This window comes from Ensifer sp. ENS06, from assembly GCF_014852205.1.
Classification (GTDB): Bacteria; Pseudomonadota; Alphaproteobacteria; order Rhizobiales; family Rhizobiaceae; genus Ensifer; species Ensifer adhaerens.
The window spans coordinates 1-55,513 of the sequence record NZ_JACVBC010000024.1 but is presented as its reverse complement, the minus strand read 5'-3'; the positions used below and the strand labels follow the sequence as shown (position 1 = coordinate 55,513).

Below are 55,513 nucleotides of genomic sequence, written 5' to 3'. Positions count from 1 at the left end.
TGCGCGCAAGGATCTCGTCGGCGGTCTTCCTCAGGATCGCGTGGCGCTCGAGAATACCCGAGCGCGACCAGGCCGGAAACGCCGCCTTGGCGGCAGCGATCGCTGCGCGCGCATCCTCGGCTGACGCGCGGGCGTATTCGCCGACCACGTCGTTGGTATCGGACGGGTTGATGTTGCGGAACGCTTCGCTACCGGCGATCCATTCCCCATCGATCAGGTTTTTCTGCACCATATCTATCCTCCGCGGCGCTCACACTTTGATCATGTCTCTGCTTATCGGATGCGATGGATCCGGCAGAAAGAACAATCTTTCGACCCCGCCATTGCCAAAACGGCAAACCTAAATTCCGACCCGAGCGTTGCCGTATCGGCAATACCAACCGCTAAAAATTGTGCTTTATGAGATGCCAAATTCCATCATCATCGCTCCCATAACAAGCAAGGGGAACGATATGTCTCGTTTTATGATGAACCGCCGAGGTTTCCTTTCGAATGCGGCCGCAATGGGCGCGATTGCCGCAACCCATAGCCTCATCAATGTTTCACCAGGCCTTGCGGCCGATTCCGCGACGATACGCATGCAGCTCGGTTGGCTGCCATCGAACGGGCTTCTCGGAGAGCTCGTGGCCCGCAAGAAGGGTTACTACGCCGAGAAGAGCATAGAGCTCGAAATCGTGCCCGGCGGACCGAATGTCGATGGTGTTGCGGGTGTTGCCGTTGGCCAGTCGACCATCGGTCAGATTTCCTCCAGCCCGTCAGTCATGCTGGCTCGTTCGGCCGGCGCACCGATCAAGGCATTTGCCGCCGGCTACCAAAAGCATCCCTTCGCCTATTTCTCTCGCAAGGCAAATCCGATCGCCAAGCCTCAGGACATGATTGGCAAGACGATCGCCGCGATCCCGACCTCGGTCATTCTTCTGCGCGCGCTTCTCGCCAAGAACGGCATATCGGAAGACCAGGTCAAGATCGTCAACATGGGCTCGGACATGAACCAGCTCGTGACCGGCCAGGCCGATGCGGTCTGTGGCTGGCTGACGAACGTCAACGCCCTGAAAGTGCTTGGGGATGACCGGGTCGATCTGACGCTCTGGGATGGCGGTATCCGGCTTTATGCCAACGTCTACTATACCACCGACGACCAGTTGCAAAATCACGCGGACCAGCTCGCAGCCTTCGTATCCAGTTCGGCGCGCGGGTGGGGTTATGCCCGCGACCATCAGGAAGAGGCCGTCGACATCCTGCTTGAATCCTACCCCAACCTCGACAAGGCGAGCGAGCTGGAGGCCATCGGACCGCTGATGAAGTTCGTGTTCAACGAAACCACCGCGAGCGAGGGTTGGGGAGGCATGGACCAGGCAAACTGGGCGGAGCAAATCAAGACCTATGCGGACCTCGGCCAGTTCACAGGTCCGGTTCCCAACGTCGACGACGTCTACACAATGGCAATCCTGGATGCGACAGCCGATGTCCGCAAGAGCGTAGGATAAGGCGATGTTGGAAACGCTTATCAGACCCGGCCAGGCTTCGCTCGGCAACGCCGCGGTGTCGGTGAAAAACCTTCACATTCGCTTTGGCGCGGATGATTCAGGCTTCACCGCACTCTCCGATGTCTCGGTCGAGATACCGGCCGGCTCGCTCGTGACAATGCTCGGCCCATCCGGCTGCGGCAAGTCGACTTTGCTGCGTACGGTCGCGGATCTCGTGCACATCACCGACGGTTCGGTGTCCGTCCATGGCCAGACACCGCGCAAGGCGCGCGAGGGACGCGATTTCGCCTTCGTCTTCCAGGAAGCGACGCTGCTGCCGTGGCGCAATGTGATCGACAATGTGCGTCTCCCGCTGCTGGTGGGGAAACGCGAACCGGGCGCGACCTATGCCGATCCGGAAGAGCTTCTCGCCCTCGTGGGCTTGAAGGGGCGCGAGAAGGCGATGCCGCACGAATTGTCGGGCGGCCAGCGCCAGCGCGTGGCGATCGCCCGGGCACTGGTGACCCGCCCGCGTATTCTCTTGATGGACGAGCCTTTCGGCGCGCTCGACGAGATCACGCGCGACAAGCTGAACGAAGAACTGCTGCGCCTCTGGCAGGAAACCGGCACGACGATCCTCTTCGTCACCCATTCGATCCCCGAGGCCGTCTTCCTCGGTCAACATGTGCTGATGCTCGCCGCCCATCCCGGCCGCGTCAAAGAGTTCATGAAAGTCGACTTGCCCTACCCGCGAACTCTCGCGATGCGCGACACGGTCGAGTTCATCCAGGTGACCGCCCACCTGCGCAAACTTTTGGGAGAATGCTGATGGCGAATGCCCTTCCTTCACAGGCGGAAGGCCGCGCTTTGACCGACGGCAACCGGTTCCGGATACTCGATGGTCTTGCCGCTGCGATCCTGCGACATCTTCCGGCGACACTCGCGATCCTTGGCTGCATCCTTTTGTGGCAACTCGTCGTCTGGGGTTTTTCGGTGCCGACCTTCATGGCGCCCGGACCGGTCGACGTCATCAAGGCCTTCGGCGAAAACGCCGGCGTGCTCTGGACGAACTTCTGGCCGACGCTCATGGAGGCCGTTCTCGGTTTTATCTTCGGCAATGTCATCGCCGTCCTTCTGGCGGTCTGGTTCGTCTATAGCCCGCTCGCGGAACGCGCCTTCTATCCGATCGCCGTCATCATCAAGTCGATCCCGATCATCGCGCTTGCCCCGATCCTGGTGCTGCTTGTCGGCAACGGCATCGCGCCGAAGATCATCATCGCCGGCCTGATCTGCTTCTTCCCGACGCTGGTCAACATGGTGCAGGGACTGAAGTCGGCGAGCCCCGCAATGCTCGACCTGATGCGCATCCTGTCTGCCAGCAATTCCGAAATCTTCTGGAAGGTTCGCCTGCCGGGCTCGCTGCCCTTTCTGTTCGCCGCGCTGAAGATTGCGGCAACCAGCAGCGTGATGGGCGCGATCGTCGCCGAATGGATCGGCTCCAGCTACGGTCTCGGTGCGCTGATCATCGAGGCGACCTACAATTTCCGCTCGCCGCTGCTTTACGCGACGGTGGTGATTGCGGCCTCGCTTGCCGTGGTTCTCTTCTTTGCCGTCTCCTACGCGGAATCGAAGATCGTCCGCTGGAAACCGACGACAGACCACTGACCCCCAAACCCTTTGCTGCCGGACCTGGATAACCGGGTCCGGTCAACCGACGAAGTCACTGGCTGTGAGCTCCTCACATTTCGCCGGACACGTCCCCTATGGAGGAACGACCATGGAAACAATCAGAGAACCCCTGCGCAATGCCCGGGTCGTCGACCGCTCGGACGTCGTCGTCGTCGGCGGTGGACCGGCTGGGATCTCCGCCGCGGTTTCGGCGGCACGCACCGGAGCCAGCGTCACGCTTATCGAACGCTATCCCTATGTCGGTGGCCTTGCCGCAGGCGGTATGGTTCTGGTGCTCGACGACATGGTCAACGGCGTCGAAATCACCGTGCGTGGCATCTGCATGGAAATGATCGAACGGATGAAGACGCTCGGCCTTTGCGTCACGCCGACGGATGGCGACCGCCAGCTCGATATTCGCGATACGCCGGAAGCCTGGCAAAGATGGGCGCGCTGGGGCCTGTTCGACTTCCACACGCCGTCTGCGCCGCACCCGATCTGCTATGCGGCCGCCTTCGATCCGGACGCCTTCAAGCGCGTCTCCTATGACATCCTGCGCGAATCCGGCGTGAAGCTGAGGACCCATAGCTGGTTCTCCTCGGCGATCGTCGAGAACGGCACGATCAAGGGTGTGGTTTGCCAGACGAAATCCGGCCGCGAGGCCATCATGGGCGACGTCGTCATCGACGCCTCGGGCGACCTCGACGTCGCGGCCGATGCCGGCGCCCAGCATACGGACGGCAATTTCATCCTGACGACGGTTTCCCGCTGGGGGGGCATCGACACTGAAGCCGCCGAGCGCTTCGAATTTGAGGAACCCGAAAAGTTCAAGGCAATCGACCACGAGGCCAAGCGTCTGATTGGCGGTTGCTGGTCGTTCTGGTGGCTGAAGACCCCGCTGCCGGGCGTCATCTGGCTCAACTGCCCGCACATCCCGAAGCTCTCTGGCCTCCGTGTCGAAGACTTAACCTATGCGGAACTCGAGGGCCGTGGCCGCATTGCCCGCCTGCTCGACTTCGCCCGCGCCAACCTGCCGGGCTTCGAAAATGCCCATGTGATCGACTTTGCGCCGCAGACGGGCGTGCGCCAGTCGCGACTGCTCCAGGGCGAATATGTCGTCACCAAGGACGACGTGATGAACCGCCAGCACTTCACCGACACAGTGTGCCGTGGCCGCGACTACTACACGCCCTATAGGGCCATGCTGCCCAAGGAGGTCGATCAGTTGATCGTCGCAGGCCGGCATTATTCCGCGACCATTCAGGCGCAAAAATCGAGCCGCGAGATCCCGCCCTGCATGGCGATGGGCGAGGCGGCCGGTGTTGCCGCCACCGTCGCGCTCAATGCCGGCGTCAAGGTGCGAGACGCCGACGTCAAGGCGATCCAGAAGCAGCTGCGGGCGCAGGGCGCCGATCCCGGCGACGTACCATCCGAAAATGCAACCTATCTGGAGGCCGCAGAATGACGTCTCTTCCCCTCGACGGTATCCGCGTCGTCGACTTTACCCAGGTCATGCTTGGCCCGTGCTGCACGCAGATGCTGGCCGATTACGGCGCCGAGGTCATCAAGGTCGAAAAGGCCAAGATCGGCGACCTCTCGCGCTGGTCGCTGGGCTCCGACCCGGATGGCCTCAACAATCCGGTTTTCTCCTCGCTCAACCGCAACAAGAAGAGCCTTGCACTCGACCTCAAGCAGGACGAGGCGCGGGCAGCCGTCCGCGCGCTGATCGACACTGCCGACGTGGTCGTCAACAATTTCCGTCCTGACGTCATGGAGCGCATGGGTTTCGGCTATGAAGAGCTGAAGCGGACAAACCCACGGCTGATCTACGCCGTCGGCACGGGCTTCGGCCTTGAAGGCCCCTACCGGCACAAGGGCGGGCAGGACATCTTGGCGCAGGCGCTTTCGGGCGTCATGCGGCGCAAGTCCGACGCGAGCCATCCGCTGTCGATCTACGCGACGCCGCTTGCCGACTACTCGGCCGGCATGCACCTGGTGCAGGGCATTCTGCTTGCCTTGCTGCATCGCGAAAAGACCGGGCACGGCCAGCAAGTGGCGGTCAGCCTCTACAGTTCGATGCTCGCCATGCAGATGCAGGAAGGCACCACGCACATGATGCGGGAAAAGGACCTGAACTGGGGCGCCTTCCCGCTGACGGGCGTGTTCGAGACGACCGACGGCGCCATCGTCATGGTCGGTGCCTTCAAGCAGAATCCGCTGCGCGACATCTGCAATGCCCTTGAGATCGAGGACCTGTCCCTCCAGCCGCAATTTGTCGATTTCGACGCGCAGATGCAGCGCCGTCCGGATTTGCAGCAAATCTTCCGCGAGGCGTTCGCAAAAAACAGCAGCGCCCATTGGCTCGGCCGCTTGGAACAGGTGGACATTCTCTGCGCACCGGTACGCTCGCTTCCCGAAGCCCTTAACGACGAACAGACGACGATCAACGGCATGATCCTGGACGCGGGAGAGACGAAGGCCGGTCCGATCCGGCTGGTTGGTTCGCCGATCGACATGTCGGCGGCGACCGTGACGGTTCGCATCGCGCCGCCGACGCTCGGCGAGCACAATGACGAGATCCTTTCGGGGCTTTCGGTTCGTCAGGGAGATGCGGCATGAGCGTCACTTTCGTGGTAGAGGATCGCGTCGCAAGCGTCACTCTCAACCGTCCCGAGCGGATGAACGCGGTGGATGCCGCAACCGAGCGCGAACTGGATGCGATCTGGGAGGAGATCGAAGCACGCGACGATATCAGCTGCGTCGTCTTGACGGGCGCCGGCGAACGGGCGTTCTGCGCCGGGGCGGATCTGAAGGGGGCTGAAAAGACCGGCCTTGATTACTGGACCGAAAGCCGGCCGAACGGCTTTGGAGGACTGGCCTTTCGCCGCTCTCTGGATGTTCCTGTCATCGCGAGGGTCAATGGCTATGCGCTCGGTGGTGGATTCGAGATGGTTCTCGGCTGCGATATCGTCATAGCTTCGACGGAGGCGGCCTTCGGCCTGCCCGAGGCTCGCGTCGGGCGCCTGCCGCTCGATGGCGGCATGGTGCTTCTTCAGCGCAGGGTCCCGCACAACCTTGCCATGGGTGTGCTGTTGACCGGTCGGCGGTTCTCGGCCGCCGAGATGCACGCCTTTGGTATCGTCAACGAACTTGCCGAACCGGGCGAGCTCGACGCGGCCGTCTCCCGCTGGGTGAAGGAAATCGTCGCCTGTGCGCCGCTCTCGCTGCGCGCCATCAAGCAGACGGTCAATCGCACCGGACACCTGTCTCCGGCGGAAGCCCAGGGATTACGCACGCCCGCGCTTGTGAAGGCGCTGAACAGCGAGGATGCGCTGGAAGGTGTGCGCGCTTTTCGGGAGAAGCGCGCGCCCGTTTGGAGGGGACGGTGAGCGTGTTATAGGTCGGGGCCTAGGGGAGGAGGGGTCCAATCGAATGCACGCCAGCATCCTGAAATACTTCGTCTCGGTCGCTCGGTCCGGGTCCATTCGCAAGGCCTCCGAGGAGCTTCATGTCGCATCCTCGGCGGTCAGCCGGCAGATCAAGAAACTGGAGGACGAGCTTGGGATCGCGCTCTTCGAGCGGCTCTCGAATGGTCTGAGGCTGACTGTTGCCGGGGAAAACGTGCTGCGCCACGCCCGGGTGACGCTGGAAAATTTCGAACTGCTGCGCAGCGACCTCGGCGCCCTGCAGGGGAAAAAGACCGGTCGCGTGCAGATGTCCTGCCTCGATAGCCTGGCGATCCAATTCCTGCCGGACATGGTCAACGCGTTCCACAGTATCCATCCCGGCGTGAGCTTTCACATCCACACCGCCGGCCACGGCAATATCAGCAGCCTGGTCGCCGAGGGCGATGTCGATATGGGCCTGACCTTCGATCTGGCCCGGCCTGACGATACCGAGATGCTCTTTCGCGTGCCGATGCCGCTGATGGCCTTCGTCGGACGGGAACATCCGCTGGCCAAACAGCGGCAGGTTTCGCTTGCCGAATGCGCCCAGTACGACCTTCTCCTGCAGCTCGACACGCAACCGATCCGCTCTCTCATCGAAATCGAACTCTCGGTCTTCGAGCGGACCGGGCGGCCTTTTGTTCTCTCGAACAGCCAGATGATGCTCAAACCTTTCATCCTGTCCGGTCAGGGCGTGGCTTTCTTCACGCCGATCGGTTTCCTCGCCGAGATCAGATCGGGCGATCTCGTCGCCATACCGCTTTCCGGCTCGCGCCTTCAGAACCTGCATGTCGGGATTCTGGTGCAGCGACGCCGGCAGCGCACGCATGCGGCGGAAGCCGTCATCGAATTTGTCGGCACGGAACTGCAGAGGTTCAGCGACCAGATCATGGAGGCGATCCATCCATGAATACAGCATCCGTTCCCGGGCGACTTCTCTTGCGACCGGGCCACGAGGCCGCAGGGCGCACGCAAAATCTGTTGGATCATTTGCCTGAGAACGCCTCATGGACGACGATCCCGGCTGGTGCTCTGCTTATGCCGCCGCCCGTCAACGCCCATGACCATGGTTATGGCATCCGCACGCTCGATTTTGGCAACGCGGACGATGCCCTGGAAGTGTGGATCCCGGGACTTCGGCTTCGGCCGCGAACCGAGCCCTATCTGGAGGCGCTGGTGGCCTTCTCAAGGTTGGCCCAAACGGGCGTCGGCGCGACCATGCATTGCCATAATTCTTTGAACATCGACCGTCTCGTCGACGAGGCAGGCGCGGTCATGCGCGCGGCGTGCGACGCAGGCATAAGGCTTGCGCTTTCCTGCCCGCTTCTCGACTACGATCCGTGGGCCTATGACGGCGGGCCTCAGCGATTGCGGCCATATCTTGATCCGGCAGACTGGGACGATCTCAGCGGCTCGATCCCGAGCTATGCGTCGCCATCGGTGCAGATCTCGGCAGCCGACGCGGTCGCTGCGGCCAACACAAGTCCGTTGCTCGATGTGCAGTATGGTCCGATCGGGCCGCAATGGTGTTCCAACGCACTGCTCGAAGCGATCGCCGAGGCCTCTCACGCAACCGGCCGACGCATTCACATGCATCTCCTTGAAAGCCCGAGGCAGAGGCAATGGCTGGATCGGCGCTTTCCGCAAGGGGTTGTCCGATACCTCGACGAGATCGGCTTCCTGTCGCCCCGCCTCGCCGTCGCCCACGGCGTCCAGCTGCGACCGGACGAGTTGGAGCTGCTGGCTGCGCGCGGCGTGCAGCTCGTTTCGAACCCGTCGGCGAATTTGCGCCTGCGTTCAGGCGTGGCGCCGGTCGCCACCATTCCGCCAAGCGGCCCCGCTTTCGCGTTCGGCCTCGACGGAACGGGCTTTGACGATGACCAGGATCTCTGGCGCGAATTGCGCCTTGCCCATCTGCTGCATGGCGGCCGCGACCTGACGCGAACCTTTACGGCGGGACGTGTCTTCGATGCCGCGATCCATGTCGGCGCCAAGGTGGTGAACGCCCCGGCGAACGAAGACCTGGTGCTCGTGGACTATGCTGCGCTGATTGCCGACAGCCTGATGGACGACCTGGATGAAGCGGAGGTGCTGCTTACCCGGATGACCGCCGCGGATGCAAAGGCGCTCTATGTCGGCGGACAGGAGATCCTGTGCGATGGACGGTTGACCCGGGTCGATTTCGAGGCTGCCCGGGCCGAACTCCTGCAGCAGGCGCGCGCTGACCTTCCGCGGCTGACCGCCGAGCGCGGACGCGTGACCAAACTGGCCGCGGCAACAAGGGCCTATTACGCCAGCTGGTGAGCGCGGCGACAAGGCGGTAGGCGTCACCCTCTGGTCTCCTATAGGGGGCGGACTTGCTAAGCGATCGCGGCTGCCTTCTCGAAGGCGGCAACGAAAGGATGGTCCTGCGTCGTGGAGCACTCCTTGCTCCAGCCGCCGGGCGACCCCATCCCCGTGACATCGGACCCGAAGAACTCCTTGTTCACAGCGATGAAGTGGCGCTGGTTGTTTGGTATCTCCTGATCCCAGGCAATGGCATCGACGGGACAGATCGAAAGACAGAGCCCGCAATTTATGCATTCGTCGGGGTGGATGTAGAAGGTGCGGCCACCCTCGTAAATGCAGTCCACAGGGCAGGCGGCGGTGCAGTCGCCATCCTTCACGTCGATGCAGGGTTCGGTAATGACATAGGCCATCTTGCGGATCTCTGAAGAGTTGCTTGCACGGCCAATTATCCAGAGTTTCCCTTGCCGAAGAAGCACAGATATTCGCAAGGTCGATTGCCAAAAAGGCAACGTCCGGGGCCCGTTCTCTCGTGGTTGGGCCTGTCGCCATGGAGAAGTGCTGCACAAGCGCGAGCCGTGGAGCGCGCGTGATCGCCCGGCCGCGGAGTGTCGGCAGGTCACGCCGGCGGAGGATCGTGGCAGGGGGCTTGTTCGCCTGTCGGCTAGGGCTGCCGGAGAATGCCTCTCAGGATCGTCTCGGTGATCGTGGTGGCTGCCTTTTCATAGTCATCGGCTTTCAATCGGGGCTTTCTGAGCGCATCGACGGCAACCGGTTCGAAGTCCGAGTAAAACTGCGTCGACGCCCAGAGCATGATGAAAAGGTGGCGCGGATCGACCGGCAGCATCTTACCGGCGGCGATCCAGCCCTCGACGACGGCCACATGGGTATCCGTGACCTGGCGGATGTGCTCGCGATCCTTCCTGGACAGGAAGCGCGCGCCCTGAATGATCTCGCTGGCAAAGAGTCGGGATTCGGCCATGTTCTTGCGCGTGTATTCCAGCTTCGCCTTGATGTAGAGCTTGAAAGCTTCCGCCGGCTCACGTTCGGGCGAGATGTATTTCAGCGCATCATCCCAGCTGGCGAGCAGATGGGCGATGATGGCGGTATAGATCTCCTCCTTGGACGAGAAGTAGTAGTAGACATTTGCCTTGGGCAGCCCCGAAGCCTCGGCAATCTCGGCGATGCGCGTGCCGTCGAAGCCCTTGCGGGCGAAGATTTCGATCCCGGCCTTGATGATGAGCCGCATGTTGCGTTCGCGGATGCGCTCGTCGGGATCTCGTACTGCCCTTGCCATATGGTTTCGCCTCCATCTCGCTTCGCACCAGGCAATCGTGCGTGGTGGCGGGACTGCTTTCGCAATTGCCGCGTTTTCCAGCGAAAAGCAAGCGTATCGACCTTCGCCAGAAAGTTGACGATATGGTCAGAAAAACTTGACCGAGTCGTCATTTTTTATCTTTTTGAAAGTTGACACTTTGGTCAGCTTTTGTCTAGTCTCACCTTCAACGAACGGAACAGGAGCCGTGATGCCGATGCGCTTGAGGGAGGCAATGGCGGAAACGTTTGCAGGCTGGGAGAACGACCTTCCGCCTGTGTGGCGCGATGCGCTCGGCGCCGTCGGCGACGATTTCTCCCGTATCGATGCGGACCTTGAGCTTGAGCCATGGGAGCCGATCTTCCCGGTGCGACGCGGCAGGGTTTTTCCTGGCCAGCCACGGGGCGCGCATGCGCTGGCGGCGTTCGACGGCATTGCACCCGATGGCGTGCGCTGCCTCGTGCTTGGGCAAGATCCTTATCCAGAGCCGGGTTTTGCGACGGGGCGCGCGTTCGAGGCGGGCAATCTGGCCGTGTGGGGCGAGCTGGACAAGATGTTCTCAAAGAGCATCCGCGCCTATATGCAGCTGATCGCGGCTGCACGCCTCGGTGACGAGGATCTCGCGCGCGATTTCAGCCGGTGGCCGGATGTGCGGCATCTGCTTTGCGATCCCGCAGGGTCGTTCGAGGCGCCGAGCCTGATTGCAGATCGTTGGGTCAAGGAGGGAGTCCTCCTGCTCAATGCGTCGCTGACGCTTTCTCGCTTTCGCGTCGATATCGATCCGCACCAGTCGCGCGGTCACCTTGCCTTCTGGCGGCCGTTGATGCTGCGCGTGGTCGAAACGCTTTTGGCTCGCGGTAAGCCGGTCGTCTTCCTCGGGTTCGGTGCCGCGGCGTCTGACATCTTTGCAGAAGCGGGCGTTGCCGAGGGACGCATGGGCCATGTCGCCTATATCCAGCGCGAACATCCCGCCTTTGCCGACAAGGTGCTCGGCCGGGAAAATCCTTTCCTTCTTAGCAATTCTCATCTGGAGGCGATGGGTGACCGACCCATCGCATGGTGACCCATGGCGCGTAACCCGGAATATGATTTCATCATCGTTGGTGCGGGCTCGGCCGGTTGTGTTCTCGCCAACCGCCTGTCGACGGATCCGGCAAACCGCGTGCTTTTGGTCGAGGCTGGCGGCAAGGATCGCAACCCGCTGTTCCGGTTACCGATGCTGATGGGCAAGCTGTTCCATTCGGGCATCTACAACTGGCATTATCACACAGAGCCGGAGCCCCATCTCAATGGCCGCTCGCTCTATTGGCCGCGCGGCAAGGTGCTGGGCGGGACCTCTACCATCAACGGCATGATCTACGTGCGCGGCAATCGCCATGACTACGATCGCTGGTCGCAGCTCGGGCTGCCTGGCTGGTCCTATGACGAGGTGCTTCCGGCGTTCCGACGTTCCGAGACCCATGTCGAGCGCAAGGACGCTTTCCACAGCGGCGACGGAGAACTCACCGTCTGCCGGGCCCGCGGCAACAATCCGCTGATGGACGTGTTCTGCGAGGCGGGCATCCAGGCGGGTTACCCGGCCAATGATGACTTCAACGGAGAGACGCAAGAAGGCTTTGGCCGCTACGACTTCACCATCCGCAAAGGAAAGCGCTGGTCCACGTCTTGGGCGTTCCTGCGTCCGGCCCTCGGCCGTAAGAACCTTACTGTGCTGACGGGGGCGGAACTCACGCGTCTGATCATCGAAGGCGACCGGGCGCGCGGCGTCGAATATCTGAAGGATGGCGTCCTGGGACGCGCCCGGGCGGCGCGGGAGGTGATCCTCTCTTCAGGCGTGGTCAATTCGCCCAAGGCGTTGCTTCTGTCCGGCATCGGGCCGGCCGACGAGCTTCGGGCGCTTGGCATCGCGCCGGTGCTGGACCTGCCGGGCGTCGGCAAGAACCTCCAGGACCATGTCGACTGCGTCATGAGCTGGGAATGCCGCGAGCCGATCACGCTGTTCAGCGACCTGCGGGCGGACAAGCTCATCCCCGCGGTCGCCCAGGGCATGTTGTTCGGCGAGGGCGTCACCACGACGTTCCCTTATGAGGCCGGTGCCTTCATCCGTTCGAACGATGGCCTGATTGCCCCCGACATTCAGCTGCATTTCATGCCGGCGCTGGAAAAGACGGCCAATCTGCACTTCCCCAACCCGTTCCGAAAGAAGCAGGCGGTGGAAGCCAACCACGGGTTCACGATCCGCGTCGGCCCCGTCAATCCGGTGAGCCGCGGCGAGATCACGCTGCGCTCGGCGAACGCGACGGACAAGCCGAAGATCCAGGCCAACTACCTGCGCGACGATTTCGACGTCCGCACAATGATCGATGCCATCCGGCTGACCCGCGATATCGTCGGCCAGAGGGCTTTCGACCGCTATCGCGGCAAGGAGCTGGCCCCGGGACCGGAAGCGCTCGACGATGCCACTTTGACACGCTGGCTGCGGGCGACCGCGATGACGACGTTTCATCCGGTCGGAACCGCCAAGATGGGCAACGACCGCATGGCTGTGGTGGACGCACGGCTCAAGGTGCGCGGCATCGAGGGGCTGCGGGTCGCGGACGCCTCGATCATGCCTGTTATCTCAAGCGGCAACACCAACGCGCCAGCCATCATGATCGGCGAAAAATGCGCCGAATTCATCCTGAACGCATAGGGAGCAATCTGATGATCCTGGAACACCGCACCTACACCTTCAAGCCCGGCACGGTCGACAAGTGGATGAAGAAGTACGAGGCGGACGGCTTGCCTGTGCAGAAGCGCCATCTGAACAAGTTCGTTGGTCTCTATGTGTCGGAACTGGGCACGCTCCACACCACCGTTTTGATGTGGGCCTACGACAGTCTCGCGGACCGAGAAGCGCGCCGGACGGCCATGTATGCCGACCCGGACTGGCAAAAGTTCATCTCCGAAGTCTGGGCGCTGGACGCGATCCAAAAGCAGGAGGTGATGATCATGAACCCCGCCTCCTATTCGCCGCCCCTTTGAGACGGGAAGCGGTGTGCAGTATCGCCTGCGCACCGGCATGCGCATGAGAAACCACAAGACAAAAAGAGGGAACAATCATGACAGACAAGACCGGAAATAGCGCACAGCACATGATGCATCGCCGGACATTTCTCCAGGCGAGCGCGGGTGCCGCGGCGCTGGCCTTTGCGGCGACCATCGTCCCTGAATTCGCCCGCGCGTCCGGAGGGCTGGTCGCCCTGGTGCACACGCAGGCCGCAGGCGACAATGGTCCGGTGGATCAGATGATCGCCAAGCTCAAGCAGCTTTCGGAAGAAAAGGGTTTTGAGTACCGCGCCATCTACGCGCAGGACCCTGCAACCTACGAGACGGTCTACCGCACGCTCGGCGACGCCGGCGCGGCGATCATCGTCTCGACCTTCAACGAAGTGGCCGAGCCCTTCAAGGCGCTCGCGCCTTCCTACCCGAATACCAAATGGATCCAGCTGTTCGCCGATCCCTTTGAGCCGGCAATCCCGAATGTGGTGACCGTCTCCTACGACTATTATCTTGGCTGCTATCTCTCGGGTGTCTTTGCGGCCAAGATGACGTCGACCGGCAAGACCGGCTTCATCGGTGGGGTTTCCATCCCTCCGCTCAACGCAGACTTCAATGCGTTCAAGGCCGGCGTGCATTCCGTTCGACCGGATGCCACGGTTATCGCCGCCTTCGCAGGCTCGTTCCAGGACCCGGCAAAGGGCCAGGAAATCGCGACCCAGATGTACAATGACGGCATCGACTACATTCAGACCGACGCGGCGGCCACTGACGGCGGCATCATCGCTGCGGCGAACGAAAAGGAAGGCCGCATGGTGAGCTGCCTTGCGCCGGGACAGTATGAGCTGGGCCCGAAATCGCTGATCTCGATCGTCAGCCTCGACTTCGGCGTTTCGCTCTACAACGAAACCGGCAAGGCGGTCGGGCCCGAATGGAAGGGTGGTGCACACGAGCATACGGGTCTTGGCACAGGCGTCATCGACTTCATTCTCTCGCCTGTCTTTGCCGAACAGGGGCCGGCGGACCTGAACGCCAGGGCGAAGGAAGCGCTGGTCGAGGTCGACAAGGTTCGTGCCGGCATCCTCGATGGATCCATCAAGGTACCTTTCAACACGACACTCTGAGCCTCCGACGCTGGCCTGCGCCAGATCGGGGTTCTGGAATGATGTCGACACAGGCCTTCCCTTTCAGGGGAGGTCCATCGGGGTCTCGCGGATCGTTTCCAGCCCTGTTGACGGCCGCGACCTCCCGCTCTTGATGGGAACCACAGCATGTCCACTTCTGCGCAATCGGCCCTGGAGTGCCGCAACGTCACCGTCAAGTTCGGAGACGTGACGGCGTTGTCGGAGGTTTCAGCTTCGTTCGCGCTGGGCCAGATCCACGCGGTCGTCGGTCAGAACGGTGCCGGCAAGACAACCTTTGCCCGTGTTGCGGCCGGCCTGGTGCAGCCGACTTCCGGCGCCGTCAACGTGATGGGACAAGATATCCGGACGGGGCAGGTCAGCGAAAGCCGAGCTGCCGGCGTGGAACTCGTCCACCAGAGCTTTGCGTTGCCGCCGTCCTTCACTGTTGCCGAAGCCATGGAGTTTGGCGCAACGGGCAAGGGCGGCGTCTTCAGCCGCAGGGGTCTCTTAGAAAAATGGCAGGCGCATCTTGCGGGTCTTGACGTCCAGGTCGATTTGAACCGGCGGATCCGGGACCTCCCGATCGAGACACAGCAGGGCATAGAGATTGCCCGCGCGCTGGTCACGGATGCACGCGTCCTCATTCTCGACGAGCCGACCGCGGTCCTGTCGCCTGCGGGCATTGAGATGCTGTTCGCGCGCGTTCGCCGTCTTAAGGAACGTGGGGTCACAGTCATCCTCATCCTGCACAAGATCCGCGAGGTGCTGGGCATCGCGGATACAGTCACGGTGTTGCGGGGCGGCCGCAAGGTCGAAGGGCCGCTGCCGGTGGCGGAAGTTTCAAGTGAGCGTCTGGCCAACCTCATCGTCGGCGAAGCCGTAGCAAAGACGCTCGATCGGCAAGACCGCGATGCATTGGTCGGAACGAAGGCGCCAACCCATGAGGACGCCGATCAGCAGGTGCATGCGACCGGTCCCGCCATCCTTTCGATGAAGGCTGTCTCCACCAGGCCGGATAGCGGGGGTATCGCTCTCGATGGCGTCGACCTCGAGATCCGCCCGGGCGAGATCGTCGGTATCGCCGGGGTGGAAGGTAATGGGCAGAAAACCCTGGTACGGGCGATCTCCGCGCTCGCAGATCTCGAAGGCGGGACGATCAATCTCACCGGGCACGACGTGACCCGGCAGCCTCTGGCCGCGCGCCGCAAGATCGGCCTTCGGATCATTCCCTTCGAACGCAATGTGGAGGGCCTCAGCCTCACGAGCTCGCTCTGGCAAAACTGGAGCGCGCGGGAACTGTTGCAGGGGAGCTTGCTCAAGGGCATTCGGCCCGTTGCGATCCGCCAAGCTTGCGACCGGTCGCTAAAGGCGTGGAGCGTCCACTATAACAATTCCGGGCAGAGGGCCGGTTCGCTTTCGGGCGGCAACGCGCAGAAGGTGATCCTTGCCCGGGAAATCGATCCTGATGCGAAGCTGATCATCGCGGCCCAGCCGACCCGCGGCCTCGACATCGGGGCGACCGCCTTCGTCTGGCAGGCCTTGCGGCAAGCGCGCGACCGTGGCGCGGCCATCCTCTTGATCTCGTCGGATCTCGACGAGCTCTTCGACATATCGGATCGCGTCGTGGTGATGTTGTCGGGACGCCTGAATGGCGAGTTCCACGCGCCGTTCGACATAAGCCTGGTGGGGGCGGCCATGACCGGTGCCGCGGCGGGAGCAAGCGCATGAAAGACAGTCTCATCACCGTCATTCGCAGCCTGATCTTTGTGACCTTCGCGCTCATCCTCTGCGCGCTCGTGTTCCAGCTTGCCGGCTACAACGCGCCGGTGACACTTTGGGCGGTGCTCGACGGGGCATTCCTCAGAACAGGGGCGATCGAGCAAAGTCTCCGATGGGCACTGCCGCTGTTCATAACGGCCGTCGGTGTGGGCATATCCTTCCGCGCGGGCTTCTTCAACATCGGTGCCCAGGGGCAGTTCTATGTCGGCGCGATCTCAGCCGCCTTCGCAGCCGAAGCGGTGAGAGGCGGCCCCGCCTTCCTCGTGATCCCGACCCTGCTTTTAGCCGGCATGATCGGCGGTGCACTCTGGGCGCTCTGGCCGGGATTGCTGCGGCTTCGCTCCGGCACCGACGAGGTCATCACCACGCTCATGGGGAACTTCATGGCCGGCCTGCTGCTCGTCTATGTCACCTCGGGGCCGCTCAAGGATCCCTCAGGCTCCGGACAGCAGGCATCGAGCCGTCCGCTCGATCCGGCCTACCGCATCTCGGATTCTCTCGGTCTCTCGCCAACGATCATTGCGATTGCGGTCGCTGTCGGCATCCTCATGTGGCTGCTGGTCAACCGGACCGCCTTCGGGGTTCTGGCAAGCCTTGCCGGCCGCAACGGCACGATGGTGGAGTGGCAGGGCGCGCGCCTCTGGAAGCTCGGCCTCTCGAGTTTCCTGATATCGGGGGCGCTTGCGGGCCTGGCCGGTACCATCGAGTTCATGGGGCCGAACGGCCGCGTCGCCTCGGGCTTCCTGCCGGCGCATGGGTTCACCGCAATCCTGATCGCGCTCGTCGCAAACCTCTCCGTTCTCGGGACGGCGATGGCCGCTGTCTTCTTCGGCGGTCTCGCCTCGGCGGCCCTTTATCTGCCGATCATGGCCGGGTTGCCGTCGGCGGCGATCGATATCATCAATGCGGCGATCGCACTGTTCATAACCGCGAAGTCGACGTTCATCGACAGGGTGCTGCGTCTTGGAGGGCGCAAGACATGAACGAGATCATCATCTCCATTCTGCGTTCCGGGACACCGCTGATCTATGTCACGCTCGCAGGGGTCATTGCCCAGCGGGCAGGGGTCTGGAACCTCGGCCTCGAGGGACTGATGATTATTGGCGCCTGCGCCACAATTCTCGGCATCATGCTCACCAAGTCCGTGGGCGCGGCCATCCTGATCGCCATTCTCGCCTGCGTACTGGCCTCGGTGCTTCTCTGGTTCGTCATCGACAGGCTGAAGGCCAATCCGATTATCGCCGGCCTTGGGCTGACGGGCCTTGGCATCGGCGGTACGGCGCTGGCCGTCCAGTCGATCTTCGGCACCCAGGCAACCGTGACGGCTCCCTTCGGCATCCCAAAATTGGGCCCGGTCTTTGGTTCCTATGGCGTGCTTTCGGTCGCGGTCGCGGCCATGCCCTTCGTCGTCTTTTCCATGTGGGTGCTGTTGCGGCGTACGCGTTTTGGCCTGCGGCTCGCCGCCTGCGGGGAGCATCCGTTTGCCGCCCGTGGCGTCGGCGCCAACCCTTCGCGCATGCGGCTCGCAGCACTATCGATCGGCGGCGTCCTGTGCGCCATAGGCGGTGCGGAACTTGCCGCGGGCAGCCTGCAGTTCTTTGCCCAGGGCATGACGGCCGGTCGCGGCTTCATGGCGTTTGCGGCGGTCATCTTCGGCGCGGCCCATCCGGTTGGCGCCACCTTCGCCGCCCTGTTCTTCGCCATCGTCGGCGCCATCGGCATCCGGGCACAGTTGACGTTCGGCGACAGGATCCCGCACGACCTCCTGCAGGCCTTGCCCTATCTGGCGACGGTATTCGGCGTCTGGCTTTCGGGAAAACTTCGCGGCGGAGCGAAAGCCGCAAGCTCCTTTGCCGAGCTCAGGGATCAATAGTTGCGATGTGCGACGGGCGCCACCATCGGATCGGTCACTAACTTTCGGGACGCTGTCATGAGCGAAATTCTCATCCGCAATGCGACAATCGTTGCGATGGATTACACGCACGGCGCAACGCCATTTGCCGCTGACATTCTGATCGAAGGCACCGAGATCAGATCCATCGGCACGGGTCTTGCGGCTAGGCCGGACGCTCAGATCATCGATGGGCGCGGCAAGCTGGTCATGCCGGGGCTGGTCAATGCCCATACGCATTCCAGCGAGACATTCCTGCGGGGGCGTTATGAGCGCATGCCGCTCGAGCTTTGGCTGCTCTATGCCTATCCGCTGCTGATGAACGACCCGATCGGCGAGCGTCTGCTTTACCTGCGCAGCCTGTTGCTGGCGATGGAATCCCTGCGCAACGGCGTCACGACGCTTTGTGACGATTTCTTCGACCCGCCACGGCACGATCTCGACCGGCTTGCCACCGTGTTTCGCGCCTACGACGATGCCGGGATCCGCGCCAATGTTTCCAGCGCGGCGATGAACGTGCACATGCTCGACGCGCTGCCTTTCGCCCGTGAAGTGATGCCAGCGGTGCTGCAGGATCTGCTCGATTTCGGCCCGCCGATGTCGGCTGAAGCTTATGCGGATTATTGCCGGGCTGCCTTTTCCAGCCTGCACGGCATGTCCGGTCGCCTGCGGTTCATGATCGCGCCATCGGCACCGCAGCGCTGCACGCCCGATCTTATGGCGGCCTGTATGGACCTGGCGGTGGAAAACCATGTGCCGTTCCACACGCATGTGCTCGAGACCAAGACGCAGGCGGTGACGGGACTTGTTCGACACGGCAAGTCGTTGATCGCCTATCTGCACGACCTCGGTCTTTTGAACCGCAACACCACCATCGCACACTCGGTATGGGTCAGCGACGAGGACATCGAGCTCATGGGACGTGCGGGCGTCTCCATCGCTCACAATGCCGTCTCGAACCTGAAGCTTGGAGCCGGCATCGCGCCGATCCGCCGCCTGCTCGATGCCGGCGTCACCGTTGGTCTCGGCACCGACGGCGTTTCGTCGAACGATACATCGCGCATCTTCGACGTCATGCGCGTCGCCGGTCTCGTACATAGTGCTGCCGGTCCCAACTATGAGAGATGGCTGAAGGCGGACGAGATACTCGCCATGGCGACCATCGGCGGCGCGAAAACGGCAATGCTGGAGCAGGTGACAGGCTCCCTCGAAGTCGGCAAATCGGCCGATCTCCTGGTCCTGAACATGCGCAACTATCCCTTCCAGCCTCTCAACGATATCGCCAAGCATCTTGTCTATTCGGAAAATGGATCCTCGATCGAAACGGTCATGGTTGCCGGACGGGTTGTGATGCAGGACGGTCGCCTGACCACGGTGGATGAACAGGCTGTACTCGATGAGATTTCCGAGCTTGTACCGGCCCATCTGGCCGAACACGCCGAGCTTGAGCGTCGCAATGCGATCTTCGAACCCGCCATGGCACAAATCCATCGCATGGCGACGGGGATGGATATCCCCCTCAAACGATACCAGGGCGATATGGTTTGAAGTAAACTGGCGGAGCAGATGACCTCGGCCAAGGGTGTCGATTGTCCGATTGCGCAAGGAAATCCGCGCATTCTGGCCGTATGAGGCCAAACGGGCCCGGCCTCTGCACCGAGATACTGCGATCCTGGCATGACCTGCTGGACCACTTTATAAAAAGTGGTCCTTGTCGATCCACGTGTTCCCCGGTCTGTTCAGCCAGCAACAAGAAGGAGGAATGCCGTGGTTGTAGACAAAGGCGGGATCGTATTTGCAAACGGTCAGGGAGAATTCTGGACGGATGAACGGTGCTACATCACCGAACTGCACAATTGCGACGCGTCGCCCGAGGCGTCGCTCGCCGTAGCTCGCGTGGAGGTCGGGGTGACGACGCAATTGCACAGCCTCACCGGGGTGATCGAACGCTACGTCCTTCGCCAGGGGGAGGGCATTCTTGAGGTTGATGGTGTCAAGCAGAAGCTTCGCGTCGGCGATCAGGCGGTTATACCAGCCGGTGCGGCGCAGCGCATCGAAAACACAGGCTCGGTCGACCTTGAGTTCTATTGCCTGTGCACGCCGCGCTTTTTCCCGGATTCCTACGTGAACCTGGAATAGTAGCTAAGCGTTGCCCCCTAGCCGGCGGATTTTCCGCCTGCCAGGCTGCAGATCGTTTCGATTGCGAACTGCATGGTTTGCAGCGGGCGCACAAAGGGCAGGCGTATGACGTCGCCGAAATTTTCCCGCGCCGAATAGCCGGGTCCGGCAGACAGGAACAGGCGATGGCGTTGGGCTTCCTGGCACAAGGCCACCGCATCGATGCCGGGCATGTGGATCCACATCGCCGTCCCACCCGAGGGGCGCGACCAATGCCAGTGGCCCGGCGCATGATCTGCGATGATCCTCTCTGCCGCCTCCAGATGCTCGGTAATCTCACGGTGACGATAGATCCGTGCTTCACGGATGTTTTCGAGAAGCCCGACGGCCAGGTGCTGGTCGAACATCGAGCAGCCGAGATCGTTGACCGCCTTGAAGCTCGCCAAGCGCTTCACGACCGGTGGCGCGGCACGGATCCAGCCAATGCGCAGGCCACCCCAAAACAGCTTCGAAAGCGTGCCGATGGTTGCGACAAGCTCCGGATTGGCCTGTCCTGCCACAGGGCGCGGCGTTCGTCCGGCGATGGTCGAAAGCTCGTTCTGCGCGCCATCCTCGATCAGGAACGTGGGATAGCGCTCGATGAGGTCGAGGAGTTCGCGTCGGCTCTGATCGTTGAGCGAACGACCCGTTGGATTGTGCGCCTCGGGAAAGAGGTAGAGCAGCCTCGGTCGGTTTTTGAGCGCCTTCTCCAATTGGCCGATATCAAGGCCTTCATCGGTCACCGCGATCGGAACGATCCGGGCGTTGCGGCGGCGGAAGGCTTCGAGCGAACCGCGATAGACGGGGTCCTCGACCACCACCGCGTCCGACGCATCCACCATCGCATTTGCCAGCAGCCAGACGGCCTGCTGCGCCCCGCTGGTAATCAGGATATTGTCTGGATGCGTCGGCAATCCGAGGTCCGCGTAATAGCGCGCGATGGCCCAGCGTAACGCCGGCAGGCCGGATGCATCGTAGCCGAGGCCTGCTGCCACACTGGCAAGGTCCGCACCTTTCAACGCTGTAAGCAATTCGGTCAGGATGGGTGACGGCTGCAAGGCGCCGCTCGTCATATCGATGTCCTGCGGCAGCGCCCGGATCTCGCCGGCCAGACGCGTGTGCGCAGCTCCCGACGGCGCCGCGGCAGCGACGATGCGGTGGCCGCTGCCATGGCGGCTGTCGAGGACCCCGGCGTCCCGCAGCGAGCCATAGGCCGCCACGACCGTTCCGCGACTGACCGCAAGCGCCGTTGCAAGCGCCCGTTCCGACGGCAGGACGCCGCCGACGGGCAACTCCCTTGCCGTAATCAATCTGCCGATCGAAAGACTGAGTTGCTCGCTGACCTTGCCGTGTAAGGTTCGCCAGTTGCCGATAAGCCGGCTGATGCGGGCGGGAGAAATCCTGTTCATGCGTGATCCACTTCTCGACAAGTGGACTTTGTCAGATCCCCGCGACTGGAGCAACTTGGTTCCCGGAGAACAGAGAGGAAGAGTTTCCAAGGGGAGGCTCAAAGGGAGGATACATGGGTTCCTTTGCCACGAGGGGCGAACATGCCCCGTTGGCCGTGAGGCAAGTTGCGCCGACGCGCTCGCATGCGAACAAGCGCTATCTGGTGCTTGGCGGCGCCGGCGGTGCCGGCAAGGCGGCTGCTGGATTGCTCGTTGCTGAGGGGGCCTCGGTTGTCATCGGCGATGTCCGTGCGCAAGCCCTGGAAGAGGCGATCGCGAGCCTGGGTCACGACTCCAAGGTGCTGTCTGGCGTCGTCGTCGACCTTTCCGATGCTAGTTCGATCGCAGCTGCGATCAAGGAAGCGGAAGCGCGCCTTGGTGCAATCGACGGGTTGGTAAACTGCGCGGCGATCGTTCGCCATGTCGATCCGCTCGAAACGCCCTGGAGCGATTGGGAGCGCATTTTCTCCATCAACGTCTACGGCGCGTTCGAGGCAGCCCGGCTCGTCGCCAAGGCTATGATTGCCAAGGGCATCAAGGGAGCGATCGTCAATGTCGCTTCGGAGGCCGGCAAGAAGGGCCATACACAATCGCTCGCCTACAGCGCCAGCAAGGCGGCCATGATCAATTTCACCCGCGTCCTGTCCGAGGTGCTCGCGCCGCAGGACATCAACGTCAACTGCGTCTGCCCCGGTGGCATGGCGACGGACATGTTGCGTGAGGTGGCTGTCGCCTATGGCGACCTGGTCAAGCAGGCGCCCGACGAGGTCTTCAAGCAGCTCGTTAGCTCGCAGTTGCGTCGTCATATCGACCCGGTGGAAGTGGCGCGGACGATCTCGTTCCTGCTCAGCGACGATGCGATCATCATTCGCGGCCAGGCGATCAACGCCGACGGTGGCGATACGCCGTACTGACCGGCGCGCCGGATAGACCGGCGCCGCAGCGTTCCACCCATTCGCGACACACTTGCTCATGGAGTCCAAGATGACGACTGCCAGCAAATTCCTGCATATCTGCCTCGGATCCTTGCTCGCCCTTACCGCGACGACAGCGTCCGTCAGGGCCGACGACACATCCTATGTCCTGGTGACACCAAGCCGCATCGGCGTGAATAAGTTCCTCGGCCTCGGCAAGACCGGGATCGAAAAAGCCGCCGAGGCCCAGGGTGCGAAAGCACGCATATTCGAGGGCACGGACCCTTCGACCCGTCGCCAGAACGTTCAGGCCGCCATCGACATGGGCGCTCCGATCGTCACGGTCATGGGCTTCGAGTTCGGCGACATCATTGCCGATCTGGCACCGGAAAACCCGGAAACGAAATTCGTAATCATCGACACCTGCATTCCGGAAGCGCCGGAGAATGTCTACTGCGCGGTGTTCCGCGAACAGGAAATCGCTTATCTCGCTGGAGCCGAAGCCGCCTTGACGTCGCAGAGCAAGACGGTGGCCGTGATCGGTGCGCTCGATATTCCGTTCCTGCACCGCTACACGGATTCCTACGAACTCGGCGCAAAGGCTGCCAACCCCGACATCAACGTGCTGCCGACGGCGTGGATCGGCGGGGACAATCCCTTCCAGGATCCGGTGCGGGCACAGACCCAGGCGGTCCTGCAGCTCTCCAACGGAGCAGACCGCATCTACGCGGTTGCGGCCGGCAGCAACGGCGGCGTGTTCAAGGCGGTGGCGGAAAAGCCGGGAGCGATGGCGATCGGCCTCGACGTCAACCAATGCGGCGACGCGCCCGGCGCCATACTCGACAGCACGCTCAAGCGCGTGGACGTCATTCTTCCCGCAACCATCGACGGCATTCTGAAAGGTACGGCCAAGCCGGTCGAGAGCTTCGGTCTGGCGGAAGGCGGGCTCGAACTCATTGCCATGTCCGAGGATCTGGCCGCGTCCGGCTGCATGATCGCCAAAGCGCCTGATGTCATCGGCAAGCTGACCGAGATCCAGGCAAAGATCGTGTCGGGCGCCATCACCGTGCCTGATCCTATGGCCCAATAGTGGTCCGGGAGCTGAAGCAATGACCTTGCTCCAGATGAAGGGCATCTCGAAGCGATTTGGCAGCCTCGTTGCCAATGACGAAATCGACCTTTCGGTCGAAAGCGGCGAAATCCATGCCTTGATGGGAGAAAACGGGGCCGGAAAATCGACCCTCATGAACATCCTGTATGGGTTGCTCAAGCCGGATGCCGGCGAGATCCGGATCGATGGCAAGGCGATGGACTTCGCAAGCCCGCTCGGTGCGATCGCCGCCGGCGTCGGCATGGTCCACCAGACGTTCAGGCAGTTTCCCGACCTGACCGTCTGGGAGAACCTGGTGTTCCAGAACGAACCGGGACAGGGGCCGTTTGTTTCGGCCGCTGCCGCGCGCGACGTTGTGCGGCAGCTCGGGGAAAAACACGGCCTGGAGATCGATCCCGACAGCCGCGTGCGTGATCTGGCGGTGGGCATTCGTCAGCGTCTCGAGATCCTGAAGGCGCTTTCGCGCCAGGCCAAGATACTGATCCTCGACGAGCCGACGGCGGTGCTCACGCCGCAGGAGCGCGACAGTCTCTTTGCGGCGATGCGCCATTTGGCAAGCCAGGGTATGGCTCTCATCCTGGTGACGCACAAGATCCCCGAGGTCATTGCCGTCACCGACGAAATCACCGTGATGCGTGACGGCCGGGTCTCTGGCGGGCTGACGACCCGGCAGACCAATGAGGCGGAGATCATCCGCGCGATGGTCGGGCGCAATGTGCCACCGACGGTCGCCGCCAAGGTCACGTCGACCGCGCAGCCGATGCTTTCTGTCCGGAACCTTTCGGTGCGAAAGGGCGGCGTGGCCGTGGTAAACGACGTGACATTCGATGTGCGTCCTGGCGAAATCGTCGGGATCGCCGGCGTTTCGGGAAACGGGCAGCCGCAGTTGATTTCGGCCGTGACCGGGCTTGAGGCTTCGACCGGCGAGGTTGTCATCGCGGGGCGGAACGTCTCGGGGCTTTCGATCGCCGATCGCCGCGCCGTCGGCATTTCATATGTGCCAGAAGATCGTCATCTGACGGGCACGGCACCGGCCGCTTCGATCGCCGAGAACATTGCCTTCGGCACGCACCGCACAGCCGCGGTCTCGAGCTACGGATTTTTGAAGAAGCAGGCGATCCGCGCGCAGGCGCGCAAGCTCATCGAACAATTCAAGGTGAAGGCAGCGTCGGAAGAGGTGCCGATCGGATCTCTGTCCGGCGGCAACATGCAGAAGGTCGTCATCGCGCGTGAGATCGAGCACGGGTCGCCGCTGATCGTCATCGAAGAGCCGACACGGGGCGTGGACGTCGGCGCGATCGAGTTCATTCACAAGACCCTGATCGCCGAACGGGACAAGGGCCGGGCCATTCTGGTGGTCTCGTCCGACCTTGCCGAACTGCTGGCGCTCTCAGACCGGATTCTCGTGATGTTTGAAGGCCGTATCGATGCCAGCCTCAGTGGGAAAGACATGAACGAGGACACCATTGGGAGATGGATGATGGGGGGAGCGGCAGGGGCATGACAGGAGTTAGTCTCGAGACGAAATCTCGATTGGCGGCAATCTTGCTGTCCATCGCGGTCGCCGTCGTGCTTGGGGGGCTCGTCGTCCTTTCGACCGGCGCCAACCCCCTCTCGGTCTATCAGGAAATCGTCCGGGGTGCACTCGTGGGGCGCGGTCTGGGTGAGACGCTCAGCCGCTCGGTCCCGTTGATCGGCATGGGGCTTGCAGCCGCAATTGCCTTTCGCGCCGGCCTCATCAATCTCGGCGGTGATGGGCAGATGCTGGTGGGCGGGCTCGCGGCCGCGCTCGTCGCGCTCTATGTTCCGGCGCCAGGTGCCGTACGGGCAGTGCTCGCCTTGACGGCTGCCATCTGCGCGGGCGGGCTTTATGCCTGGGTCGCCGCCGTGCTTCAGCTTGGCCTCGCCATCCCGTTCCTGATTACGAGCCTGCTACTCAGCTACATCGCACGCGGCGTGACTTCCTATCTGGTGCGCTACCCGCTGCGTGATCCTTCGACGGGCATGCCGGAAACCTATCGCGTCGCCTCCGCGGCGCGCCTCCCGAGCAGCATTTTCGATCTGCCGGTCAGCTTCGGAACGTTGATCATGGCCGCGGTCGCGATTGCCGTCATCGTCAATGACAAACGTGGCGTCCATGGTTTCGAGTGGCGAATAACCGGCCTCAATCCGCGTTTCGCCGGCTACTCGGGCACGAACCTGCCGCGGCAGACGCAGCGGGTGGCCTTCCTGAGCGGCGCTCTGGCCGGTCTGGTTGGAGCGCTATTGATCCTGGGGCAGCAGTACCGTTTCACCGACGGGGCCTTGCTTGCACCGGGCTATACCTGGTCGGGGCTGATGGCTGCGGTTCTTGCGATGGCGAGCCCGATCGCGACGGTCGTCACCGCGGCGTTCTTCGCAGCGCTGCAGGTGGGAGGCTTCGCCATGGAGCGGGCGCTCGGTCTTCCTGCAGTCCTCACATGGGTTCTTCAGGCGCTGATCATCCTGTGTCTCGCTGCGCGTCCCGTGTTCTTAAAGAGGCGGTAGACCATGCTCAACATGCTTCTTTCGCAAGTCCTCGATCTGATGACGCCGGTGCTGCTGGCCGCGATGGCCGGAACTTTGTGCGAGCGCGCAGGCGTCTTCAACATCGCACTGGAGGGCAAGATGCTGGCCGGCGCGTTCGCTGCGGTCGCGGCAAGCATCGCCTTCGGGTCGCCGATGCTTGCGGTTCTGTTCGCCGTTGCCTGCACCGCGATCTTCGCATCTCCTCTTGCGCTCGGCGGCGCCCGTTTCGGCGGCGATCCGATCGTGATCGGTATCGGGCTGAACCTGCTTGCTGCCGGGCTGACGACCTATCTTCTGAGCGCGCTCTTCGGCGTGACCGGCACTTTGGTCGATCCCGCGGTCACCGCCTTGCCGCGGTTCGGCATCGGCGCGCTGGCGGAACTCCCCGTCCTCGGTGCGATCGTCGACGGGCACAATCTGCTGGTCTATCTCTCATGGCTGCTCGTGCTCGTCCTCAACATCTACCTGTTTCGCACGCGATGGGGCCTGCGCTTGCGGGGGATCGGTGAAGTGCCGTCTGCAGCAGCAGCAATGGGCGCGAACGTGAACCGCTATCAGACTGCAATCGTCCTTCTCGCCGGCGCTCTGTGCGGACTGGCGGGTGCGCAGCTGGCGCTCGGCTCGGTTGCCCTTTTCGCCGAAAACATGACAGCCGGTCGCGGCTGGATCGCGGTGGTTGCCGTCATGCTTGGTCGCGCCCATCCGCTCGGCATAGCGCTCGCCTGCTTCGGTTTTGGCCTCGCAGACGCGATCGGCCTCAGGCTGCAGGGCCAAGGCTTGCCGAACCAGATCACCGATATCGCGCCCTACGCGATCACCCTGTTGGCGATGATCGGACTCGGCCTGCGCGGGGCGATGAGAAAGATAAGAAATACCTGAGGAGGAATGAATGAGTATAGCCAAGACGATTTATGTAGCGGGCACTTTCGACACCAAGGGTGACGAACTGCGCTACGTGGCCGAGCTGATCAGGGCGCAGTCGATGCCTGCTGTTCTGGTGGATCTTTCGACCGTCAAGCCCTCAGCGGATGCCGATATCGGGGCGAAACAGGTCGCCGGTTTCCATCCTGACGGCGTCGGAGCCGTCTTTACCGGGGATCGCGGCAGCGCCGTTTCGGCCATGGGATTGGCGTTCGAACGGTTCATCCTGTCGCGTGACGACGTCGGAGGCATCATCGGGCTTGGCGGATCCGGAGGAACCGCGGTCGTCACCCAGGCCATGCGCGCCCTGCCGGTCGGAACGCCGCGGGTGATGGTCTCGACGGTGGCGGCAGGAAACGTCAGCGCCTATGTCGGCCCGAACGACATCGCCATGGTGAATTCGATCACGGATATCGCCGGGCTCAACCGCATCTCGCGAACCGTCCTTGCCAATGCGGCCAATTCCATCGCCGGAATGGTGCGCAACCGGCGCGACGCCGAACAGGACGACCGGCCGGCGCTTGGCTTGACGATGTTTGGCGTCACCACGCCTTGCGTCACCCAGGTCGTCGAGCAGCTGCGCGACCGATACGAATGCCTGGTGTTCCACGCGACCGGCATCGGCGGGCAGTCGATGGAAAAGCTTGCTTCGTCCGGCTATCTTGCAGGCGTTCTCGACATTACCACCACTGAGGTGTGCGATCTGCTGTTTGACGGCATTTTGCCGGCGACCGAAGAGCGGTTCGGCTTCCTTGCCCAGTCGAACCTCCCCTATGTCGGATCCTGCGGCGCACTCGACATGGTGAACTTCGCCGGCCTCGAGACGGTTCCGGAGAAGTATCGCCACCGCAATCTCTATGTGCACAATCCGCAGATCACGCTGATGCGCACCACGGTCGAAGAGAACGTCGCAATGGGCAAATGGATCGGCGAGCGCCTGAACCGCAGCATCGGCCCGGTTCGCTTCCTTCTACCGACGGGCGGAGCGTCGCTGCTCGATGCACCGGGCCAGCCTTTCCACGACCCGGAGGCCGACGAGGCCCTGTTTACCGCCATCGAAAACACGGTGCAGCAGACTGACGAGCGTCGCGTTCTGCGCGTGCCGCATGCGATCAACGCGCCGCAATTCAGCTCCGAAATCCTTCGTCATTTCAACGAAATCAGTAGAGGCAGTTCGTATGAAGTTTGAAAGACGCCAGTTGCTGGACAAATTTCGCCAGCAGATCAAAGCGAAGATCCCGATCATCGGCGGCGGCGCTGGCACCGGCCTTTCGGCCAAATGCGAGGAAGCCGGCGGGATCGACCTCATCGTCATCTACAACTCCGGCCGCTACCGCATGGCAGGACGAGGGTCGCTTGCCGGCCTGCTTGCCTATGGCAACGCCAACGAGATCGTGCTCGATATGGCACGCGAGGTGCTGCCCGTGGTCAAGCACACGCCGGTTCTTGCCGGCGTGAACGGCACGGATCCGTTCTGCAACTTCGATTTCTTCCTGGACCAGCTGAAGGCCGTCGGTTTCGCCGGCATTCAGAATTTTCCGACCGTGGGCCTCATCGACGGCACCTTCCGGGCCAATCTCGAAGAAACGGGCATGGGCTACGCCCTGGAGGTCGACCTCGTTCGCCTGGCGCGCAGCAAAGACATGCTGACCACGCCTTACGTGTTTTCGGTCAATGATGCCCGGGCCATGACGGAGGCGGGAGCAGATATCGTCGTCGCCCACATGGGGCTGACGACCGGCGGTGCGATTGGGGCTGACACGGCGCTGACGCTTGAGGCTTGCGTCGATGAGGTCAACGCGATCGCGGCTGCGGCCCGAAGCGTCAATCCCGACGTTATCGTCCTTTGCCATGGCGGCCCGATCGCCGAGCCGGAGGATGCCCGCTACATCCTCGAGCGGTGCCCGGGTTGCCACGGGTTTTATGGCGCATCCAGCATGGAACGTCTTCCGGTCGAAAAAGCCCTCGTCGCGCAGACGCAGGCCTTCAAGAAACTTGTCATCCAGCAGTAGGAGGGAAATGTGGCAAAGGCATATGCAAGCGCAGTGATCGACGCGCCGATTGAGACCGTCTGGAAGGTCGTTCGCGACTTCAACGGCCTGCCGGGCTGGCACCCGGCCATCGCCAGCAGCGAAATCGAGGAGGGACGAAGCAGCGCCGAGATCGGTTGCGTGCGCTCCTTCTATCTCAAGGACGGGGCGCATGTTCGCGAGCAGCTCCTTGCCCTCACCGATAGCGACTACGCGCTGTCTTATAATTTCGTGAAGCCGGCATTTCCGGTGACGAACTATGTCGCGGGGATCAGGCTGCTTCCGATCACCGATGGCAACCGCACCTTTGCCGAATGGACCGCCGTCTTCGACGAGGCACCGGAGGACGCTGGCAAATACGTGGAGATCATTTCCACGCATGTCTTTGCAGCCGGCTGGTCGGCGCTTCAGGCGAAGCTCGCCGGCTAGACGCGTTCGTCTGGCGGGTGGCGCGGCCATTGCGCCGCCCGCCGAATGCCTTGCGGTCGCAACGGCCGCCGGTTGAGGCCGCGTGCCAACGCTGCCCACATCAACTCAATGGTGGCGGCCGAAAGAGTTTTTTGCCGACACCACTTCATCCAGGATCAACAGGACGGACGTCTGCTCCGCCGATGGGGCGATCGAACCCCAGCATGCCCAATGCCGCCTCGCGCCTCTACCGGGGTAGGTGAACGGCAATCCGGATCGGCCAGCGTCGCGGCTGGCGGCCGCTCAAGTGGATCGCCACGACCTAGAGCCATCTTAGTGATCACGGCTGCTCGTACACCCGGCCGATACTCCTCATCTTTGCCTTTCCGTTTCCCGGGACGGGCCGCCCGACCCTGCAGTTAGCAGTTTCGCAATAGGGTCTGCTGGGCGGAACCGTTCGTTCGCTGCTGCGTTGGGACTAGCCTCTGACCGCCACAAAAGTCGGAGGCTCGGGTGATGGCCCCGCTTGTGCCGCGTCGTAAGGCGCGCCGTTCCTACAGCGCCAACGGGCGCTGGGGTCTCCCAGTAACAGGAGTGAAAATCATGTCGATGCCTTCCAAACTTTTCGCAACGGTGGCCCTTCCAGTCTTCGCCGCATCATTCGTGATACAGCCGGCGCTGGCCGAGAGCCTGAGGGTGCCGTTCCAGGTCGCTCAGGAAGCCGTCGACCAGCAGTCACCCGAGGATTTGCTGCTGCTCAAGAAGCGCAATAAGCAGCAGGACGCGGGGGAAGGGCAGGTAGAACAGCAGCAACCGCAGGCCGAGGAGCCGCAGCGCCAGGCAGAAGAGCCGTCTCGCAAGAAGCGCAAGCAACAGGCTGAAGAACAACAGGCGCCCGAACGCAAGAAGCGCAAGCAGCAGGCAGAAGAACAGCAACCCGCCATCGAGGAAGGCGCTCCGCGGCAGGCTGAAGAGCAACAGGCGCCTCAGCGCAAGAAGCGCAAGCAGCAGGCAGAAGAACAGCAACCCGCCATCGAGGAAGGCGCTCCGCGGCAGGCTGAAGAGCAACAGGCGCCTCAGCGCAAGAAGCGCAAGCAGCAGGCAGAAGAACAGCAACCCGCTATAGAGGAAGGCGCTCCGCGGCAGGCTGAGGAACAACAAGCACCTGAACGCAAGAAGCGCAAAGAGCAGGCAGAAGGACAGCAATCCGCTATAGATGAGAGCACTCCGCAGAACGCTGGGGAAGCGCAGGTACCGGTGCCCAAGAAGCGCAAGCAGCAAGCTGAACGTCGGCAGCCGGAAGAGCAAAAGCCGGCGCCACAGACCGGTGAGAGTGAGCCGCAGCCCGTTCCAGGGTCTGAACAGCCCGCCACGGCCGAGCAGCGCCAGAGTGAGGAGCCTCAGGCCAAGCCTGCACCTGTTGTCGTCGACAAGCGCACGAAGGCAGACAAGCGCAAGATCGCCCAGGATCCTGCGGCGACCGACGAAACCGTTGTGCTTCCGGTCGATAACGGCGCAGCTGTGCTCGATAGTGACAAGGACGCCGACAAGTCCGGAGGCGACCAGGGGCGCGAGGCTCGGCGCAAGCAGCGCGAAGAATTACGCGTCCAGGAAAAGAACGTAGCGCCGCCGACAGATGACGCCGCGGCCCAGGCCGAAATCCCGGCCGACGTGCGGCAGGCGGCCCCGCAGAGGATCGAGGCCGGGATGAAGGAGGAAGGTCGACGCGTTGACGCGGCGCCAGCCTTCGCGGTTCCGGACACGACGAACATCGTCAACAAGACCGTCATCAACAATACGATGATCAACAACAGGACTGTCAACAACACCACGAACAATGAGGTGACTGAGGTGCACGTGGTCGAGAGGCTCGACGATCGCGTCATCCTTGGCGTCGGCGACCAGATCTTCGTGCGTGGTGATGATCGTCCGCGCCTGCGCCACGACGCGCGGGAGGCGTACTACGACGAGCTTCCGCGCGGCCGCGTGCGTGAAACGATCGTGCGCCCGGGCGGCTACCGGATCGTCACCGTCTATGACCGTTACGGTGACGTCTTGCAGCGCTCGCGCGTCGACAGCGACGGCAACGAATATGTGTTGATGTACGCGCCGGACTATCAGGACGAAAGGCGCCCGGCGATCGTCGACGTCGGCTATGACCTGCCGCCGATGCGCCTGACGATCCCGGTCGATGACTACATCGTCGACTATTCGCAGGAGCCGGATCGAGATTACTACGCGTTTCTGTCCGAACCGCCGGTCGAGCGCGTGGAGCGTATCTATTCCATCGATGAAGTCCGCAATTCCGCCCGTCTCCGTGACAAGGTCCGGCGCATCGATCTCGACACGATCCATTTCGAAACCGGCAGCGCCGAAGTGTCGATGTCACAGGCAAAGACGCTGCGGACGGTCGCCGACGCCATGCAGAAGGTGCTCGGCAAGGATCCCGGTGAAACCTTCTTCATCGAGGGGCACACGGACGCTGTCGGTTCCGACCGGTCGAACCTCGTCCTCTCCGACGAGCGGGCCGAGTCCGTCGCGGTCCTCCTGACGGAAGTCTACGGCATCCCGGCGGAGAACCTGGTGACGCAAGGCTACGGTGAGCGTTTCCTCAAGATCAGTACGCCCGAGCCGGAGGAAGAGAACCGCCGCGTGACCATCCGACGCGTGACGCCACTGGTACGCCCAGTCGCACAGCGATAACGCTCGCGACGTCCAGCCACCATGCGTTCGCGACGGCGCCCGGGAAGCTCAGTGTTGTTCGGTCAGATGACGTGGCGCCCTTAGACGAGAGCGGCGAAAACCGTCGCAGTCCTCGTGATCGAGGCTTATGGCATCACGCCGGGAAACCTGCCGTTGCCATCCTATTGCGAGCGCTTCCTGAAAATGGGCGCACGGAAGCCCGAGAACGAGAACCGATGCCTAACATCGGCCGCGGCAGAGTGCACCTAATTTGTAATTTCTTTCCAAAAAATATTGACATTTCAATATAAAATTGACAATTAAAGATAACAACAAATCGTCTGGATTTTGAGATGCTCGTCATTGTCGCTGATGATCTGACCGGCGCTCTGGATGCCGCGGCGCCCTTTGCCGCGCGGGGCTTTTATGTCGAAGTCGCTTTGGCGCCCGAAGCGATCGATGATGTCCTGAAAACGGGGCCGGACGTGGTTTCGGTCAATCTCGGATCGCGAGAACACAGCCCCGCATCCGCCAGGCAACGAACAGTTGCCACGCTCGCTGCGCTGCCTTCGGGTTCGCGCATCTTCAAGAAGGTCGACTCCCGTCTTAAGGGCAACATCGTCGCCGAACTCGACGCAATGTCTTTCGGATCGGCGCTCGTGGCGCCCGCCATCCCGGCCTTCGGTCGGGTTGTCATGTCCGGCAGCGTGCAAGGCTTCGGAGTAGATGCGCCCATCTCCGTTGCCGAGAAGCTCGGCCGGCATGCGGCCAAGGCCATCATCCCGGACGTATCCACTGAAGCCGAGATGCGCGCCTTGCTTGAGAATGCGGAAAGAAGTGGTACGGATCTGCTGATTGGAGCGCGCGGTCTGGCCGAGGCGCTTGCCGAACGGATGAGTGGCGGTCAAAAACCGCGGGCTGCCCAGGTGATTGCCGGTAGGGCTTTGTTCGTCGTTGGGTCCCGAGACCCGATTACCCTTGCCCAGATCGACACGCTTCGCAACGACCTTGCCTTATCCTATTTGCCCGCGCCCAACGGGCGGCTTTCGGCCGCAGACGACACCGGCGGCGCAATCACGCTCGTTCAGGCGGTGCCGGGTGAAGGGGAGTTGACGCCGGAGGCCGTTTCCGAGGCGCTTGCCGAGAGCGTCTGTCCGGGCCTTGTCGAACGGGCAGGGACGCTGCTTCTGTCCGGCGGCGCAACTGCAGAGGCAGTTTTGAGGAAAATGGGCATCCAGCGTTTTCGCCTGCTGGGCGAGTGCCTGCCCGGCCTGGGCTTGGCTGAGGTCGAGGGACGTTGCATCATTGCCAAGTCCGGCGGATTCGGCGCGCCGGATACGCTTAAGGAAATCGCGGAGGCTGTCCTTCGCAAGATGGGATGACGGATGGGACTGGAGAACGGAACAGCACGCAAGAGCCTCGGCGATCTCGTCTTTGAGCGCATGCACCGTGCGATCAAGTCCGGCGCCTACAAGCCGGACGAGCGCTTGCCTACCGAGCACGAACTGGCAAGTGAATTCGAGGTTTCCCGTCCGATCATTCGAGAGGCGTTGCGCCGGCTGCGCGAGCAGGGTTTCATCTATTCACGCCGCGGCGCCGGCAGTTTCGTTCGTGCTGTCGGCATGCGTGAGCCGCTGGGCTTCGGACAACTGGAAAACGTCGCCGATCTTCTGAACTGCTACGAGTTCCGATTGACGGTCGAGCCGGCTGCCGCGCAGGCTGCTGCCGAGCGGCATGACGCGGCCAGCTTGTCCGCCATCCGCCAGGCGTTGGAACTGATGCGGGACGCCACCAACCGGCAATCGCACCGGGAGGATGCGGACTTCCAGTTTCATCTTGCGATCGCACGTGCGGCCCAGAACAGCTATTTTTTCACGGCAATGGAAGCGCTCAAGGATCACATCGCGGTCGGGATGCGGTTTCATGGCGCCTCGGTCAAACGGGAGACGACCGGGCTGACGCGCGTTTTCGGGGAGCACGAAGCGATCGCGGAAGCGATTGCCGCGCGTGAAGGCGTAAAGGCGAGACAACTCATGCATGACCACCTTTCCGGATCCCGCGAACGTCTGTTCCAAGCGACCAAGTAGTCGACAAAGCAAAAACCCCGGCAGACGCCGGGGTTTTGTTTTTTGCATGGTCTATGGATCAAAAGGCTGCCTTGTAGACGGCAAGCACGTCCTCCACACTCATATCGCTCGGGTTGTTGTCCATGAGCCTTCGGTTGGCATGGGCCTCGCTTGCATAAAGCGGCAAGTCGTCGGCACTTGCGCCGTGAGCGGCAAGCGACATCTCGATGCCGAGATCACGGCAGAAGCCACGGGCAGCGCCCAGGAGTTCCTGGGAGGAGAGATCTTCGCCGAGACCAAGCGCCTTTGCGACTTCTGCCGTCTTGGCCGCGGCAACCGGTTGGTTGAAGGCGAGCACATGCGGAAAGATGATGGCGTTTGCCAATCCGTGGGGCAGGCGAAGCCGCGTTCCGAGCGGATAGGCGATGGCATGGCCAGCCGCGGTATTGACCGGCCCAAGGCAGATGCCGCCGTAGTAGGAAGCAAGCATCATCCCTTCTCGCGCCTCGGTATCGGCTCCATCCCTGACTGCGCGGGCGAGATGTTTGCCCACGAGCTTGAAGCCCATTCGGGCAAAGCCGTTGATCATCGGATGGGCGCGGCGATTGGTGAAGGCTTCCACGCAATGGGCCATGGCGTCGACGCCGGTGGCGGCGGTTACCGCCGGCGGCACGGAATAGGTGAGTTCCGGATCGAGAACAGCCAGGTCGGCAATCATGTGCGCGCTTTCGACCGCGATCTTGTTTCCCTTGACCGGGTCGGTGATGAGCGAGCGGATCCCGGCTTCCGAGCCGGTGCCGGCGGTCGTTGCTACCTGAGCCAGGCGGGTGTTGCGGCCGAGTACGCGGTTTGGCCCGGCGACATCGGCAAGCGTCTGCTCGGAGTCCCAAAGCACGGCGACAAGCTTGGCGACGTCGAGCACCGATCCGCCCCCAAGGCCGACGATGAGGTCCGGGCTGTTTTGGCGCGCGAAGTCGAGTGCGGCATCGAGCGTGTCGACATCGGGTTCGCCCGGGATGGCGTCGAACACCGCAACGCGGCCGGAAAGCTTCAGGCGGTCGACGAAGCCTGCGGTGATCGGCGTGGCGATGACGAGCACTGAACGGGCATCGGCCGCCCAGGCGCCGACCTCTGCGATTGTGCCGGCGCCGACGGCGAGGCGGCGCGGCTGATAAAGGGTGATGGGAGCGATGGTCATGGTGTCATCCTCGCTTGGCGTCGCCTGCCACCAACTTGCGGGCATAGGCGATGGCGGAGTTCATGTTGCCGTGGTTGGCGATCCCCTTGCCGGCGATGTCGAAGGCCGTGCCGTGATCGACCGAGGTTCGGTCGATCGGCAGGTCCACCGAGACGTTCACGGCGGTGTCGAAGGCGACGAGCTTCACGGGGATGTGCCCTTGGTCGTGATACTGCGCGACCACGAGGTCGAAGGCGCCCGAATAGGCGCGATGGAACACCGTATCTGCTGAAATCGGCCCATAGGCATCGATGCCTTCCGCGCGTGCTTGCGCAACGGCCGGCACGATCTGGTCGTCATCCTCGGTGCCGAACAGGCCATTTTCGCCACAGTGGGGATTGATGCCGGCGACCGCGATTTTGGGCGCTACGTAGCCGATACGCTTCAAGTGAGCGTCGCCGGCGCGGATCGTGGCGAGCACCCGTTCCGTCGTCGAGCGTCGGATCGCCTCCTGCAGCGCCACGTGGGTGGAAACGTGGATAACCTTGAGGCGCTCGGAGGCAAGCAGCATGTAGGCGGCCTTGGAGCCCGTGAGGCTGCGCAGCATTCCGGTGTGGCCGTCATAGTGATGACCAGCAAGGTTTAGCGCTTCCTTGTTGATGGGCGCCGTGACGATGCAACCGATCACACCGGCTTCTGCGTCGCGCACTGCCTTTTCGATGAAGCGAAAGGCCGCGTCGCCGGCGACAGGGCTCAGCTGTCCCCAGGCAAGCGGCGCACCTTCAATCGGCAGATCGACGACATGTCCGGTGAGATCAACCTCAAGGCCGAGAGCGGCGCGGGCCGCTTCGAGCGTCGCGAGATTGCCGTAGATCCGGACCGTATCGCGTTCTTGCGGCGACATGTCGGCCAGCGCGCGCACCGAAATCTCGGGGCCGACGCCGCACGGGTCGCCCATGGTTATGCCGATGATATTGCTCATGAAGGTCTCCGTTGGTCAGCGTGGTCCCAGCCAGGGGCCAGGCGGACATATTTGATGGCGCGCCGGTGGTAGGTGTAGGCAAGGTGCATGGCGCCGTCCGGCCCCTCCAGCAGCCAGGGATAGGACATCTCCTTGTTGCGGCCGTCGGTCGAGTCATTGGAAAGGCATGTCCCGGGGCCGTCCTCGATCAGCAGGCGCACGGGAAATGTCTTGCCGCCATCTTGAGAGAGGCAAAGAGAGACTGGCGCGCGCCGGACACCCCAGATCGGAACGCAACCGCCCGTGGGGTCGGCGTCCGGGCGGTTGTCGTCCTCGCCGAGCTCGTCATAAAGCGACGTGCGTCGTTCGGCGGTGTCGGCCGCGCTGACGGGGTTGCAGATCATCGCGATCCGGCCGTCTTTCAGACTGAGAGCGGCGATCGAGGAATTGTTGTTCGGGATGTCACTGGCCTCGGGCCTGGACCAGGAGCGGCCCTCATCGAGGCTCTCGGTCCTGTAGACCCAGTCGGCCTGCCGCCGGCGGAAAAAGGCAGCAAGACGGCCTTCGCCAAGCGACACCGGCGACATGTGCACGCAGCCAATGGACTGATCCAGTTCTTCCAGTTGCCAGGTCTCGCCCTGATTAAGCGAAATGCCGACGGCTGCCGTATCATGGCTGCCGTTCCACTTCTGCCCGGGGCGCTGAACGCAGCGAAAGATCGGCAGCAGCCACGCGCCGTCACCGCGCACCACGAGCGGCGCGCGGATGAAGCAGCCACGGGGAAGGTCCAGGTAACGGCCTTCGCTGGTCGTTAGTACCAGCGGATCGGAAGCATCGCGGCGGACCTCAGCCATCCGGATCCGGCACTCGTCCTGATTGCCTGAGGGTTGGGAGGTGTGAAAGAGCCACAGCCTGCCATCGGGCGCAGTGAAGAGCACCGGGTTTTGCTCCGAATGCGCGGCATCGAAGCTCAGGCGCTGCGGCGGTCCCCATTGCGTCGCCCCCTTGGGCAGCACCGAAGCAAAGATGGAAATGTCCGATTTGCCCTCGAGCGTGCCGCCGAACCAGGCACAGGCGAGCGCGCCGTCTGAAAGCAGATGCAGGAAGGCTGCATGGTTCTGGATCATCGGCGACGGCAACAGCGCTTCCATACGCTCGGGCGACACGGTTTGAAGCAGGCCATTCATGCTGCGGGCGATTTCTTCAGGGTCCATGAGTTCCTCCTGTGTGCTTCGAAAATCACCCAATTTTCAAAGTTGTCAAGTTTGATAAAGTTACAAATAGACATGTGCCCGTTTACTATGGCGCATAACGCACTGATTTTACTGAAATATTTATTGTGATTATTTCGATACAAAATTTACATCGCGAATTAATTTGACAAACTTTGGTGAAAGGTGGATGGTCTGAACAAGCCGGCAAGAGGATGCCGGGAGGAGGTCTGATGCTGGAAGCCAGCCCGAAGGGGGCTAAGATGGCGGTCATGTTCGCGGTTGGTGCAGCGATCCTTGCTGCCGCCGACGCGGTGATCGTGCGGGCGCTGAACGGCGCCGTGCATCCTTTCGTCATCGGCTTCTTCCGCGCTTTCTTCGGCGCGCTCATCCTTCTGCCTTTTGTTGCCCTGCGCCCATCGGTGCTCAAGTCGAGCCACCCCTTGCGTCAGCATGCGGTCCGTGCCGGCTTCAAGCTGCTCGCCATGGTCGCCTTCTTCGCTGCCTTCAGCTGGGGGCCGCTTGCTGACGTGACGGCCATCGCTTTCATGTCGCCGATCTTCCTTTTGCTCGGTGCCGCACTGGCGCTGGGCGAAAGGCCTGGCCCGGCTATGATCGGTGCGGTGGTGCTCGGTTTTGGCGGCGCGATGCTGATCATCGGCCCCTCGGGAACCGGCTTCAGTCTCGCCATCCTTCTCGCCCTCACTGGCGCGATGCTCCAGTCGACCATTCAGTTGATCCTGAAGTCCATGTCGAAGGGCGATAAGACCTCAACGCTGGTCGTCTGGAATCTCCTTTTGACCGTTCCGATCGCGCTTCTTTTCGCCTTGCCGTTCTGGACCATGCCTGGGGCGAGGGAGATGACGCTTCTGGCGCTGCAGGGTGTCGTGGGAACTGCCTGCATGGGTATGATGACCCATGCTTTTTCACTCGCGCCCGCCACGATCGTCGCGCCGGTCGATTTTTTGCGCTTGCCGCTCGTGGCGCTCGGCGGCTTCGCGCTTTTTGGCGAACAGATCGCCCTCACCACCCTTTGCGGCGGCGGGCTCATCGGTTGCGCGGCGCTAATTGCCGCGCGATCCGGAAAAGCAACATCCAGCTGAACGAATTTCACTAGGGAGGAAATGCCGTGAAGAAATTATTTGTCTTGAGTGCACTCATGTTGAGTTCGGCCCTGTCGCCCGCATTCGCCGGGTCCGGCCCCATTAAGATCGTGCTGGCCGAGGAGGCCGACCTGCTGGAGCCCTGCATGGCCACGCGCTCGAACATCGGCCGCGTCATCATGCAGAACGTCAGCGAAACGCTGACCGAACTCGACGTTCGCAGTGACAAGGGCGTCATGCCGCGCCTGGCCGAAAAATGGGAGCAGAACGAAGACAGCAGCTGGCGCTTCCACCTGCGCAAGGGCGTCAAGTTCTCCGACGGCACGACCTTTGACGCCAAGGACGTCAAGCACAGCTTCGATCGCATCATGAGCGACAAGAACACCTGTGAATCGCGCCGCTACTTCGGCGGCATCACGGTGACCCCGACGGTCGTCGACGACTACACCATCGATTTCAAGGCCGACCCGGTTCAGCCGATCCTGCCGCTGCTGATGTCTCTCGTCACGATCGTGCCGGAGGAAACGCCGCTTGAGTTCGTGCGCGAACCGGTCGGCACCGGTCCGTACAAGCTGACCAACTGGACGCCGGGCCAGCAGATCGTGCTGACCAGCCGTGACGACTATTGGGGCGCAAAGCCCGAAGTGACGGAAGCCACCTATCTGTTCCGCGCCGACCCGTCGGTGCGCGCAGCCATGGTGCAGACCGGCGAAGCCGACCTTTCGCCGTCGATCTCGCAGCTCGATGCCACGAACCCGGCAACGGACTTTTCCTACCTCGACAGCGAAACCGTCTACCTGCGCATCGATCACAACATCGAACCGCTGAACGACGTTCGTGTCCGCCGCGCGCTCAACGTCGCCATCGACCGCCAGGCCTTCCTCGGTACCCTGGTTCCCGAAAGCGCATTGCTCGCCACCGCGATCGTGCCGCCACCGACGCTTGGCTGGAACCCCGACGTAAAGGTCTTCCCCTACGATCCGGAAGGCGCAAAGAAGCTGCTTGAGGAAGCCAAGGCCGATGGCGTCAAAGTCGACACGCCCATCACCATCATTGCCCGTTCTGCAAACTTTCCGAACGTGACCGAGATCATGGAAGCCATTCAGGCGCAGCTTGAGGAAGTCGGCTTCAAGGTCGAGCTGAAATTCGTCGAGGTCGCCGAGCACGAGCAGTACTATTCCAAGCCCTTCAAGGAAGGTCGCGGCCCGCAGATCGTTGCCGCCATGCACGACAATTCCAAGGGCGATCCGTCGTTCTCGACGTTCTTCAAATACGCAACCGAAGGCACCCAGTCCGGCTTCTCCGATCCGAAGGTCGACGACCTGATCAAGCGCGCGTCGGCTGCCGTCGGCGACGAGCGTGCCAAGCTCTGGTCGGAACTGATCGCCTATGTGCATGACGATGTCGTTGCCGACGTCCTGCTCTTCCACATGGTAGGCTTCTCCCGCGTTTCCGAGCGGCTCGAATTCAAGCCGACGATGGCGACCAACGGGACGCTGCAGCTCTCGGAGATCAAGATCAAGTAATCTGCCCTGGCGAACGACAGGTTCGCCAGTCACAACAGCAATCAAGGCGGTGGGCTGATCCCGCCGCCGGATTTCTTCGAGGGCGCCATGCTGAAATTCGTTCGAAAACGCGCCGTGGCCAGTCTGATCTCGCTCGTCGGGCTGCTCGTCATGGTCTTCTTCCTGTCGCGGTTGACAGGTGATCCGGCCGCCTTGTTCCTGCCGGTCGAAGCCTCCGCAGAGATGAAGGCGCAATTCCGCGAGCTGCATGGCTTGAACGATCCAATGCTGGTGCAGTTCGGACGCTATGTCAGCGACGTCGTCACCGGCGATTTTGGCGAATCCCTGCGCAAGGCGCGTCCTGCTCTGGACGTGGTGCTTGAGGCCTTCACCTGGACGCTCTGGCTCGCAGTCATCACCATGACGCTGGTCGCTGGTGCTGCGATCGTCGTCGGTTCGCTTGCCGCCTTCCGCGCTGGAGGCTTCTTCGATCGGCTCTCCTCGCTGATCTCGCTGGTCGGCGCTTCCGTTCCCGATTTCTGGATCGCCATCGTCGCGATCGTCGTCTTTTCGGTAAACCTCGCCTGGCTACCGACTTCGGGCACGGGGTCGCTGCTTCATTGGATCCTGCCGATCTCGGTTCTGTTCATCCGGCCTTTCGGCATCATCGTCCAGGTGGTGCGCGGCTCGATGATCGGGGCGCTTTCTTCGGCCTATGTGAAGACGGCGCGCGCCAAGGGCGTCAAATCCGGGCCGATCATCTTCGTGCATGCGCTGCGCAACGCCATGCTGCCGGTCATCACCGTCATTGGCGACCAGGCCGCGAGCCTTTTGAACGGCGCGGTAATCGTCGAGACGATCTTCGGGTTTCCGGGCGTCGGCAAGCTGATGATCGATTCCATCTTGCAGCGCGATTTCAACGTCGTGCTCGCCGCCATCCTCGTCACGGCGCTGGCGATCTTCCTCATGAACCTGCTGATCGATCTGGCCTACGCGCTGCTCGATCCGCGCATCCGGCACTGAGGAGGGGACCATGACCCTGCAGACCGCCGATACCGTTGGTACCGAAGAACCGCGCTTTGCCACCCGCATGTTCCGCATGCTGCTTGCCGACAAATTCGCGCTTGGCGCCGCGATCTTCCTGCTTTTCGTTCTCATCATCGCAATCATCGCAATCATCGGGCCGACCTGGCTCGGCGATCTCGCGACCAAACAGAACCTTAGAGGCCGCAACGCCGTGCCTTTCGACTGGGAGCGCGGCTGGGTCTGGTGGATGGGGGCCGATGCCCTCGGGCGGCCGCTGCTTGCCCGCATCATCGTTGCCACCCAGAACACGCTGATGGTGGCCGCCGGTGCCGTCGCGCTTTCAGCAACCGTCGGCACCTTCCTCGGCCTTGTCGCCGGCTTTTCCTCGCCGCGCGTCAATCAGATCATCATGCGGCTCGCGGACGTGATCATGTCCTTTCCGTCGCTGCTGATCGCAGTCATCGTTCTCTATATTCTCGGCTCGTCGATCCTGAACCTCATGCTGGTGCTGGCGATCACACGCATCCCGGTTTACCTGCGAACCACACGCGCCGAAGTGCTGGAAATCCGTGAACGCATGTTCGTGCAGGCCGCGCGCGTGATGGGCGCATCAAGCAAGCGCATCCTGTTCCGCCACATTCTGCCTGTCGTGCTGCCGACGCTGACGACGCTTGCGACGCTCGACTTCGCCTATGTGATGCTGGCCGAAAGCGCGCTTTCGTTCCTCGGTATCGGCATCCAGCCGCCGGAAATCACCTGGGGCCTGATGATCTCGCAGGGACGTCAGTACCTCACCAACGCATGGTGGCTTTCGTTCTGGCCCGGCCTTGCGATCATCCTTACCACCATGTCGCTAAACCTCTTGTCGAACTGGCTGCGCATCGCGCTCGACCCAGTGCAGCGCTGGCGTCTTGAAATGAAAGGTCGCAAGAATGGCTGACCATCTCCTGGAAGTTCGCGACCTGTCGGTCGAATTCCACACCGCAGTCGGCGTCGTGAAAGCGGTCCGCAATATCTCCTACCATCTCGACCGTGGCGAGACGCTCGCAATCCTTGGCGAGAGCGGATCCGGCAAGTCGGTCTCCTCCTCGGCGATCATGAACCTGATCGACATGCCGCCGGGACGCATCAGCTCGGGCGAGATCCTGCTCGACGGCGTCGACCTGCTGACAATGCCGGCGCAGGAAAGGCGAAAGGTCAACGGGCGCCGTATCGCCATGATCTTCCAGGACCCGCTGAGCCATCTCAACCCGGTCTATACCGTGGGCTGGCAGATCCGCGAGGCGCTCACCACCCACGGGACCGACGCCGCGAAAGCCGCTTCCGAGGCGTTGCGGCTGTTGACCCGGGTCGGCATCCCCGACCCGGAGCGCTCGCTCGACAAATATCCGCACGAATTCTCCGGCGGCCAGCGCCAGCGCGTCATGATTGCGATGGCATTGGCACTCAGGCCAGATCTCCTGATCGCCGATGAGCCGACGACGGCGCTCGACGTCACCGTGCAGGCCGAAGTGCTCGCGCTGCTTGAGGAATTGCAGCGAGAGACCGGCATGGCGGTCCTCATCATCACCCACGACCTCGGCGTGGTCGCGGAGATCGCCGATCGCGTGGTGGTGATGGAAAAAGGCGTCCTGGTCGAAGCCGGCACGGTGCGCGAGGTCTACAAGAACCCGCAGCATCCCTATACCAAGAAGCTGATTGCCGCCGCCCCAGGCAAGGGCGAGATGCATGTGCCAGCCGCTCGCGCCGAACCCGTTCTTTCAGTTCGCGACGTGCGCAAACGCTATGGCTCCTTCGAGGCGCTGAAGGGCCTGTCCTTCGACCTCATGCCCGGCGAGACCATGGCCGTCGTCGGCGAGAGCGGGTCAGGCAAGTCGACGCTGGCGCGCATCCTGCTTCGCCTCGACGAACCGGATAGTGGCAGCGCCTTGTGGAAGGGCCGCGACCTCTTCACGATGTCGCCCACGGAACTCTACAAGCTGCGCCGCGACCTGCAGATGGTCTTCCAGGACCCGACGCAGTCGCTCAATCCGCGTATGACCGTTTACCAGCTCATTTCCGAGGCCTGGGTCATTCATTCGGATATCTTGCCCAAGGCGAAATGGCGCGAGCGGGTGGCTGATCTTCTTGTGCAGGTCGGTCTCGGCCCGGAGCACATGGGCCGCTACCCACATCAGTTTTCCGGCGGCCAGCGCCAACGCATCGCAATTGCCCGCGCACTCGCACTCGAGCCGCAGCTGATCATCTGCGACGAGGCGGTCTCGGCGCTTGACGTTTCGGTGCAGGCGCAGGTGATCGCGCTGCTCGACCGGCTGCGCAAGGAAATGGGCATCGCCTTTATCTTCATCGCCCACGATCTGCCGGTGGTGCGCGACTTTGCCGACCACGTCATGGTTATGCAGAAGGGCAACATCGTCGAGCTTGGCACGGTGCGCGAGGTGTTCGACGCGCCGCAGCAAGACTATACGCGTGCGCTGCTTGCAGCCGGCCTCGACCCCGATCCCGACGTCCAGGCCGCTCATCGCGCCGCCCGTCTTCAGCGCGCGTCCTGAGGCGCCGTCCATTGAGAGGAAAACCCGCATGACCAAGCAAGCCTTCGTCGCCCTCGTGACCTGCTTCAACGAGGACGAGACCATTAACTACCAGGCGACGCGCGCCCAGGTCCGCCGACAGGTCGCATCCGGCAACAACATCATGTGCGCCGGAACCAACGGTGACTTCACCGCGCTGACATACGAGGAAAAGGTGCGCCTCACGGAGGAGGTGGTCGACGAGGTCGGCGGCCGCGTCAAGGTGATCGTCAATGCCGGCATGCCGGCCACCTTCGAGACGGTAAAGCTCGCCCGAGAATTCGACCGGATCGGCGTCGACGGGATCGCAGTGATCACGCCGTTCTTCATTGCCTGCACCCAGGATGGCCTTGTCCGTCATTTCTCGACCGTCGCCGATGCCGTGAAGACGCCAGTCTACCTCTATGACATACCCGCCCGCACGCAGAACCATATCGAGCCCGACACGGCGCGCGCCCTTGCCGGCCACGGCAACATTGCCGGCATCAAGGATTCCGGCGGCGCGAAAGAAACTTTGGAAGCCTATCTGCAGATTGCCCACGAGGTCGATGGTTTCGAAGTCTACTCCGGCCCCGATCATCTCGTGCTCTGGGCACTGCAGAATGGTGCGGCTGGCTGCATCTCGGGCCTCGGCAACGCCATGCCGGATGTGCTTGCAGGTATCTTGAAGGCCTTCAATGCCGGCGACATTGTCGAAGCGCAGAAGCAGCAGGCAACCTTTGCTGCCTTTCGGACCGACCTCTATGCACTCGGCTTTGCCCCGGCGATGGTCAAGCGCGCCCTCTACCTGCAGGATGCATCTGTCGGCGCAAGCCGACAGCCAGCACTTCTGCCAAACAAGGCACAGGACGAACAGATCGCTGAAATCCTTGAACGCTACCGCCTTCTCCAGCGGCTCTAAGACACGCAGGCGAATTTGGCCGGCACCGATCACTCAGGTCGCCAGCCCGATCAAGTCCGCCACTTGGCGATATCGGGCGATGACGTCGGGTGTGAAGTGGAAGGCGTCGAGGAAATTGTCCGTCCGGTAATCCGGCTTCTGCAGGCGGATGCGGGCCGCGTAGCTGCGAGCCTCACTGAGGCGTCCGGCGAGCGCAAGACAATGGGCTGCGATCGCGAGGATGTGCACATGCGCGTTCGGACGGGCTGCCGCCTTGATCGCCCAGTCTGCAGCCTCCTCGAAGGCGTCCAGCCGGATGAGGGCAATCGCGCGGGTGCCGAGCATGCCGAACAGCAGCGGGTCGTAGGGGCTTAAAAGCCGCGAGTAATCAGATGCGGTGATCGCCGCTGCGGGGTCGCCGGACTGCGCGTGCACGAAGGAGAGCGCATAGTGCCCGAGAGCGAAATTGGGGCTGAGAAGGACCGAGTGCTCCAGTGCGCGCACCGCCTGGTCGTGGTCTCCGGTCAGCCAGAGGGCACGCCCCATCGACCAGTGCGCGGCGGGGTTCTGATCGTCAACCAAGAGGCTCTGCCCGGCGGCCTTGAGCGCGTCCCGGGTCTCGCCGTCGCGGTCGCCCCAGCGCTGGAATGCCCTTTGCCAGTGGGTGAAGGACAGCCCTGCATGGGCGCGTGAGAAGGTTGGATCGAGGCGTGTCGAAAGGCGGAAGAACTCGGCGGCGCGCTCGTTTTCCTCGGCGGTGAAGCGAAACATGTGCCAGAGGCCGCGATGATAGGCCTCCCAGGCGTCGAGCGAATCCGGAGGCTTCAGGATCGCGCGGTTGCGCTCTTCGTTCTCGATTTCAGCGGCGATCGACGACACGATGCTGTTGCTGATCTCGTCGACGACGGCAAAGTGCTCGGCCGCGCGCGCCTCGAATCGCTCAGTCCAGACGATATGGGCGGTGGCCGCCTCTGCGACCTCCACGTTCACGGCGATCCCGAGTTCGTGCTGTTCCAGGAAGCCGGTGGCGACATAGTCGACGCCGAGCCGGCGGCCGATTTCCGGCAGTTCGAGCCCTTCGCCAGCGATGGCAAAAACAGAGCCTCGGGCAATAACGAAGAGACTGCGCAGGCGCGCCAGCTTGCTGATGACGTCATGCGCGACCGCGCTGCCGAGATCGTTCCGGCCCGCCCCGCCCGCGACAAGTTCGCGGAACGGCATGACGGCAATCGAGGCGCGGCGCGCGACCGTCACGTGGATGGGCTCGGAAGGTCTGCCAACACCGTCAGAAACGACGACGACCGCCGGTTGTCGGGACAGGGGCCTGAGGCGTTCCCATGCCTCTCGGATCGGCGCGAAGTCCTCGCCCTCATCGGCAAAGAGGCGCGCTGCCGCATCGAGATGCCGGTTGCAGGCGTCGCCCATCCGCCTGCGGGACAGTTCCGCCAGGAAGCGGAGATTTGCGTCTGCGTCGAGCGGCGCGAGGTCGAGCCATTGCCGGGCTGCCGGCAAGCCGTCCTCACCGCCGACGGGTGTTTTCTTGCCGATTTCTGCCGCGATCTCCAGCGCGTATAGGCGAAACTCGCTCCGCACCGATGTCAGCCAGTGCTCGAAGGCAGGGCTGTTGTCGATCTCGACCCCTTCGAGCAGATCGCCTCCGCATCGTCCAGCAATCGGCCGCAACGCCTCCAGATCGAGGTTTCCGATACCGCGCCGCCTTGCTTCCTGGATGTGGCGTGCGTCGATGTCACAGTCTTCGAGATCGAGTGAAATCCGGTCGTTAGCCGTGATCACGCGCTTGCGGCCATCCGTGTCCATGAGCAAGCGGATTTTGCTCAGGCTCCAGCGCAATTCACCGCGCGGATCGCTCGGCACTTGCCAGAGCAGATGGCAGAGCCGTTCCCGAGGAACCGAACCTGGCGTCAGGGCCAGATAAGCGAGCAGCGCGCGCACCTTGCGCGACGGCGGTAACGGCACGGCCACCCCGCGGCGCATGAGTTTCATCGGCCCGAGCAGCCGCAGTTCCAGCTCCTTTGCCGAAAAAACCACGTCCGGGCCATCCGTTTCCATGCGCACTCCCACGCCGGCTCCCACGCCAGCACTTTAGCATCCCTCGCCGAACCTAGCATCCGGAAGAGTGAGAGGACCCATGCCAAACAATTCTGGACTGAGAACCACGAGCGGCCGCGGGCGGCTTTTCGACAGCGTGCTGGAGACGATCGGCGACACGCCGGCGATCCGCGTCAACAATCTCGGCGTCGGCAACGCGACCATCTATGTCAAGGCGGAGTTCTTCAATCCGGCTTCGTCGGTGAAGGACAGGCTGGCGATTGCGATCATCGAGGAGGCCGAGCGCACAGGCAAGCTGAAGCCCGGACAGACCGTAGTCGAGGCCACCAGCGGTAACACCGGCATCGGACTGGCGATGGTCTGTGCGCAAAAAGGCTATCCGCTGGTTGTCACCATGGCCGATAGCTTCTCCGTCGAGCGCCGCCGGCTGATGCGCATGCTGGGCGCCAAGGTCGTTCTGACGCCGCGCGCCGAGAAGGGCCTGGGCATGTATCGCAAGGCGATCGAACTCGCAGAGAAGAACGGATGGTTCCTCGCCCGGCAGTTCGAGACCACAGCCAACGCCGCGATCCACGAGGCGACGACCGGCCGGGAAATCGTCAACGACTTTGCCGGCTCCCGTCTTGATTACTTCGTCACAGGCTACGGCACCGGCGGCACGGTGGTTGGCGTCTCCCGGGTTTTGCGGCGTGAGCGTCCGGAGACGAAGATCGTGCTTGCCGAGCCCGCCAACGCGCAGTTGCTCGGCAGCGGTCATGCGCAACAGCGCGGAACGGGCGGTGCGCCGGCCGCCAGCCATCCCGCCTTCGAGCCGCATCCGATCCAGGGCTGGACACCGGACTTCATACCCGACGTCCTGCAGGAGGCGATTGACAACCGCTACTATGACGAACTCGTCCCCATTGCCGGTCCGAAGGCGATGGAATGGGCCAAGGCGCTCGCACAGAAAGAGGGCATCTTCACTGGCGTTTCGGGCGGCGCGACCTTCGGCGTTGCGCGCCAGATCGCGGAGCACGCGCCGGCCGGCTCGGTGATCCTGTGCATGCTGCCTGACACAGGGGAGCGCTATCTGTCGACGCCGCTGTTCGAAACGATCCCGGCGGACATGGATGACGAGGAGATGGAGCTGTCGCGATCCACGCCCGGCTTCCAGCTCGCCGCCGAATAGGGAGAGGAACGATGGGAGCGCGATCACCGAGGCAAAGCGTGGGAGCCTTCACGCAACCGGAACTCCTGGCTACGCTCGAGACCCTCGACCCACCCGATTGGTCGTCCGTCTCGGCGCTCGCCCACCGGATCATCGACGATGCCGTCGGCCATCTCGGCCGCGTGCGCGAGCGTCCGGTCTGGCAACCGCTGCCGGAGGAGATCGAAGCGCTGTACCAGGCGCCGGTCCCGGATCGGCCGACGCCCCTCGAGGACGTGTACCGACAGGTCAAGGACACGGTGCTCGCCTATCCAATGGGCAACATCCATCCACGGTTCTGGTCCTGGTACATGGGCTCCGGCAACTTCACCGGAGCGCTCGGTGATTTCCTTGCAGCGATCCAGGGTTCCAATCTCGGGGGCGGACGCCACGCCGCTGCCCTTGTCGACCAGCAGGTCGTCGGATGGCTGCGAGATATGATCGGCTTTCCCAAGGCAGCGAGCGGCACGCTGGTCAGTGGCGGTTCGGTGGCCAACCTCGTCGGGCTGACGGTTGCCCGCAACGCCATGGCGGGCATCGATCTGCGCGAAGAGGGCGTTGCGGCCCTCACGGAACCCATGCGCTTCTACGCCTCGGATCAGGTTCATTCCTGCCATCGCAAGGCGGTCGAGACGCTCGGCCTCGGCAACAAGGCACTCAGACGGATCCCGACCGATTCCCGTTACCGCATCGACCTTGAGGCGCTTCGCGCGGCGATCGCCGAGGATCGCGCGCGGGGCTTCAGGCCTGCCTGCGTCATTGGTACTGCCGGTACGGTCAATTCCGGTGCAGTAGACGATCTCACCGCCTTGGCCGGGATCGCCGCGGAGGAGAACCTGTGGTTCCACGTAGACGGGTGTATCGGAGCGCTGCTTTCGATCGCGCCCGAGAACGCCTGGCGCGTCAAGGGCATCGAGCGGGCGGATTCCGTCGCGCTCGACCCGCACAAATGGCTGCATGCCCCCTTTGAGGTCGGTTGCGCGCTTGTCCGGGACCGGGCAAAGCACCGGGAAACCTTTGCGGTGTCGCCGGAGTTTCTGCAGGGCATGCCGCGTGGCATCGCCTCCGGTCAGTGGCTGCACGAATTCGGCTTTCAGACCAGTCGCGGCTTCGTGGCGCTGAAGGTCTGGATGGCGCTGATGGAGCACGGCATGGCCAAGTTCGGCCGGCTGATCGACCAGAACGTCGCGCAGGCCGCCTTCCTCGCCGATCTCGTCCGTTCGAATCCGCCTCTGGAACTCATCGTTGAACCGGAGATCAACATCGTCTGCTTCCGCTATGCGCCCGAAGGTCTAAATGAGGAGCGACTGAAGGAGACCAACCTCGAGATCATGCTGCGCCTGCAGGAAACCGGCGTGGCGGCGCTTTCCGACACGACGATCCGGGGCAAGCATTGCCTGCGCGCGGCGATCTGCAATCATCGCACCCGCCCGGACGACCTGAACCTTTTAATCTCGGAGGTCCTGCGGATTGGCAGCGAGATTGCGCAGTCGTGAGCCCGGTCGTTTTGCGCATGAACACAGTCACTGACTGCGTAGGGTTTGCCTCGGCCCTAAGGTTTCGTCGCGCGAATGGCGTAGCGATGCTGCGACTGTCGCGCCAAGCCCTTGAAAAGGTTCCAATTCGCGGCCTGGGTGCGATGGATTTCGCGAAGGTCCCTGTCGATCGTAATCTCGGTAAAGCCGGCTTCGCGCAACAGCGCGACGACGGCCTCGGCGCGGGCGCCTTGTGCGAAATGCACGCGGGAGAGGATGCTGCGGTGCGTCGCCATCATCTGCGGGGAACCGGTTGGCGTCTCAGCCTTGAACAGGCCGAGGCGCTGTCCCCATGTGCTGAGCCTAGAGAACAGCCGCTCGAGCGCGGTTGTATTGACGAAGTCGCCATCGACGATCAGCAACATGCCGCCGGGCTTCAGGACCCGTAGCCATTCGGCAAAGGCTGCGGCCGGGTCCACGAGCGTCCAGACCAGATGCCGGTTGACGATTACATCGTAATGGTTGTCGGGCTCCATGGTATTTTCGGCGTCGCCGAGGGCGAAGCGGATCGCTCGCCCGCGCTTGCGCGCCTTATCCCTGGCGCGTTCGAGCATCGGCTCGGCCCAGTCGAGGCCCTGCACCTTGAAGTCGAGTTCATCGAGAAGATGCGAGATGACGCCGGTGCCGCTCGCAAGATCGAGCGCGGCACGCCCTGCGCCCGGCCCAAGGTGACGGAGAAACAGTTGATGCCAGGCCGCGCGTTCTTCCTCCGAGAAGATCTCGTGGCCCGGGGACAGATCGAAGGTAGCCGCGCGGTCCGACCAGTAGGCCTTGATTTCATCGCGCAGGTTGTAGTTCTGCCGCTCCGTCACATCGCTCATGTCGATACCGCTCGTTCCTGTTTGGAGGCGTTCTAAAAGATAAATGTTGACTAATAAAGTCATGAAACATTAGATCGCCTGAATTTTCCAGCGGAGCTAAAACAATGCGGTTTTTCAACAGGGTGGCTGCGGCCGCCGCAAGCCTTTGCGTGCTTTTTTCTACGGCAGCCTTCGCTGATGTCGTGACGTTGAAGGATGTCACGGGCCGAGATGTCGAGGTCAACGTACCCGTCGAGCACGTGATTCTCGGCGAAGGGCGGCAGATCTATTTCCTCGGCGCGCTCGACCGCGACGAGCCGTTCAAGCGCGTCGTCGGCTGGCGCGATGATCTGGCAAAGGCAGACCCTGAAAGCTATGCCGCCTATCTCGCAAAGTACCCTGGCATTGCCAAGCTGCCGACCTTCGGCGGCATGAAGGATGGCACCTTCGACATCGAGCAGGCGGTTGCCTTGAAACCCGATGTCGTTCTGATGAACGTCGACGCCAAGACGGCGACGGAGGAGGCTGGCTACATCGAGAAGCTCGCCAAGGTCGGTATCCCGCTCGTCTACGTCGATTTCCGCGAGAAGCCGATGGAAAACACCGAGCCGAGCATGCGCGTGATGGGCAAGCTTTTGGGAAAGGAAGAGAAGGCCGAGGAGTTCATCAAGTTTCGCGCCGAGAGCATCGCCAAGGTGACAAACGTTTTGGCGAAGGCCAATCCGAAGAAGCCGCTCGTTTTTGTCGAACGCGCCGGTGGTTACTCCGACGATTGCTGCATGTCTTTCGGTAACGAGAACTTCGGCAAGATGGTCGAGTTCGCCGGCGGCGTAAACATGGCAAAGGACATCATTCCCGGCACCTTCGGCGTGGTCAATCCGGAGCAGATCATCGCTGCCAATCCCGATCAGATCATCATCACCGGCGGCAACTGGCAGGGTTATGTGCCGGGTGGTGCCTGGGTTGGCGTCGGCTATGGCGCCGATGAGAAGGAAGCGGCCCGCAAGCTCGAAAACCTGACCAAGCGCCCGGCTTTCACCGGCGTTGAAGCCGTGAAAGACGGCCAGGTTCACGCCATCTGGCACCAGTTCTACAACAATCCCTACCAGTTCGTGGCCATCCAGCAGATCGCCAAGTGGCTGCACCCGGATCTCTTCGCGGACCTCGACCCGGAGGCGACGTTCAAGGAGTTGCATGAGCGCTTCCTGCCGCTTCCCTACAAGAGCGGCTACTTCGTCTCGCTGACGTCAGCCAAGTAAGCGGTTCGACAGCTGGAGGAGGGGAGGACTCCGGCGTCGCAACTAAAAAGGAATGAGAATGTCGATCTTCGGGAAAATCGCGTCGGCGATGGTCGCAGCCCTGGTATTGGCGGCTTTGCCCGCCAGTGCGGCTGAAATTGTCGACGTCACCGGCCGTCGGGTCGAAATTGCGCTCCCGGCCAAGCGCGTCCTGTTGGGCGAGGCACGGCAGATCCACGTGGCCGCAGCGCTGAAAGGCGAGCATGTCTTCGACACGATCGTCGGTTGGCGCGATGATCTTTTGAAGAAGGATCCGGACTCCTACGCTGCCTATGTGGAGCGCTTCCCCGAAATCGAGAAACTGCCGCGGTTCGGCTATATCCCTTCAGGCGATTTCAGCCTCGAGGCAGCGATTGCGCTCAAGCCTGATGTTCTGACGCTCAATCTCGAAGCGCAGCAGGCGGTCGAAGAATCGGGCTTCATCGAAAAGGCCGCTGCCGCCGGCATTGCCGTCGTCTATCTCGATTTCCGCGTGGATCCTGCCGCCAATAGCGAAAAATCGGTCGAAATCCTCGGCCAGCTCTTCGGTGCCGAAGCGAAGGCCCGCGAATTCATCGACTATCGCAATGCTCAAATCGGGCTGGTGACGGACCGCCTCAAGAAGGCGGGGGAAATTGTGCGGCCGAAAGTCTTCATCGAGCGCTCTCCCGGCATCACCGGCGACGTTGTCTGCTGCCGCACCTTCGGTCCGGCCAACTTCGGCAAAATGGTGGAAGAGGCCGGCGGCCACAATATCGGTTCTGACGTCATCAAGGGGACCTTCGGCGACCTCAATCCTGAGCAGCTGATCGTCAGCGATCCGGATCATGTCATTATCACCGGCAGTAACTGGTCGGCGGAATCCGATCTCAACCAGTTCGTTAGCGTCGGACGCGGCGCCGATGCGGCGGCGGCAGAAGATCGCCTGCGCGGCCTTATGCAGCGCCCGGGCTTTCCCGGCCTGAAGGCGGTGAAGGAGGGCAATGTGCATGCCGTCTGGCATCAGTTCTACGGCGCCCCTTACGAGTTCATTCCGATCCAGCAGTTTGCCAAGTGGTTCCATCCGGAGCTCTTTGCCGACATAGACCCTGACCGGACTTTCCGCGAGTTCCATGAGAAGTTTCTGCCGGTGACCTACCGCGCGGGTTACTTCGCCTCGCTTCCAAAGAGTGGTGAATGATGGTTGCCATGACCGAACAAGTATCCGGCGTTGAAGGGCGAGGGCGCTACCGCTCTCTCGTTTTGCGCCGCTTGGTGTTGATCTTCTGCCTCATCGTCGCGCTCTTTGCGTCGGTTGCAGTCGACATGGCTCTCGGGCCTGCGAACTATCCGCTCGCGGATGTGCTGACCGCGCTCTTTCGACCGGAAACTGTAAGCGACCAGCTCCGGGTGGTGATCTGGGACATTCGCATGCCGATCGCCCTGATGGCCGTGACGGTGGGTGCCTCATTGTCGGTCGCAGGCGCGCAGATGCAGACGATCCTTGCCAATCCACTGGCAAGTCCATTCACGCTCGGCATTTCCGCCGCTGCCGGCTTCGGTGCGGCCCTCGGTCTCGTTGCCGGCGTGGCGGTTTTTCCCGTCGCCGTCCAATACATGGTGCCAATCAACGCCTTCCTCATGGCGATGTTGGCGGCGCTCTTCATCCATTTCGCCTCCACCATGCGCGGCGTTACGGTCGAAACAATCGTTCTGCTCGGCATTGCGCTCGTCTTCACCTTCAATGCCGCGCTATCGCTGCTCGAATATCTCGCCTCCGAACAGGCGCTGGCCGCCGTCGTCTTCTGGACGATGGGCAGTCTCACCAAGGCAACCTGGCCAAAGGTCTGGATCACCGGCGCCGTGCTGCTGTTCGCCTTGCCGCTGTTTGCACGCCACGCCTGGGCGCTGACCGCGCTTCGGCTTGGCGACGATAAGGCTGCGAGCTTCGGTATCAATGTTCGAAGGCTCCGGCTCGAAGCAATGATGACGGTCAGCCTGCTTGCGGCGATCCCGGTCTCTTTCGTTGGCACGATCGGCTTTGTTGGTCTCGTCGCTCCGCACATCGCACGCATGCTGGTCGGCGAGGATCAGCGCTTCTTCCTGCCAGCTTCTGTGCTGTGCGGCGCGCTCCTTCTTTCGGTCACTTCGGTCGTCAGCAAGATGATTATTCCGGGTGCCGTCCTGCCGATTGGAGTCATCACCGCGCTCGTTGGCGTGCCCTTCTTCTTCGTGCTGATTTTCACCAACAGGAGGCGCGCATGGTAAGCCTGTCGCTGGAAAAGGTCGGCGCGAATTATGGCCGGCGCACGGTGCTCTTAGATGTCAACACCGGTGTCTTGCGCGGCGGTGGCCTGACGGCGGTGATTGGTCCGAATGCGGCCGGCAAGTCGACGCTGTTCAAGCGCATAGCAAACCTGACCTCCGGTCCCGGCACTGTCCACCTGTCCGATACGGCCAAGGGATCCGAAGGCATCTGCTACATGCCGCAGGATACCGGCGCCAATGCCGTGCTGACTGTCTACGAGTCGGTGCTGCTGTCGGCCAAGCAAGGCTCAGGCTGGAAGGTGAAGGACGCCGAACTCGCCGAGATCGACCGAGTGCTGGGCGAACTCCGGATCGCCGATCTCGCCTTTCGTGGCCTTGGTGAGCTCTCAGGCGGCCAGCGCCAGCTCGTCTCCATCGCGCAAGCTCTCGTGCGTAAGCCCGAAGTGCTGTTGATGGACGAACCGACCTCGGCGCTCGATCTCTTTCGCCAGATCGAGGTCCTTGGCTTCATGAAGCGTTTGTCGGCGCAGTCGGGTATGGCGGTGTTGATCGCGCTGCACGACCTGAACCATGCGCTGCGCTATTGCGACGACACGATCGTCATCAGTGGCGGGTCGGTGCTGGCGAGCGGCCCCACCCACGACGTCATCACCGCGGATATGCTGCGCTCGGTTTATCGCGTCGAGGCGCGGGTGGAGGCCTGCTCCCTGGGGCGACCGGTCGTCATTGTCGACGAATCCCTTTGAGGACGTGGACGCGCGGGTCGTTCACGTTCGAGCTCGTCACCCCTTTAAATCTGAGCAGCTACGAAAGCCGCAACTAGAACGTCCTCCCAAGGGGCCGCACGGCGCGGCACGCGGCGAGACCGCGTCGCCGTGCCGTGCCGAGGGCATTGAAATAAGAACCTCCGAAGGAGGGCTTGCAGCAGCGGCCCCGTAGCGTGTCGACGCCAGGCGCCGGATTGTCAGTCGCGGCTCGGCATGATCGTTTCATGAAACGCGCGCAGGTTCGGGACCCCTCTCTGGTGAAGCGTCGCTTCACATACGCAATCGGCGGCCCCCTGGAGCCGATGCAGCACCCTCTTCGTGGGGCGTCGCCGTCCCCTTTTTGTTGGCCATTGGTGCCCGAGCGGCCCGTCGGCTGGAGTGCTTGGCCGATAAAAACGATTAGTGAAAACTAAAAAGCGACAAGAATGGACGGATTCGCGGCAAAGCGTACTGGACAGTACTCTCAAGGTTTGCTTGTTCTGCTGTCGCATTGTTGAGGGACAAGGCATTGCCTAGTCGGCAGGAGAGGACAGACAAGCATGGCGATTAAAATTGGCGCGCCGCGGGAGGTAACCGCAAGCGAGGCGCGCGTGGCGCTGACACCTGACAGCGCGGTGCAACTTGCGAAACTTGGCTATAGCAGCATCATTGAGACGGGCGCGGGCGTTGCGGCCGGTTTTTCCGATGATGCCTATCGGGCCGTGGGCGTCGAGGTGGCCCCGTCGGCAGAGGCGCTGTGGGCTTCGGCAAATGTGGTCGCCAAGGTACGGCCGCCCGAGGCGAGCGAGGTCGCTTATCTGTCTGCGGACAAGACGCTGATCTCGTTCTTCTATCCGGGCCAGAATGCCGAACTTCTGGAGCTCGCCAGGGAAAAGGGCGCCAACGTCATCGCCATGGACA

Annotated in this window: 49 protein-coding genes and 1 pseudogene; 41 read left to right on the top strand and 9 right to left on the bottom strand. The window is 62.5% G+C overall.

What is annotated here, in order from left to right; translation table 11 throughout:
* On the bottom strand, nucleotides 1–232 hold a 232-nt coding region (locus tag IB279_RS35800), incomplete at its 3' end, for an aldehyde dehydrogenase family protein (protein WP_192341173.1).
* 220 nt (nucleotides 233–452) lie between these two features.
* On the opposite strand from IB279_RS35800, the gene IB279_RS35795 reads away from it, so the two are divergent.
* The 8 genes from IB279_RS35795 (at nucleotide 453) to IB279_RS35760 (ending at nucleotide 8,884) form a co-directional block, all read left to right on the top strand.
* Nucleotides 453–1,487 carry an ABC transporter substrate-binding protein gene (locus IB279_RS35795; protein ID WP_060518084.1) on the top strand — a complete coding sequence of 345 codons (1,035 nt, stop codon included), beginning with the start codon at nucleotides 453–455 and terminating at the stop codon, nucleotides 1,485–1,487.
* 4 nt (nucleotides 1,488–1,491) lie between these two features.
* A complete protein-coding gene (locus tag IB279_RS35790) occupies nucleotides 1,492–2,295 on the top strand; it encodes an ABC transporter ATP-binding protein (protein ID WP_034796056.1) in 804 nt (267 codons plus the stop codon).
* The gene (locus tag IB279_RS35785; protein WP_034796058.1) at nucleotides 2,295–3,131 is read left to right on the top strand and encodes an ABC transporter permease; all 837 of its coding nucleotides are present in this window, start codon (nucleotides 2,295–2,297) and stop codon (nucleotides 3,129–3,131) included. The genes IB279_RS35790 and IB279_RS35785 overlap by 1 nt, the downstream gene beginning before the upstream one ends.
* A gap of 112 nt (nucleotides 3,132–3,243) precedes the next feature.
* Nucleotides 3,244–4,599 carry an FAD-dependent oxidoreductase gene (locus IB279_RS35780; protein ID WP_136181205.1) on the top strand — a complete coding sequence of 452 codons (1,356 nt, stop codon included), beginning with the start codon at nucleotides 3,244–3,246 and terminating at the stop codon, nucleotides 4,597–4,599.
* Nucleotides 4,596–5,753: a CaiB/BaiF CoA-transferase family protein gene (locus IB279_RS35775; RefSeq protein WP_060518083.1), complete on the top strand. Its 1,158-nt coding sequence runs from the start codon at nucleotides 4,596–4,598 to the stop codon at nucleotides 5,751–5,753. Before IB279_RS35780 ends, IB279_RS35775 begins: the two co-directional genes overlap by 4 nt.
* Entirely contained in the window at nucleotides 5,750–6,523 is a 774-nt protein-coding gene (locus IB279_RS35770) for an enoyl-CoA hydratase-related protein (protein WP_127890514.1), read from the top strand. Before IB279_RS35775 ends, IB279_RS35770 begins: the two co-directional genes overlap by 4 nt.
* A 43-nt stretch (nucleotides 6,524–6,566) precedes the next feature.
* Nucleotides 6,567–7,490, top strand: coding sequence for a LysR family transcriptional regulator (locus IB279_RS35765; RefSeq protein WP_127890515.1), 924 nt, complete (start codon nucleotides 6,567–6,569; stop codon nucleotides 7,488–7,490).
* Nucleotides 7,487–8,884, top strand: a complete 1,398-nt coding sequence (locus IB279_RS35760) for an amidohydrolase family protein (protein WP_192341171.1) — start codon at nucleotides 7,487–7,489, stop codon at nucleotides 8,882–8,884. Before IB279_RS35765 ends, IB279_RS35760 begins: the two co-directional genes overlap by 4 nt.
* A gap of 56 nt (nucleotides 8,885–8,940) precedes the next feature.
* Here IB279_RS35760 and fdxA read toward each other — a convergent pair whose 3' ends face one another.
* Together fdxA and IB279_RS35750 are read right to left on the bottom strand one after the other, a co-directional pair.
* Nucleotides 8,941–9,279 (bottom strand): ferredoxin, encoded by a 339-nt coding sequence (fdxA, locus tag IB279_RS35755; RefSeq protein ID WP_034796100.1) that lies wholly within the window; start codon nucleotides 9,277–9,279, stop codon nucleotides 8,941–8,943.
* 251 nt (nucleotides 9,280–9,530) lie between these two features.
* Nucleotides 9,531–10,163, bottom strand: a complete 633-nt coding sequence (locus IB279_RS35750; RefSeq protein WP_113188474.1) for a TetR family transcriptional regulator C-terminal domain-containing protein — start codon at nucleotides 10,161–10,163, stop codon at nucleotides 9,531–9,533.
* Nucleotides 10,164–10,416: 253 nt separating this feature from the next.
* Here IB279_RS35750 and IB279_RS35745 point away from each other — a divergent pair, with 253 nt between their 5' ends.
* The 9 genes from IB279_RS35745 to IB279_RS35705 all read left to right on the top strand — a co-directional run bounded on the left by IB279_RS35745 (nucleotide 10,417) and on the right by IB279_RS35705 (nucleotide 20,153).
* A complete protein-coding gene (locus IB279_RS35745) occupies nucleotides 10,417–11,244 on the top strand; it encodes a uracil-DNA glycosylase (protein WP_127890538.1) in 828 nt (275 codons plus the stop codon).
* 3 nt (nucleotides 11,245–11,247) lie between these two features.
* The gene (locus IB279_RS35740) at nucleotides 11,248–12,873 is read left to right on the top strand and encodes a GMC family oxidoreductase (protein ID WP_113188476.1); all 1,626 of its coding nucleotides are present in this window, start codon (nucleotides 11,248–11,250) and stop codon (nucleotides 12,871–12,873) included.
* Nucleotides 12,874–12,884: 11 nt separating this feature from the next.
* Nucleotides 12,885–13,205 carry an NIPSNAP family protein gene (locus tag IB279_RS35735; protein WP_077966506.1) on the top strand — a complete coding sequence of 107 codons (321 nt, stop codon included), beginning with the start codon at nucleotides 12,885–12,887 and terminating at the stop codon, nucleotides 13,203–13,205.
* A gap of 113 nt (nucleotides 13,206–13,318) precedes the next feature.
* Nucleotides 13,319–14,344: a BMP family ABC transporter substrate-binding protein gene (locus IB279_RS35730; protein ID WP_113294772.1), complete on the top strand. Its 1,026-nt coding sequence runs from the start codon at nucleotides 13,319–13,321 to the stop codon at nucleotides 14,342–14,344.
* 147 nt (nucleotides 14,345–14,491) lie between these two features.
* Nucleotides 14,492–16,072 carry an ABC transporter ATP-binding protein gene (locus IB279_RS35725; protein ID WP_127890517.1) on the top strand — a complete coding sequence of 527 codons (1,581 nt, stop codon included), beginning with the start codon at nucleotides 14,492–14,494 and terminating at the stop codon, nucleotides 16,070–16,072.
* On the top strand, nucleotides 16,069–17,106 hold the full coding sequence (locus tag IB279_RS35720) for an ABC transporter permease (RefSeq protein WP_192341169.1): 1,038 nt from the start codon (nucleotides 16,069–16,071) through the stop codon (nucleotides 17,104–17,106). Before IB279_RS35725 ends, IB279_RS35720 begins: the two co-directional genes overlap by 4 nt.
* Nucleotides 17,103–17,996: an ABC transporter permease gene (locus IB279_RS35715; RefSeq protein WP_113188479.1), complete on the top strand. Its 894-nt coding sequence runs from the start codon at nucleotides 17,103–17,105 to the stop codon at nucleotides 17,994–17,996. Before IB279_RS35720 ends, IB279_RS35715 begins: the two co-directional genes overlap by 4 nt.
* Nucleotides 17,997–18,053: 57 nt before the next feature.
* On the top strand, nucleotides 18,054–19,562 hold the full coding sequence (locus IB279_RS35710) for an amidohydrolase family protein (protein ID WP_127890520.1): 1,509 nt from the start codon (nucleotides 18,054–18,056) through the stop codon (nucleotides 19,560–19,562).
* A gap of 219 nt (nucleotides 19,563–19,781) precedes the next feature.
* A complete protein-coding gene (locus tag IB279_RS35705) occupies nucleotides 19,782–20,153 on the top strand; it encodes a cupin domain-containing protein (RefSeq protein WP_234883294.1) in 372 nt (123 codons plus the stop codon).
* A 17-nt stretch (nucleotides 20,154–20,170) separates the two neighbouring features.
* On the opposite strand, the gene IB279_RS35700 is transcribed toward IB279_RS35705, so the two are convergent.
* Entirely contained in the window at nucleotides 20,171–21,580 is a 1,410-nt protein-coding gene (locus tag IB279_RS35700; RefSeq protein ID WP_192341167.1) for a PLP-dependent aminotransferase family protein, read from the bottom strand.
* Between the two features lie 113 nt (nucleotides 21,581–21,693).
* On the opposite strand from IB279_RS35700, the gene IB279_RS35695 reads away from it, so the two are divergent.
* From IB279_RS35695 to IB279_RS35645, 11 genes are all read left to right on the top strand, one after another.
* On the top strand, nucleotides 21,694–22,533 hold the full coding sequence (locus tag IB279_RS35695) for an SDR family NAD(P)-dependent oxidoreductase (protein ID WP_113188482.1): 840 nt from the start codon (nucleotides 21,694–21,696) through the stop codon (nucleotides 22,531–22,533).
* A 70-nt stretch (nucleotides 22,534–22,603) separates the two neighbouring features.
* On the top strand, nucleotides 22,604–23,623 hold the full coding sequence (locus IB279_RS35690) for a BMP family ABC transporter substrate-binding protein (RefSeq protein ID WP_192341165.1): 1,020 nt from the start codon (nucleotides 22,604–22,606) through the stop codon (nucleotides 23,621–23,623).
* 19 nt (nucleotides 23,624–23,642) lie between these two features.
* Complete coding sequence (locus IB279_RS35685) at nucleotides 23,643–25,148, top strand: ABC transporter ATP-binding protein (protein ID WP_127890523.1); 1,506 nt, start codon at nucleotides 23,643–23,645, stop codon at nucleotides 25,146–25,148.
* Nucleotides 25,145–26,170, top strand: a complete 1,026-nt coding sequence (locus IB279_RS35680; RefSeq protein ID WP_192341163.1) for an ABC transporter permease — start codon at nucleotides 25,145–25,147, stop codon at nucleotides 26,168–26,170. Before IB279_RS35685 ends, IB279_RS35680 begins: the two co-directional genes overlap by 4 nt.
* 3 nt (nucleotides 26,171–26,173) lie before the next feature.
* A complete protein-coding gene (locus tag IB279_RS35675; RefSeq protein WP_127890525.1) occupies nucleotides 26,174–27,070 on the top strand; it encodes an ABC transporter permease in 897 nt (298 codons plus the stop codon).
* 10 nt (nucleotides 27,071–27,080) lie between these two features.
* Nucleotides 27,081–28,301 (top strand): Tm-1-like ATP-binding domain-containing protein, encoded by a 1,221-nt coding sequence (locus IB279_RS35670; protein WP_192341161.1) that lies wholly within the window; start codon nucleotides 27,081–27,083, stop codon nucleotides 28,299–28,301.
* The gene (locus IB279_RS35665; RefSeq protein WP_192341159.1) at nucleotides 28,291–29,124 is read left to right on the top strand and encodes a phosphoenolpyruvate hydrolase family protein; all 834 of its coding nucleotides are present in this window, start codon (nucleotides 28,291–28,293) and stop codon (nucleotides 29,122–29,124) included. The genes IB279_RS35670 and IB279_RS35665 overlap by 11 nt, the downstream gene beginning before the upstream one ends.
* A gap of 9 nt (nucleotides 29,125–29,133) precedes the next feature.
* Nucleotides 29,134–29,571, top strand: coding sequence for an SRPBCC family protein (locus tag IB279_RS35660; RefSeq protein WP_113188489.1), 438 nt, complete (start codon nucleotides 29,134–29,136; stop codon nucleotides 29,569–29,571).
* Between the two features lie 582 nt (nucleotides 29,572–30,153).
* A complete protein-coding gene (locus IB279_RS35655) occupies nucleotides 30,154–32,253 on the top strand; it encodes an OmpA family protein (RefSeq protein ID WP_192341157.1) in 2,100 nt (699 codons plus the stop codon).
* Between the two features lie 332 nt (nucleotides 32,254–32,585).
* Complete coding sequence (locus IB279_RS35650) at nucleotides 32,586–33,614, top strand: four-carbon acid sugar kinase family protein (RefSeq protein ID WP_110819275.1); 1,029 nt, start codon at nucleotides 32,586–32,588, stop codon at nucleotides 33,612–33,614.
* Between the two features lie 3 nt (nucleotides 33,615–33,617).
* Nucleotides 33,618–34,319, top strand: coding sequence for a FadR/GntR family transcriptional regulator (locus IB279_RS35645; RefSeq protein WP_034796126.1), 702 nt, complete (start codon nucleotides 33,618–33,620; stop codon nucleotides 34,317–34,319).
* A gap of 58 nt (nucleotides 34,320–34,377) precedes the next feature.
* Here IB279_RS35645 and IB279_RS35640 read toward each other — a convergent pair whose 3' ends face one another.
* The 3 genes from IB279_RS35640 to IB279_RS35630 are packed head-to-tail and all read right to left on the bottom strand — an operon-like array spanning nucleotide 34,378 to nucleotide 37,650.
* Complete coding sequence (locus IB279_RS35640; protein WP_192341155.1) at nucleotides 34,378–35,496, bottom strand: iron-containing alcohol dehydrogenase; 1,119 nt, start codon at nucleotides 35,494–35,496, stop codon at nucleotides 34,378–34,380.
* Between the two features lie 4 nt (nucleotides 35,497–35,500).
* Nucleotides 35,501–36,457 (bottom strand): 4-hydroxythreonine-4-phosphate dehydrogenase PdxA, encoded by a 957-nt coding sequence (gene pdxA, locus IB279_RS35635; RefSeq protein ID WP_060580796.1) that lies wholly within the window; start codon nucleotides 36,455–36,457, stop codon nucleotides 35,501–35,503.
* Nucleotides 36,454–37,650, bottom strand: coding sequence for an exo-alpha-sialidase (locus IB279_RS35630; protein ID WP_192341153.1), 1,197 nt, complete (start codon nucleotides 37,648–37,650; stop codon nucleotides 36,454–36,456). Before IB279_RS35630 ends, pdxA begins: the two co-directional genes overlap by 4 nt.
* A 230-nt stretch (nucleotides 37,651–37,880) precedes the next feature.
* Here IB279_RS35630 and IB279_RS35625 point away from each other — a divergent pair, with 230 nt between their 5' ends.
* The 6 genes from IB279_RS35625 (at nucleotide 37,881) to IB279_RS35600 (ending at nucleotide 44,752) form a co-directional block, all read left to right on the top strand.
* Nucleotides 37,881–38,750, top strand: coding sequence for a DMT family transporter (locus tag IB279_RS35625; RefSeq protein WP_063979509.1), 870 nt, complete (start codon nucleotides 37,881–37,883; stop codon nucleotides 38,748–38,750).
* Between the two features lie 56 nt (nucleotides 38,751–38,806).
* Nucleotides 38,807–40,276: an ABC transporter substrate-binding protein gene (locus IB279_RS35620; protein ID WP_210338778.1), complete on the top strand. Its 1,470-nt coding sequence runs from the start codon at nucleotides 38,807–38,809 to the stop codon at nucleotides 40,274–40,276.
* Between the two features lie 87 nt (nucleotides 40,277–40,363).
* Nucleotides 40,364–41,278 carry an ABC transporter permease gene (locus IB279_RS35615; RefSeq protein ID WP_060603520.1) on the top strand — a complete coding sequence of 305 codons (915 nt, stop codon included), beginning with the start codon at nucleotides 40,364–40,366 and terminating at the stop codon, nucleotides 41,276–41,278.
* A gap of 10 nt (nucleotides 41,279–41,288) precedes the next feature.
* Nucleotides 41,289–42,221 (top strand): ABC transporter permease, encoded by a 933-nt coding sequence (locus IB279_RS35610; RefSeq protein WP_192341149.1) that lies wholly within the window; start codon nucleotides 41,289–41,291, stop codon nucleotides 42,219–42,221.
* The gene (locus IB279_RS35605) at nucleotides 42,214–43,833 is read left to right on the top strand and encodes an ABC transporter ATP-binding protein (RefSeq protein WP_060518061.1); all 1,620 of its coding nucleotides are present in this window, start codon (nucleotides 42,214–42,216) and stop codon (nucleotides 43,831–43,833) included. The genes IB279_RS35610 and IB279_RS35605 overlap by 8 nt, the downstream gene beginning before the upstream one ends.
* Before the next feature lie 28 nt (nucleotides 43,834–43,861).
* Nucleotides 43,862–44,752, top strand: coding sequence for a dihydrodipicolinate synthase family protein (locus tag IB279_RS35600; RefSeq protein ID WP_192341147.1), 891 nt, complete (start codon nucleotides 43,862–43,864; stop codon nucleotides 44,750–44,752).
* A gap of 33 nt (nucleotides 44,753–44,785) precedes the next feature.
* On the opposite strand, the gene IB279_RS35595 is transcribed toward IB279_RS35600, so the two are convergent.
* Nucleotides 44,786–46,801 (bottom strand): transcriptional regulator, encoded by a 2,016-nt coding sequence (locus tag IB279_RS35595; protein WP_192341145.1) that lies wholly within the window; start codon nucleotides 46,799–46,801, stop codon nucleotides 44,786–44,788.
* A gap of 79 nt (nucleotides 46,802–46,880) precedes the next feature.
* On the opposite strand from IB279_RS35595, the gene IB279_RS35590 reads away from it, so the two are divergent.
* Both IB279_RS35590 and IB279_RS35585 read left to right on the top strand, forming a co-directional pair.
* A complete protein-coding gene (locus tag IB279_RS35590; protein ID WP_060518054.1) occupies nucleotides 46,881–47,969 on the top strand; it encodes a PLP-dependent cysteine synthase family protein in 1,089 nt (362 codons plus the stop codon).
* Nucleotides 47,970–47,980: 11 nt separating this feature from the next.
* Nucleotides 47,981–49,483: an aspartate aminotransferase family protein gene (locus tag IB279_RS35585; protein ID WP_113188492.1), complete on the top strand. Its 1,503-nt coding sequence runs from the start codon at nucleotides 47,981–47,983 to the stop codon at nucleotides 49,481–49,483.
* Between the two features lie 56 nt (nucleotides 49,484–49,539).
* Here the strand turns inward: IB279_RS35585 and IB279_RS35580 are convergent, their stop codons facing one another.
* Nucleotides 49,540–50,343 carry a class I SAM-dependent methyltransferase gene (locus tag IB279_RS35580; RefSeq protein ID WP_090301932.1) on the bottom strand — a complete coding sequence of 268 codons (804 nt, stop codon included), beginning with the start codon at nucleotides 50,341–50,343 and terminating at the stop codon, nucleotides 49,540–49,542.
* Between the two features lie 104 nt (nucleotides 50,344–50,447).
* On the opposite strand from IB279_RS35580, the gene IB279_RS35575 reads away from it, so the two are divergent.
* The 5 genes and pseudogenes from IB279_RS35575 to IB279_RS35555 all read left to right on the top strand — a co-directional run.
* Nucleotides 50,448–51,581 (top strand): ABC transporter substrate-binding protein, encoded by a 1,134-nt coding sequence (locus IB279_RS35575; RefSeq protein ID WP_090426889.1) that lies wholly within the window; start codon nucleotides 50,448–50,450, stop codon nucleotides 51,579–51,581.
* Between the two features lie 58 nt (nucleotides 51,582–51,639).
* Nucleotides 51,640–52,779 (top strand): ABC transporter substrate-binding protein, encoded by a 1,140-nt coding sequence (locus tag IB279_RS35570; protein WP_375292976.1) that lies wholly within the window; start codon nucleotides 51,640–51,642, stop codon nucleotides 52,777–52,779.
* Nucleotides 52,779–53,846, top strand: coding sequence for an iron ABC transporter permease (locus tag IB279_RS35565; RefSeq protein WP_226020927.1), 1,068 nt, complete (start codon nucleotides 52,779–52,781; stop codon nucleotides 53,844–53,846). Before IB279_RS35570 ends, IB279_RS35565 begins: the two co-directional genes overlap by 1 nt.
* On the top strand, nucleotides 53,840–54,592 hold the full coding sequence (locus IB279_RS35560) for an ABC transporter ATP-binding protein (RefSeq protein ID WP_034796220.1): 753 nt from the start codon (nucleotides 53,840–53,842) through the stop codon (nucleotides 54,590–54,592). The genes IB279_RS35565 and IB279_RS35560 overlap by 7 nt, the downstream gene beginning before the upstream one ends.
* A gap of 566 nt (nucleotides 54,593–55,158) precedes the next feature.
* Nucleotides 55,159–55,513: pseudogene (locus tag IB279_RS35555) on the top strand (NAD(P)(+) transhydrogenase (Re/Si-specific) subunit alpha); the annotation flags it as partial.

Excerpts from the sequence above, each read along its gene's own strand:
- IB279_RS35795 (WP_060518084.1), top strand. The coding sequence starts at position 453 with ATGTCTCGTTTTATGATGAACCGCCGAGGTTTCCTTTCGAATGCGGCC.
- IB279_RS35790 (WP_034796056.1), top strand. The coding sequence starts at position 1,492 with ATGTTGGAAACGCTTATCAGACCCGGCCAGGCTTCGCTCGGCAACGCC.
- IB279_RS35785 (WP_034796058.1), top strand. The coding sequence starts at position 2,295 with ATGGCGAATGCCCTTCCTTCACAGGCGGAAGGCCGCGCTTTGACCGAC.
- IB279_RS35780 (WP_136181205.1), top strand. The coding sequence starts at position 3,244 with ATGGAAACAATCAGAGAACCCCTGCGCAATGCCCGGGTCGTCGACCGC.
- IB279_RS35775 (WP_060518083.1), top strand. The coding sequence starts at position 4,596 with ATGACGTCTCTTCCCCTCGACGGTATCCGCGTCGTCGACTTTACCCAG.
- IB279_RS35770 (WP_127890514.1), top strand. The coding sequence starts at position 5,750 with ATGAGCGTCACTTTCGTGGTAGAGGATCGCGTCGCAAGCGTCACTCTC.
- IB279_RS35765 (WP_127890515.1), top strand. The coding sequence starts at position 6,567 with ATGCACGCCAGCATCCTGAAATACTTCGTCTCGGTCGCTCGGTCCGGG.
- IB279_RS35760 (WP_192341171.1), top strand. The coding sequence starts at position 7,487 with ATGAATACAGCATCCGTTCCCGGGCGACTTCTCTTGCGACCGGGCCAC.
- fdxA (WP_034796100.1), bottom strand. The coding sequence starts at position 9,279 with ATGGCCTATGTCATTACCGAACCCTGCATCGACGTGAAGGATGGCGAC.
- IB279_RS35750 (WP_113188474.1), bottom strand. The coding sequence starts at position 10,163 with ATGGCAAGGGCAGTACGAGATCCCGACGAGCGCATCCGCGAACGCAAC.
- IB279_RS35745 (WP_127890538.1), top strand. The coding sequence starts at position 10,417 with ATGGCGGAAACGTTTGCAGGCTGGGAGAACGACCTTCCGCCTGTGTGG.
- IB279_RS35740 (WP_113188476.1), top strand. The coding sequence starts at position 11,248 with ATGGCGCGTAACCCGGAATATGATTTCATCATCGTTGGTGCGGGCTCG.
- IB279_RS35735 (WP_077966506.1), top strand. The coding sequence starts at position 12,885 with ATGATCCTGGAACACCGCACCTACACCTTCAAGCCCGGCACGGTCGAC.
- IB279_RS35730 (WP_113294772.1), top strand. The coding sequence starts at position 13,319 with ATGCATCGCCGGACATTTCTCCAGGCGAGCGCGGGTGCCGCGGCGCTG.
- IB279_RS35725 (WP_127890517.1), top strand. The coding sequence starts at position 14,492 with ATGTCCACTTCTGCGCAATCGGCCCTGGAGTGCCGCAACGTCACCGTC.
- IB279_RS35720 (WP_192341169.1), top strand. The coding sequence starts at position 16,069 with ATGAAAGACAGTCTCATCACCGTCATTCGCAGCCTGATCTTTGTGACC.
- IB279_RS35715 (WP_113188479.1), top strand. The coding sequence starts at position 17,103 with ATGAACGAGATCATCATCTCCATTCTGCGTTCCGGGACACCGCTGATC.
- IB279_RS35710 (WP_127890520.1), top strand. The coding sequence starts at position 18,054 with ATGAGCGAAATTCTCATCCGCAATGCGACAATCGTTGCGATGGATTAC.
- IB279_RS35700 (WP_192341167.1), bottom strand. The coding sequence starts at position 21,580 with ATGAACAGGATTTCTCCCGCCCGCATCAGCCGGCTTATCGGCAACTGG.
- IB279_RS35695 (WP_113188482.1), top strand. The coding sequence starts at position 21,694 with ATGGGTTCCTTTGCCACGAGGGGCGAACATGCCCCGTTGGCCGTGAGG.
- IB279_RS35690 (WP_192341165.1), top strand. The coding sequence starts at position 22,604 with ATGACGACTGCCAGCAAATTCCTGCATATCTGCCTCGGATCCTTGCTC.
- IB279_RS35685 (WP_127890523.1), top strand. The coding sequence starts at position 23,643 with ATGACCTTGCTCCAGATGAAGGGCATCTCGAAGCGATTTGGCAGCCTC.
- IB279_RS35680 (WP_192341163.1), top strand. The coding sequence starts at position 25,145 with ATGACAGGAGTTAGTCTCGAGACGAAATCTCGATTGGCGGCAATCTTG.
- IB279_RS35675 (WP_127890525.1), top strand. The coding sequence starts at position 26,174 with ATGCTCAACATGCTTCTTTCGCAAGTCCTCGATCTGATGACGCCGGTG.
- IB279_RS35670 (WP_192341161.1), top strand. The coding sequence starts at position 27,081 with ATGAGTATAGCCAAGACGATTTATGTAGCGGGCACTTTCGACACCAAG.
- IB279_RS35665 (WP_192341159.1), top strand. The coding sequence starts at position 28,291 with ATGAAGTTTGAAAGACGCCAGTTGCTGGACAAATTTCGCCAGCAGATC.
- IB279_RS35655 (WP_192341157.1), top strand. The coding sequence starts at position 30,154 with ATGTCGATGCCTTCCAAACTTTTCGCAACGGTGGCCCTTCCAGTCTTC.
- IB279_RS35650 (WP_110819275.1), top strand. The coding sequence starts at position 32,586 with ATGCTCGTCATTGTCGCTGATGATCTGACCGGCGCTCTGGATGCCGCG.
- IB279_RS35645 (WP_034796126.1), top strand. The coding sequence starts at position 33,618 with ATGGGACTGGAGAACGGAACAGCACGCAAGAGCCTCGGCGATCTCGTC.
- IB279_RS35640 (WP_192341155.1), bottom strand. The coding sequence starts at position 35,496 with ATGACCATCGCTCCCATCACCCTTTATCAGCCGCGCCGCCTCGCCGTC.
- pdxA (WP_060580796.1), bottom strand. The coding sequence starts at position 36,457 with ATGAGCAATATCATCGGCATAACCATGGGCGACCCGTGCGGCGTCGGC.
- IB279_RS35630 (WP_192341153.1), bottom strand. The coding sequence starts at position 37,650 with ATGGACCCTGAAGAAATCGCCCGCAGCATGAATGGCCTGCTTCAAACC.
- IB279_RS35625 (WP_063979509.1), top strand. The coding sequence starts at position 37,881 with ATGCTGGAAGCCAGCCCGAAGGGGGCTAAGATGGCGGTCATGTTCGCG.
- IB279_RS35620 (WP_210338778.1), top strand. The coding sequence starts at position 38,807 with ATGTTGAGTTCGGCCCTGTCGCCCGCATTCGCCGGGTCCGGCCCCATT.
- IB279_RS35615 (WP_060603520.1), top strand. The coding sequence starts at position 40,364 with ATGCTGAAATTCGTTCGAAAACGCGCCGTGGCCAGTCTGATCTCGCTC.
- IB279_RS35610 (WP_192341149.1), top strand. The coding sequence starts at position 41,289 with ATGACCCTGCAGACCGCCGATACCGTTGGTACCGAAGAACCGCGCTTT.
- IB279_RS35605 (WP_060518061.1), top strand. The coding sequence starts at position 42,214 with ATGGCTGACCATCTCCTGGAAGTTCGCGACCTGTCGGTCGAATTCCAC.
- IB279_RS35600 (WP_192341147.1), top strand. The coding sequence starts at position 43,862 with ATGACCAAGCAAGCCTTCGTCGCCCTCGTGACCTGCTTCAACGAGGAC.
- IB279_RS35595 (WP_192341145.1), bottom strand. The coding sequence starts at position 46,801 with ATGGAAACGGATGGCCCGGACGTGGTTTTTTCGGCAAAGGAGCTGGAA.
- IB279_RS35590 (WP_060518054.1), top strand. The coding sequence starts at position 46,881 with ATGCCAAACAATTCTGGACTGAGAACCACGAGCGGCCGCGGGCGGCTT.
- IB279_RS35585 (WP_113188492.1), top strand. The coding sequence starts at position 47,981 with ATGGGAGCGCGATCACCGAGGCAAAGCGTGGGAGCCTTCACGCAACCG.
- IB279_RS35580 (WP_090301932.1), bottom strand. The coding sequence starts at position 50,343 with ATGAGCGATGTGACGGAGCGGCAGAACTACAACCTGCGCGATGAAATC.
- IB279_RS35575 (WP_090426889.1), top strand. The coding sequence starts at position 50,448 with ATGCGGTTTTTCAACAGGGTGGCTGCGGCCGCCGCAAGCCTTTGCGTG.
- IB279_RS35570 (WP_375292976.1), top strand. The coding sequence starts at position 51,640 with ATGTCGATCTTCGGGAAAATCGCGTCGGCGATGGTCGCAGCCCTGGTA.
- IB279_RS35565 (WP_226020927.1), top strand. The coding sequence starts at position 52,779 with ATGGTTGCCATGACCGAACAAGTATCCGGCGTTGAAGGGCGAGGGCGC.
- IB279_RS35560 (WP_034796220.1), top strand. The coding sequence starts at position 53,840 with ATGGTAAGCCTGTCGCTGGAAAAGGTCGGCGCGAATTATGGCCGGCGC.